This is a genomic window from Arthrobacter oryzae, from assembly GCF_030812315.1.
Taxonomy (GTDB): domain Bacteria; phylum Actinomycetota; class Actinomycetes; order Actinomycetales; family Micrococcaceae; genus Arthrobacter; species Arthrobacter oryzae_B.
Map to the genome: position 1 here is coordinate 173015 of NZ_JAUSSM010000008.1, position 54932 is coordinate 227946.

The 54932-nt window shown below is 63.5% G+C and carries 58 protein-coding genes, 7 tRNA genes, 2 pseudogenes and 1 riboswitch (2 of these 68 running past the window's edge); of the genes and pseudogenes, 46 read left to right on the forward strand and 21 right to left on the reverse strand.

Annotated elements, in window-relative coordinates; genetic code table 11:
- Nucleotides 1–1264 carry the 3' portion of an alpha/beta hydrolase family protein gene (locus J2S97_RS16695; RefSeq protein WP_307051159.1) on the forward strand. 20 nt of this gene lie to the left of the window's left edge, so 1264 of the gene's 1284 nt are visible here — the last part of the coding sequence; its start codon lies beyond the left edge, outside the window; it ends in the stop codon at nt 1262–1264.
- Here J2S97_RS16695 and ybaK read toward each other — a convergent pair.
- From ybaK to J2S97_RS16710, 3 genes are read right to left on the reverse strand one after another with little or no spacing between them, the layout of a single operon-like run.
- Complete coding sequence (gene ybaK / locus J2S97_RS16700; protein ID WP_307051069.1) at nt 1248–1760, reverse strand: Cys-tRNA(Pro) deacylase; 513 nt, start codon at nt 1758–1760, stop codon at nt 1248–1250. The two genes, J2S97_RS16695 and ybaK, sit on opposite strands and share 17 nt — an antisense overlap.
- Nucleotides 1761–1781: 21 nt before the next feature.
- Nucleotides 1782–2243 (reverse strand): SufE family protein, encoded by a 462-nt coding sequence (locus tag J2S97_RS16705; RefSeq protein ID WP_307051070.1) that lies wholly within the window; start codon nt 2241–2243, stop codon nt 1782–1784.
- Nucleotides 2244–2253: 10 nt separating this feature from the next.
- Entirely contained in the window at nt 2254–3165 is a 912-nt protein-coding gene (locus J2S97_RS16710; protein WP_307051071.1) for a sulfurtransferase, read from the reverse strand.
- A 220-nt stretch (nt 3166–3385) separates the two neighbouring features.
- On the opposite strand from J2S97_RS16710, the gene zapE reads away from it, so the two are divergent.
- Nucleotides 3386–4423: a cell division protein ZapE gene (gene zapE / locus J2S97_RS16715; protein WP_307051072.1), complete on the forward strand. Its 1038-nt coding sequence runs from the start codon at nt 3386–3388 to the stop codon at nt 4421–4423.
- 105 nt (nt 4424–4528) lie between these two features.
- Here zapE and J2S97_RS16720 read toward each other — a convergent pair whose 3' ends face one another.
- From J2S97_RS16720 to J2S97_RS16745, 6 genes are all read right to left on the reverse strand, one after another.
- Nucleotides 4529–4795, reverse strand: a complete 267-nt coding sequence (locus tag J2S97_RS16720) for an antitoxin (protein WP_307051073.1) — start codon at nt 4793–4795, stop codon at nt 4529–4531.
- Nucleotides 4796–4967: 172 nt separating this feature from the next.
- Nucleotides 4968–5042: transfer RNA gene (locus tag J2S97_RS16725), tRNA-Val, on the reverse strand.
- Between the two features lie 75 nt (nt 5043–5117).
- Nucleotides 5118–5190, reverse strand: a tRNA-Gly gene (locus tag J2S97_RS16730).
- Between the two features lie 57 nt (nt 5191–5247).
- Nucleotides 5248–5322 (reverse strand) — tRNA-Val (locus J2S97_RS16735).
- A 41-nt stretch (nt 5323–5363) separates the two neighbouring features.
- Nucleotides 5364–5434 (reverse strand) — tRNA-Cys (locus J2S97_RS16740).
- 46 nt (nt 5435–5480) lie between these two features.
- Nucleotides 5481–5553: transfer RNA gene (locus tag J2S97_RS16745), tRNA-Gly, on the reverse strand.
- Nucleotides 5554–5848: 295 nt separating this feature from the next.
- Here J2S97_RS16745 and J2S97_RS16750 point away from each other — a divergent pair.
- From J2S97_RS16750 to hisF, 14 genes are all read left to right on the forward strand, one after another.
- A tRNA-Val gene (locus J2S97_RS16750) sits at nt 5849–5923 on the forward strand.
- 116 nt (nt 5924–6039) lie between these two features.
- On the forward strand, nt 6040–6921 hold the full coding sequence (locus J2S97_RS16755) for a PD-(D/E)XK nuclease family protein (RefSeq protein ID WP_307051074.1): 882 nt from the start codon (nt 6040–6042) through the stop codon (nt 6919–6921).
- 55 nt (nt 6922–6976) lie between these two features.
- On the forward strand, nt 6977–7564 hold the full coding sequence (gene def, locus J2S97_RS16760) for a peptide deformylase (RefSeq protein WP_307051075.1): 588 nt from the start codon (nt 6977–6979) through the stop codon (nt 7562–7564).
- Nucleotides 7561–8481: a methionyl-tRNA formyltransferase gene (gene fmt, locus J2S97_RS16765; RefSeq protein WP_307051076.1), complete on the forward strand. Its 921-nt coding sequence runs from the start codon at nt 7561–7563 to the stop codon at nt 8479–8481. The genes def and fmt overlap by 4 nt, the downstream gene beginning before the upstream one ends.
- Nucleotides 8478–10094, forward strand: a complete 1617-nt coding sequence (locus tag J2S97_RS16770) for an RsmB/NOP family class I SAM-dependent RNA methyltransferase (RefSeq protein ID WP_307051077.1) — start codon at nt 8478–8480, stop codon at nt 10092–10094. The genes fmt and J2S97_RS16770 overlap by 4 nt, the downstream gene beginning before the upstream one ends.
- Nucleotides 10095–10155: 61 nt before the next feature.
- The gene (rpe, locus tag J2S97_RS16775) at nt 10156–10848 is read left to right on the forward strand and encodes a ribulose-phosphate 3-epimerase (protein ID WP_307051078.1); all 693 of its coding nucleotides are present in this window, start codon (nt 10156–10158) and stop codon (nt 10846–10848) included.
- A 60-nt stretch (nt 10849–10908) separates the two neighbouring features.
- Nucleotides 10909–11061: riboswitch (FMN riboswitch) on the forward strand.
- 144 nt (nt 11062–11205) lie between these two features.
- Nucleotides 11206–12339: a bifunctional diaminohydroxyphosphoribosylaminopyrimidine deaminase/5-amino-6-(5-phosphoribosylamino)uracil reductase RibD gene (ribD, locus tag J2S97_RS16780; protein ID WP_307051160.1), complete on the forward strand. Its 1134-nt coding sequence runs from the start codon at nt 11206–11208 to the stop codon at nt 12337–12339.
- Nucleotides 12339–12983: a riboflavin synthase gene (locus tag J2S97_RS16785; RefSeq protein WP_307051079.1), complete on the forward strand. Its 645-nt coding sequence runs from the start codon at nt 12339–12341 to the stop codon at nt 12981–12983. The genes ribD and J2S97_RS16785 overlap by 1 nt, the downstream gene beginning before the upstream one ends.
- Nucleotides 12984–13021: 38 nt before the next feature.
- On the forward strand, nt 13022–13717 hold the full coding sequence (ribB, locus tag J2S97_RS16790; protein ID WP_307051161.1) for a 3,4-dihydroxy-2-butanone-4-phosphate synthase: 696 nt from the start codon (nt 13022–13024) through the stop codon (nt 13715–13717).
- Complete coding sequence (gene ribA, locus J2S97_RS16795) at nt 13714–14427, forward strand: GTP cyclohydrolase II (protein WP_307051080.1); 714 nt, start codon at nt 13714–13716, stop codon at nt 14425–14427. Before ribB ends, ribA begins: the two co-directional genes overlap by 4 nt.
- Before the next feature lie 44 nt (nt 14428–14471).
- A complete protein-coding gene (gene ribH, locus J2S97_RS16800) occupies nt 14472–14957 on the forward strand; it encodes a 6,7-dimethyl-8-ribityllumazine synthase (protein ID WP_307051081.1) in 486 nt (161 codons plus the stop codon).
- Between the two features lie 120 nt (nt 14958–15077).
- The gene (locus J2S97_RS16805) at nt 15078–15341 is read left to right on the forward strand and encodes a phosphoribosyl-ATP diphosphatase (RefSeq protein WP_028270786.1); all 264 of its coding nucleotides are present in this window, start codon (nt 15078–15080) and stop codon (nt 15339–15341) included.
- Between the two features lie 59 nt (nt 15342–15400).
- The gene (hisG, locus tag J2S97_RS16810; protein WP_307051082.1) at nt 15401–16261 is read left to right on the forward strand and encodes an ATP phosphoribosyltransferase; all 861 of its coding nucleotides are present in this window, start codon (nt 15401–15403) and stop codon (nt 16259–16261) included.
- Nucleotides 16262–16319: 58 nt separating this feature from the next.
- Nucleotides 16320–17096, forward strand: coding sequence for an imidazole glycerol phosphate synthase subunit HisF (gene hisF / locus J2S97_RS16815; RefSeq protein WP_307051083.1), 777 nt, complete (start codon nt 16320–16322; stop codon nt 17094–17096).
- A gap of 111 nt (nt 17097–17207) precedes the next feature.
- Here the strand turns inward: hisF and J2S97_RS16820 are convergent, their stop codons facing one another.
- A complete protein-coding gene (locus tag J2S97_RS16820) occupies nt 17208–17852 on the reverse strand; it encodes a TIGR03085 family metal-binding protein (protein WP_307051084.1) in 645 nt (214 codons plus the stop codon).
- A gap of 100 nt (nt 17853–17952) precedes the next feature.
- Between J2S97_RS16820 and hisI the strand changes: the two genes are divergently transcribed.
- The 11 genes from hisI (at nt 17953) to pyk (ending at nt 33339) form a co-directional block, all read left to right on the forward strand.
- On the forward strand, nt 17953–18438 hold the full coding sequence (gene hisI, locus J2S97_RS16825; protein ID WP_307051085.1) for a phosphoribosyl-AMP cyclohydrolase: 486 nt from the start codon (nt 17953–17955) through the stop codon (nt 18436–18438).
- Nucleotides 18439–18523: 85 nt separating this feature from the next.
- The gene (locus J2S97_RS16830) at nt 18524–20131 is read left to right on the forward strand and encodes an anthranilate synthase component I (RefSeq protein ID WP_307051086.1); all 1608 of its coding nucleotides are present in this window, start codon (nt 18524–18526) and stop codon (nt 20129–20131) included.
- The gene (locus J2S97_RS16835) at nt 20131–20814 is read left to right on the forward strand and encodes a Trp biosynthesis-associated membrane protein (protein WP_307051087.1); all 684 of its coding nucleotides are present in this window, start codon (nt 20131–20133) and stop codon (nt 20812–20814) included. The genes J2S97_RS16830 and J2S97_RS16835 overlap by 1 nt, the downstream gene beginning before the upstream one ends.
- Before the next feature lie 88 nt (nt 20815–20902).
- Nucleotides 20903–21190 (forward strand): HGxxPAAW family protein, encoded by a 288-nt coding sequence (locus J2S97_RS16840; RefSeq protein WP_307051088.1) that lies wholly within the window; start codon nt 20903–20905, stop codon nt 21188–21190.
- A gap of 2 nt (nt 21191–21192) precedes the next feature.
- The gene (trpC, locus tag J2S97_RS16845) at nt 21193–22011 is read left to right on the forward strand and encodes an indole-3-glycerol phosphate synthase TrpC (protein WP_307051089.1); all 819 of its coding nucleotides are present in this window, start codon (nt 21193–21195) and stop codon (nt 22009–22011) included.
- Nucleotides 22012–22095: 84 nt separating this feature from the next.
- Nucleotides 22096–23427, forward strand: a complete 1332-nt coding sequence (gene trpB, locus J2S97_RS16850) for a tryptophan synthase subunit beta (protein WP_307051090.1) — start codon at nt 22096–22098, stop codon at nt 23425–23427.
- The gene (gene trpA, locus J2S97_RS16855; protein WP_307051091.1) at nt 23424–24242 is read left to right on the forward strand and encodes a tryptophan synthase subunit alpha; all 819 of its coding nucleotides are present in this window, start codon (nt 23424–23426) and stop codon (nt 24240–24242) included. Before trpB ends, trpA begins: the two co-directional genes overlap by 4 nt.
- A 3-nt stretch (nt 24243–24245) precedes the next feature.
- Complete coding sequence (lgt, locus tag J2S97_RS16860) at nt 24246–25445, forward strand: prolipoprotein diacylglyceryl transferase (protein ID WP_307051092.1); 1200 nt, start codon at nt 24246–24248, stop codon at nt 25443–25445.
- Nucleotides 25446–25708: 263 nt separating this feature from the next.
- Nucleotides 25709–30325 (forward strand): glutamate synthase large subunit, encoded by a 4617-nt coding sequence (gene gltB / locus J2S97_RS16865; RefSeq protein ID WP_307051093.1) that lies wholly within the window; start codon nt 25709–25711, stop codon nt 30323–30325.
- On the forward strand, nt 30318–31775 hold the full coding sequence (locus J2S97_RS16870; RefSeq protein WP_307051094.1) for a glutamate synthase subunit beta: 1458 nt from the start codon (nt 30318–30320) through the stop codon (nt 31773–31775). Before gltB ends, J2S97_RS16870 begins: the two co-directional genes overlap by 8 nt.
- A gap of 73 nt (nt 31776–31848) precedes the next feature.
- A complete protein-coding gene (gene pyk / locus J2S97_RS16875; protein WP_307051095.1) occupies nt 31849–33339 on the forward strand; it encodes a pyruvate kinase in 1491 nt (496 codons plus the stop codon).
- A gap of 160 nt (nt 33340–33499) precedes the next feature.
- Here pyk and J2S97_RS16880 read toward each other — a convergent pair whose 3' ends face one another.
- The gene (locus tag J2S97_RS16880) at nt 33500–34105 is read right to left on the reverse strand and encodes an ANTAR domain-containing response regulator (RefSeq protein WP_137322072.1); all 606 of its coding nucleotides are present in this window, start codon (nt 34103–34105) and stop codon (nt 33500–33502) included.
- 207 nt (nt 34106–34312) lie between these two features.
- On the opposite strand from J2S97_RS16880, the gene J2S97_RS16885 reads away from it, so the two are divergent.
- Together J2S97_RS16885 and J2S97_RS16890 are read left to right on the forward strand one after the other, a co-directional pair.
- Nucleotides 34313–34394, forward strand: a tRNA-Leu gene (locus J2S97_RS16885).
- Nucleotides 34395–34482: 88 nt separating this feature from the next.
- Nucleotides 34483–35613, forward strand: a complete 1131-nt coding sequence (locus J2S97_RS16890; RefSeq protein ID WP_307051096.1) for a tyrosine-type recombinase/integrase — start codon at nt 34483–34485, stop codon at nt 35611–35613.
- A 17-nt stretch (nt 35614–35630) separates the two neighbouring features.
- On the opposite strand, the gene J2S97_RS16895 is transcribed toward J2S97_RS16890, so the two are convergent.
- Nucleotides 35631–35876 (reverse strand): hypothetical protein, encoded by a 246-nt coding sequence (locus tag J2S97_RS16895; RefSeq protein ID WP_307051097.1) that lies wholly within the window; start codon nt 35874–35876, stop codon nt 35631–35633.
- A gap of 17 nt (nt 35877–35893) precedes the next feature.
- Nucleotides 35894–36211: a winged helix-turn-helix domain-containing protein gene (locus J2S97_RS16900; protein WP_307051098.1), complete on the reverse strand. Its 318-nt coding sequence runs from the start codon at nt 36209–36211 to the stop codon at nt 35894–35896.
- 224 nt (nt 36212–36435) lie between these two features.
- On the opposite strand from J2S97_RS16900, the gene J2S97_RS16905 reads away from it, so the two are divergent.
- Nucleotides 36436–36939 (forward strand): hypothetical protein, encoded by a 504-nt coding sequence (locus J2S97_RS16905; protein WP_307051099.1) that lies wholly within the window; start codon nt 36436–36438, stop codon nt 36937–36939.
- Here the strand turns inward: J2S97_RS16905 and J2S97_RS16910 are convergent.
- Complete coding sequence (locus tag J2S97_RS16910; RefSeq protein ID WP_307051100.1) at nt 36893–37216, reverse strand: ArsR/SmtB family transcription factor; 324 nt, start codon at nt 37214–37216, stop codon at nt 36893–36895. The two genes, J2S97_RS16905 and J2S97_RS16910, sit on opposite strands and share 47 nt — an antisense overlap.
- A gap of 311 nt (nt 37217–37527) precedes the next feature.
- Between J2S97_RS16910 and J2S97_RS16915 the strand changes: the two genes are divergently transcribed.
- The 6 genes from J2S97_RS16915 to J2S97_RS16940 all read left to right on the forward strand — a co-directional run bounded on the left by J2S97_RS16915 (nt 37528) and on the right by J2S97_RS16940 (nt 42113).
- Nucleotides 37528–38310 (forward strand): RNA polymerase sigma factor, encoded by a 783-nt coding sequence (locus tag J2S97_RS16915; RefSeq protein WP_307051101.1) that lies wholly within the window; start codon nt 37528–37530, stop codon nt 38308–38310.
- Between the two features lie 451 nt (nt 38311–38761).
- Nucleotides 38762–39085 (forward strand): hypothetical protein, encoded by a 324-nt coding sequence (locus J2S97_RS16920; RefSeq protein WP_307051102.1) that lies wholly within the window; start codon nt 38762–38764, stop codon nt 39083–39085.
- A 14-nt stretch (nt 39086–39099) separates the two neighbouring features.
- On the forward strand, nt 39100–40206 hold the full coding sequence (locus J2S97_RS16925; protein WP_307051103.1) for a C40 family peptidase: 1107 nt from the start codon (nt 39100–39102) through the stop codon (nt 40204–40206).
- A gap of 1050 nt (nt 40207–41256) precedes the next feature.
- Nucleotides 41257–41643: a hypothetical protein gene (locus tag J2S97_RS16930; RefSeq protein ID WP_307051104.1), complete on the forward strand. Its 387-nt coding sequence runs from the start codon at nt 41257–41259 to the stop codon at nt 41641–41643.
- A complete protein-coding gene (locus J2S97_RS16935; RefSeq protein ID WP_307051105.1) occupies nt 41631–41867 on the forward strand; it encodes a hypothetical protein in 237 nt (78 codons plus the stop codon). Before J2S97_RS16930 ends, J2S97_RS16935 begins: the two co-directional genes overlap by 13 nt.
- A 57-nt stretch (nt 41868–41924) precedes the next feature.
- Entirely contained in the window at nt 41925–42113 is a 189-nt protein-coding gene (locus J2S97_RS16940) for a hypothetical protein (protein ID WP_307051106.1), read from the forward strand.
- A gap of 7 nt (nt 42114–42120) precedes the next feature.
- Here J2S97_RS16940 and J2S97_RS16945 read toward each other — a convergent pair whose 3' ends face one another.
- Both J2S97_RS16945 and J2S97_RS16950 read right to left on the reverse strand, forming a co-directional pair.
- Nucleotides 42121–42561, reverse strand: coding sequence for a hypothetical protein (locus tag J2S97_RS16945; RefSeq protein WP_307051107.1), 441 nt, complete (start codon nt 42559–42561; stop codon nt 42121–42123).
- Nucleotides 42562–42669: 108 nt separating this feature from the next.
- Nucleotides 42670–43140, reverse strand: a complete 471-nt coding sequence (locus J2S97_RS16950; protein ID WP_307051108.1) for a hypothetical protein — start codon at nt 43138–43140, stop codon at nt 42670–42672.
- A 992-nt stretch (nt 43141–44132) separates the two neighbouring features.
- Here J2S97_RS16950 and J2S97_RS16955 point away from each other — a divergent pair.
- The gene (locus tag J2S97_RS16955; protein WP_307051109.1) at nt 44133–44315 is read left to right on the forward strand and encodes a hypothetical protein; all 183 of its coding nucleotides are present in this window, start codon (nt 44133–44135) and stop codon (nt 44313–44315) included.
- A gap of 50 nt (nt 44316–44365) precedes the next feature.
- Here J2S97_RS16955 and J2S97_RS16960 read toward each other — a convergent pair whose 3' ends face one another.
- Nucleotides 44366–44983 carry a hypothetical protein gene (locus J2S97_RS16960; RefSeq protein ID WP_307051110.1) on the reverse strand — a complete coding sequence of 206 codons (618 nt, stop codon included), beginning with the start codon at nt 44981–44983 and terminating at the stop codon, nt 44366–44368.
- A 28-nt stretch (nt 44984–45011) separates the two neighbouring features.
- Entirely contained in the window at nt 45012–45581 is a 570-nt protein-coding gene (locus J2S97_RS16965; RefSeq protein WP_307051111.1) for a hypothetical protein, read from the reverse strand.
- Nucleotides 45582–45963: 382 nt separating this feature from the next.
- Between J2S97_RS16965 and J2S97_RS16970 the strand changes: the two genes are divergently transcribed.
- From J2S97_RS16970 to J2S97_RS16990, 5 genes and pseudogenes are all read left to right on the forward strand, one after another.
- A complete protein-coding gene (locus tag J2S97_RS16970) occupies nt 45964–46092 on the forward strand; it encodes a hypothetical protein (protein WP_307051112.1) in 129 nt (42 codons plus the stop codon).
- A gap of 166 nt (nt 46093–46258) precedes the next feature.
- Entirely contained in the window at nt 46259–46501 is a 243-nt protein-coding gene (locus tag J2S97_RS16975; protein WP_373460575.1) for a hypothetical protein, read from the forward strand.
- Between the two features lie 30 nt (nt 46502–46531).
- Nucleotides 46532–46953, forward strand: a pseudogene (locus J2S97_RS16980) (DDE-type integrase/transposase/recombinase); the annotation flags it as partial.
- Nucleotides 46954–47250: 297 nt separating this feature from the next.
- Nucleotides 47251–48360: an IS110 family transposase gene (locus J2S97_RS16985; RefSeq protein ID WP_307051114.1), complete on the forward strand. Its 1110-nt coding sequence runs from the start codon at nt 47251–47253 to the stop codon at nt 48358–48360.
- 10 nt (nt 48361–48370) lie between these two features.
- Nucleotides 48371–48673: pseudogene (locus tag J2S97_RS16990) on the forward strand (IS3 family transposase); the annotation flags it as partial.
- A 75-nt stretch (nt 48674–48748) separates the two neighbouring features.
- Here the strand turns inward: J2S97_RS16990 and J2S97_RS16995 are convergent.
- The 3 genes from J2S97_RS16995 to J2S97_RS17005 form a co-directional block, all read right to left on the reverse strand.
- Nucleotides 48749–49072: a histone-like nucleoid-structuring protein Lsr2 gene (locus tag J2S97_RS16995; protein ID WP_307051115.1), complete on the reverse strand. Its 324-nt coding sequence runs from the start codon at nt 49070–49072 to the stop codon at nt 48749–48751.
- An 18-nt stretch (nt 49073–49090) separates the two neighbouring features.
- The gene (locus tag J2S97_RS17000; RefSeq protein WP_307051116.1) at nt 49091–49744 is read right to left on the reverse strand and encodes a hypothetical protein; all 654 of its coding nucleotides are present in this window, start codon (nt 49742–49744) and stop codon (nt 49091–49093) included.
- Between the two features lie 66 nt (nt 49745–49810).
- The gene (locus tag J2S97_RS17005) at nt 49811–50677 is read right to left on the reverse strand and encodes a hypothetical protein (protein ID WP_307051117.1); all 867 of its coding nucleotides are present in this window, start codon (nt 50675–50677) and stop codon (nt 49811–49813) included.
- Between the two features lie 74 nt (nt 50678–50751).
- On the opposite strand from J2S97_RS17005, the gene J2S97_RS17010 reads away from it, so the two are divergent.
- From J2S97_RS17010 to J2S97_RS17025, 4 genes are all read left to right on the forward strand, one after another.
- The gene (locus tag J2S97_RS17010; protein WP_307051118.1) at nt 50752–51171 is read left to right on the forward strand and encodes a hypothetical protein; all 420 of its coding nucleotides are present in this window, start codon (nt 50752–50754) and stop codon (nt 51169–51171) included.
- Between the two features lie 612 nt (nt 51172–51783).
- Nucleotides 51784–52071 (forward strand): hypothetical protein, encoded by a 288-nt coding sequence (locus J2S97_RS17015; protein WP_043480665.1) that lies wholly within the window; start codon nt 51784–51786, stop codon nt 52069–52071.
- A gap of 12 nt (nt 52072–52083) precedes the next feature.
- Nucleotides 52084–53466: a type IV secretion system protein gene (locus J2S97_RS17020; RefSeq protein WP_307051119.1), complete on the forward strand. Its 1383-nt coding sequence runs from the start codon at nt 52084–52086 to the stop codon at nt 53464–53466.
- On the forward strand, nt 53459–54932 hold the 5' portion of the coding sequence (locus J2S97_RS17025; RefSeq protein ID WP_307051120.1) for an SCO6880 family protein. The gene runs 17 nt beyond the window's last position; 1474 of the gene's 1491 nt are visible here — the first part of the coding sequence; its start codon is at nt 53459–53461; its stop codon lies off the right edge, out of view. The genes J2S97_RS17020 and J2S97_RS17025 overlap by 8 nt, the downstream gene beginning before the upstream one ends.

A 54932-nucleotide genomic window follows, 5' to 3' on the forward strand; every position in this document is an offset into this window, starting at 1 on the left:
GGCCGTGGGCGGTGTCATCGCGGGAGGTGCCGCAGCGGGCCTGTTGGGTGCCGGATCGTCGGCGCTCGCCCTCTACTTCGCCAGGCGGGTCATTACGCCGGTGCGGGTCCGGGACGAGAACCAAGAGGTGCTGGCTGTCATCCGTGCCGCCGGCGGCCTCCAGGTCATCCTTGCGGCCACCGAGGACGCCACCGTGGAAGGCGTCTACGGGCTATTCTTCGACGGCGGCCGCGGCCATGCACGGATCGGCAGGATCATTTCGTACTCACCTGCTGAACGCACCGTTCTGCGTGAAGTCGAAGCTGTGTATTCCGGCGACCTCTACACCGCCCGCCGCGGCTACTGGAGCGGCGCCGCCTACCCGGATGCCGCCTCCATCGGGCTGTCCGCCGAGGACGTGCAGATCGACGTTGAAGGCGGGACGGCGCCGGCATGGCTGGTGCGCGGGACGCCGTCGTCCGACATCTGGGCCATCATGGTCCATGGCCGCGGAGCCAGCCGCCAGGAATGCCTGCGCGCGCTGCGCCCGGCGCAGGAGCTTGGCATGACAAGCCTGGTGATCTCCTACCGCAACGACGGCCTGGCGCCGTCGGCGCCCGACGGACGCTACGGCCTGGGCTCTACCGAATGGCGGGACGTCGAGGCAGCCATCAGTTTCGCCGTGGCCAACGGCGCAAAGGAAGTTGTGCTGTTCGGCTGGTCCATGGGCGGCGCGATCTGCCTGCAGACGGCGGACCTTTCCCGCCACCACCAACGGATCCGGGCCATGGTGCTGGACGCCCCGGTGGTGGACTGGGTCAACGTCCTGGCGCACCATGCGCAGCTGAACCGCATCCCGTCCGCGGTGGGACGCTACGGGCAGCTGATGATGAGCCACCCCCTGGGGCGCCGCCTGACCGGGCTGGCGGCACCGGTGGACCTGAAGTCGATGGACTGGATCTCCCGGGCCGTTGAACTCAGGACCCCCACACTGATCCTGCACAGCGTTGACGACGAATACGTCCCCTACGGCCCCTCAGCCACCATCGCGGAGAAAAACCCTGAGATGGTCACCTTCGAGACCTTCCAGGACGCCCGGCACACCAAGGAGTGGAACGTCGATCCGGAGCGCTGGGAAGGCCTGGTAACCGCGTGGCTGCGGCGGCAGCTTGCCCCACGTGCCAATCCGGGCTCACGCTCCCGGCGGCGCGATGACGCCGGATCGCGCCGCGGAACGGACGCCCCGGGGACAACCGCCGGCCCTGCTGTTAACGGTCCGGAGTAGCCTTCGGCCCGGTTCCAATGCGGGCAGTAACTGCACCCGTGAGCCGTACCAGGTGGTCCGGGCCAAGTTCGATATCCAGGCCGCGGCGGCCGCCGGAGACCAGGATGCTGTCCTGGCCCAGGGCACTCTCATCCAGGACCGTGGGGGAAGGCTGGCGCTGCCCCAGCGGGGAGATTCCGCCCAGGACATAGCCGGTCCTGCGCTGGGCCGTGGCCGGATCCGCCATGGCGGCCTTCTTGCCGCCGAGGGCAGCTGCTATGGCTTTCAGGTCAAGGTTTCCGCTGACCGGGACTATTCCCACTGCGAGCCTGCCGTCGACATCCACCATAAGGGTCTTGAAGACCTTGGCGGGATCCACGCCGAGTACGTCGGCTGCCTCCATGCCGTAGCTGGCTGCCGAGGGGTCATGGGCGTACGGGTGCAGCACGAAAGGAACGCCGGCTGCAGCGAGTGCTGCTGTAGCCGGCGTTCCCTGTGAAGCCTGTTTGCGCGCCATGCGGTGGTTGGGCCTTCCGGCCTAGGCCTTTAGCGCGGCGGACGCCGCGACCTTGCGCTTGATCCGTCCCAGCATGGCCGTCATGCCCCGCATCCGCAGGGGAGTGATGGCACGCGTGAGCCCCAGGAGCTCGGGCATGTCATCCGGCACTGCCAGGATCTCAGGGGCCGTCAGGCCGTCGAGGCCTTCGTGCAGGACACCCGCGAAGCCGCGGGTGGTCGGCGCTTCCGGCGGCGCCTTGAAGAACAGCCGTACGCTCTCCGGAGAACCTGGATCCTGCTTTTCCGTCTCAATGGTCAGGAACAGGGGTGACTGGCATTCGACGACCTGCTCCAGCAGTTCCGGATGGTCCTTCAACCGGTCCGGAAGCTCAGGGAGCCCCTGGGAGAACTCCAGCAGCAATTGCAGCCGCTCGGGTTCGGTGAGGGCCTGGAAGTCGTCAACTATTTCCGCCAGCGCGGCGGGAAGGGTTTGGTTACTCATCGAGTCCAGTTTACGCCGGTACCGTGCCGCGCTCGGCGCCCTTGGCGATCGGCACGCGGACGGCGTTGCCCCACTCGGTCCACGAGCCGTCATAGTTACGCACGGTGTCGAAGCCCAGCAGGTACTTCAGCGCGAACCAGGTGTGGCTGGAACGCTCGCCGATGCGGCAGTACGCCACGACGTCGTCGCCTTCCTTGAGGCCGGCTTCGCCGAGGTAGAGGGCTTCCAGTTCGCCGCGGTTCCGGTAGGTGCCGTCCTCGGCAGCCGCGCGTGCCCAGGGGATCGACGCCGCCGTGGGAATGTGGCCGCCGCGCAGGGCGCCTTCCTCGGGGTAGGCAGGCATGTGGGTGCGCTGGCCCGTGTATTCCTCGGGGGAGCGGACGTCGATCAGCGGCTTGCCGAAGTGCGCCAGCACGTCTTCCTTGAAGGCGCGGATGGGGGCATCCTTGCGCTCCACCTCGGGGTATTCGGCAGGGGAGGGGGCGGTAACGTCGGTGGTAATGGCACGGCCTTCGGCGATCCACTTGTCCCGGCCGCCGTCGAGCAGCCGGACGTCCTCGTGGCCGAAGAGTGTGAAAACCCACAGTGCGTAGGCAGCCCACCAGTTGGACTTGTCACCGTAGATCACCACGGTGCTGTCCCGCGAAATGCCCTTCGCCGCTGCCAGGGCCGCGAACGCCTTGCCGTCAACGTAGTCCCGGGTGACCTCGTCGTTCAGGTCGGTGTGCCAGTCGATCTTGACGGACCCCGGGATGTGGCCGGTTTCGTAAAGCAGGACATCCTCATCGGACTCCACCACCACGAGCTTGCCGTCGGCCAGGGCGCCGCCGTCGAGGGCTGCCGCCAGCCATTCGGTGGAAACGAGACGTTCGGGGTACGCGTACGCGGAGAACTTGTCGTTCTGTTCAACTGGGTAGGACATTGAGATGGCCTTTCACTGAAACGGTCAGGGGACCCATGCCACCGGGAGGCGTCGCTGCGGCCGGGCCAGTTCCAACACTAGCCACGGGCCGGAAGTATTTGCGCCTCTGGGTTCACAGAGGGAAATATGGCCTTCGTCACGTGGACTCTCCGCCCTATGAACCCGGCGCTGCATTGCCGGTATCCTTTCTGGGGACACGAGACCAGCAGAACGGACCACCTTGGTACAGATCGAACAGCTCTCCGCGCGGACACCGGCGGTTTCCGTGGATGAACTCCTCAAGGGCTTCTATCCCTCGCCGCGCTTCGGAGGGGTTTCCTTCGCCAGTTACCGGCCGGATCCCTCGCAGCCCAGCCAGGCCGGAGCAGTGACGGCGCTGGCGTCCTTCGCGACGGGCGTCGGCGCAAACGGCAGCTCCGGTCTCTTCAAGAAGCTTTTTGCGAAGAAGGACAATTCCCGTGCCGGGATCTACCTCGACGGCGGCTTCGGCGTGGGCAAGACCCACCTGCTGGCGTCCTTGTGGCACGCGGCCCCGGGCCCCAAGGCATTCGGCACGTTCGTCGAATACACCAACCTGGTGGGGGCGCTCTCGTTCCGGAAGACCGTGGAGGCGCTCAGCCACTACAAGCTGGTGTGCATCGATGAGTTCGAGCTCGACGACCCGGGCGATACCGTCCTGATGTCGCGGCTGATGCGCGAACTGGCCGACGCCGGCGTCAAACTCGCGGCGACCTCGAACACGCTCCCCGGATCGCTCGGCGACGGACGGTTCGCAGCCGTCGACTTCCAGCGGGAGATCCAGGTGCTGGCAGACCAGTTCGACGTAATCAGGATCGACGGCGAGGACTTCCGCCACCGCGGACTACCGGCAGCTCCGGCTCCGCTGAAGAACGAAGACCTGACCCACCACATGCAGGCGGAGTTCCACGGCAAGACGGTGGCACGGGATGATTTCAAGACCCTGATCAACCATCTTGCCGGTGTCCACCCGAGCCGGTACCGGCAGCTCCTGGCCGGCATCGAGGGCGTGGTGTGGCGTGACGTGGAAACCATTACCGAGCAGGCTGTGGCACTGCGGTTCGTGGTGCTGGCGGACCGGCTTTATGACAAGGATGTTCCCATCCTCGCCAGCGGCGTCCCCTTCGACCAGCTTTTCACCGACGAGATGATGACCGGCGGCTACACCAAGAAGTACTACCGGGCGGTTTCCCGGCTGACGGCGCTGGCGCGCGAGGGGCAGAACCACGAACCGTCCTAGCCATTAGGGACTGCGTTTAGCGCCGCCGGCTAAACACCGCGTTTAAACGCCAAAGGCGCCGGCGCCGCCTCACGGCGGGACCGGCACCTCGCTGACGTTCCTGGGTTAGAGGCCCTGCTGCCGGGGTTCCCCGGCTACAGGTGGCTCTCCGGCGACGGGAGGTTCTTCGACAGGAGCCGTTTCCGGCTTCTGGTCGGCCTTATCCACGAGGCCGGCTGCGCCCTTCTGGACGGTATCGATCTTATCGGCGTACTTTCCGCCGGTCTTTGCGTCGATGAAATCACCGGCTTTGCCGATGCCGTCCTTGATGGCCTGTTCATTGCCACCAACCAGTCGCTGAGCCTTGCCCTTCAGATCGTCAAGAATACCCACGGGCACCTCCCTTCTGTCGCGGAGCCAGATCGCTCCTCCGCATTCGATCCTAGCCCCAGACAATGGGTGTGCCAAGGGCACGCGCCGGTGCCTGCCTTGCTCCGGGATGCATTGTCCCGGCTCCCGACGCTGCATTCAGGCAACAAAAAAGCAGCTCCGGAGAGCTGCTTCGTGGTGGGCGATACTGGGATCGAACCAGTGACCTCTTCCGTGTCAGGGAAGCGCGCTACCGCTGCGCCAATCGCCCGCAACCGGAAGAATCCGGCGGGTTCGGCGGAAACATCCGGCATAGCCGGGGGTGTTGCGCCATTAAAGAAAAGAGAGCGGACGACGAGATTCGAACTCGCGACATCCACCTTGGCAAGGTGGTGCTCTACCAGCTGAGCTACGTCCGCACATGAAGTACGTGCCGGTGCTACCGGCCGTTCAACAACAAGCAAGTTGCCTTGCTCTGGTGGGCGATACTGGGATCGAACCAGTGACCTCTTCCGTGTCAGGGAAGCGCGCTACCGCTGCGCCAATCGCCCAAATGTCCTCCGGGATTAACCGGAAACCAAGGTTTTCACCGAGGTGGGTACGGGATTCGAACCCGTGTATACGGCTTTGCAGGCCGCTGCCTCGCCTCTCGGCCAACCCACCGTGTAAGCCAGATTCCTGGGAATCTTTGCCTTGACAGTGTCCTGCGAGCGGACGACGAGATTCGAACTCGCGACATCCACCTTGGCAAGGTGGTGCTCTACCAGCTGAGCTACGTCCGCAGTATTGTCAGCATTTCCGTGCCGCATTCGGCATTTCCTCGCGTTCCAACGAGTAAGAACTCTATAGGAGGTTCAGGGAACTTACAAATCGGGGCCGCGCCGACGACGCCGGATGGCTTCGTTTCCTTGAAATCTAGAGGATTTTACTAATTACAGGCGTGTAATTCCGGCCCGTTGTTCGGCCTCCTGCCCCTCGTGTCCGGCGGCGCAACAGTGACGCAATAGGGTGCACGGCCGGCGTCGGACGTCCCGATTTCCAAATGCCGCCAGGGTGGGCTAGCATTCAATGGCATTGGGGCGATTGGCGCAGTGGTAGCGCGCTTCGTTCACACCGAAGAGGTCACTGGTTCGAACCCAGTATCGCCCACCAATGAATGGCCCGTTCCGCTGAATCAGCGGGACGGGCCATTTCGCTTTCCGGGCGGCCTGTTCCCGCCGGCACTTCACGCACGTATTCCTGTCAGCCCTTCATGAAAGAGTATTTGCATGACTGATCCACTCCTTGCCCACGCCACGGAATACGGGCGGATGTACGCACGCTCCACATCCGACTCATTCTCCGTTCCGTCCATTACTACGGTCATCGGCCAGCAGCCGCACGGCCTTGACGGGTGGTTCGGGTACATGGGGGCGAACAGCCTTGCCAGCGATCCGTCGCTCCCCGCCATCCTGGGAAGCCCGGCCAAAGTCCGCCAGGCGGTCAGCCGGGCAGCAAAGGCCGCTGAAACCTACCGCGACGACGCCGCGAAGCGCGGGGACCGGGTGCACAACTACTGCGAACAGGTTGCGCTCAGGGCCCTCGGGCGGCCCCACCAGATGAAGGAAATGCGGGAGGCCCTGGCCGCAAACGGCGAGGAAGCCTTCGCCGCGCGCTTTGATGAGTGGTGGGAACTCTTTGGTGTGGAGCCCATTGCACCCGAAGTCACGGTCTGGAACAAGACAGTCGGCTATGCGGGCACCCTTGACCTCGTGGCAAAGATCAATGGCAGGACCTGCATCATCGACTACAAAACCAAGGGCACCACAAGGGACGGCACCGTCAAGCCATTGGACGACAAAGTGGTGATGCAGCTCGTGGCAGGGATGAAGGCCGAGGAAAGCCTTGTTGATCCCGTCGCGGGGGAGTGGGAGCCCTGGAAGCACGGCGAGTCCCCGGTGCTCCTGGCGGTCGCTGTGGGCGAAACTGAGGTCCGGCCCATGCGCGCCAATCCGGAGGTGCTCAAGCACCACTGGTGGAAGTTCTGCTCCCTCCGCCGGGTCTGGGAAATGTCCGCCGACACTGTCAGCGCCGGCACAGCGCTGCTTCCCGTGGCGCCGCCGTCGCTGCCCGTGGCGCCGCCCGCGCTGCAGGCTGCGCCCGGAAGGTAGTCGGCCAACTAAACTGGACTGGATCCCGTAGCGCCCATCGAAGGACAGATTGCACATGGCCATTTTGAATATCCGCATCATCGGCGACCCTGTGCTGCGCACAGTTGCCGATCCCGTGACGGAATTCGGGCCGGAACTCGCGAAACTGGTTGCGGACATGACGGAGACCATGGAGGACGTTGACGGCGCAGGCCTGGCCGCGCCCCAGGTCGGAGTCAGCAAGAGGGTCTTTACCTACCGCATCGGCGGCGTGGAGGGCCACATCGTCAACCCCGTGCTGGAGAACAGCGACGACTTCCAGCCCGATGAAGTGGAAGGTTGCCTGTCCATCCCGGGTCTTGGCTTCCCCGTCCGCCGCCGACGCGCCACCCGCGTCACCGGCGTCGACCTGCACGGCAATCCCGTCTCCGTGGAAGGCGAGGGCATGCTTGCCCGCTGCTTCCAGCATGAAACCGACCACCTTGACGGCATTCTCTTCACCGACAGGCTCGAAGGTGAAGATCGCAAGACCGCGCTGCGCTCCATCCGCAATGCCAACTACGACGCCATCACCGAACAGACGACGTCGAAGCGGGCGAAGACTGTGGGCTCCAGCTTCGGTGGCGGAAGCTTCGGCAGCGGCAGTTTCGGCGCCGGCGAGTGAGGGTACTCTTCGCCGGCACGCCGGCTGTCGCAGTACCGTCCCTCAATGCATTGGTGGAGGCAGGCTTTGACGTCGTTGCCGTCCTGACCCGGCCGGACGCGCCGATCGGACGCAAACGCGTGCTGACGCCGTCGCCCGTCGCCGCCCGCGCCGCCGAACTGGGCATTGACGTGATCCACGCTGCCAGGGTGGATGCGGAAGTGACGGCAGGGATCGCCGCAGTCGCGCCTGATGTCGCAGCGATCGTGGCGTACGGCGGCCTGATCCCGCGCGCGGCCCTGGATGTGCCACGGCACGGCTGGATCAACCTGCACTTCTCCCTGCTGCCCGCCTGGCGCGGCGCCGCGCCGGTGCAGCGCGCCGTCATGGCCGGGGATGACATCACCGGAGCCGTCACGTTCCATCTCGAGGAAGGGCTGGACACCGGCCCGGTGTTCGGAACCCTCACCGAGGCCGTCCGTCCTGAGGACACTGCCGGTGAACTCCTGGAACGGCTCTCCCACAGCGGTGCGGTCCTGCTTGCCCAGACTCTCTCCGCCATTGACTCCGGGCGGGCCGCAGCGGTTCCCCAAAAGGGCGACGTGTCCCTGGCGCCTAAACTGGGCATCGATGACGGTCGGATCGACTGGCAGGAACCCGCTCTCGCGATTGGGCGCAGGGCGCGCGGCGTCACGCCCGAACCCGGCGCATGGACCACCCTCGAAGGGCAGCGCGTCAAGCTCGAACCGGTGGTGCTCCGGACGGACGGCCCGGAACTGAAGCCTGGACAGGTGCTGCTCAACGGAAAAAGCGTGCTGGTAGGGACAGGGTCCCACCCTGTAGAGCTGACGCGGATACAGCCCTCGGGCAAAAAGATGATGGCCGCCGCCGACTGGGCGCGCGGACAGGCTGCACTGGAAGGCGTGGTATTCGAATGAGTGAGTCCGGAACGGGCGGCAGCGGCCGCGGCAAGGATCCCCGGCACGGCGGCGGTCAGGAAGGCAGGCAGGCCGGTGGCCAGCGCGGGGAACCCTCCGGCAGCAGCCGACATGGCAGCCAGCGGGACGCCCAGGGACGGGAGCGCAACCGCGGCCCGAAGCGGAACTTTTCCGAGAACGCCCCCTCCCAGCGCACCCGCCGGGCTGATCCGGCCCGGCTCGTGGCTTTTGAGGTGCTGCGTGCCGTTGCCTCGGAAGATGCCTACGCAAACCTCGTGCTGCCCGCCCGGATCCGCCACCATGGGCTGGACAAGCGGGACGCCGGTTTCGCCACCGAGCTGAGCTACGGCGCCCTCCGCGGCCAGGGCACCTATGACGCCGTCCTGGCCCGCTGCGTTGACCGGCCCCTGGACCAGCTGGACCCTGCCATCCTGGACGCACTGCGCATCGGCGCCCACCAGCTGCTGGCCATGCGCGTCCCTGCGCACGCTGCCCTGGACCAGACCGTAGGGCTGGCCCGCGCCGTGATTGGCGCCGGACCGTCGGCCCTCATCAACGCTGTTCTCCGCAAAGTCTCCGCCCGTACCCTCGAGGAGTGGCTGGAACTGCTCCTCAGCGACGAGACGGACGAAACCCGGATCGCCTCCATCCGCTACGCCCACCCGGAGTGGATTGTCCGCGCCCTGAGGCAGTCCCTCGTGGCACACGGCCGCCCCGTCAGTGAAATCAACGAACTCCTCGAGGCGGACAACGCTGCCCCCGTAGTGAACCTCGTGGCCCTGCCCGGGCTGGGCAGCCTTGACGAAGCGCTGGACGGCGGAGCAACCGCGGGCGAACTCGTGGAAGGCTCGGCGCTCTCCAGCGGAGGAGACCTCGGCCGGCTGGCGTCCGTGCGCGAAGGCAGCACCAGGGTCCAGGATGTGGGCTCTCAGCTGGTGGCCCGCGCCATGGCTGCCGTGGACCTGGCTGGTGTTGGTGTGGAACGGGCGGACGTGGCGGCCGACGGCGAGGCGGGCGAAAAATGGCTTGACCTTTGTGCCGGACCGGGCGGCAAGGCTGCCCTCCTGGGCGCACTCGCCCGGCAGCGCGGAGCCACCCTGCTGGCCAACGAACCCGCACCGCACCGTGCCAAGCTGGTGCGGCAGGCACTTGCCGCTGTCCCGCACGAGGTCTGGCATGTCAGGACCGGCGACGGCCGCGACGTGGGCACGGAAATGGCGGGAACATTCGACCGCGTGCTGGTCGACGTCCCCTGCAGCGGCCTCGGTGCCCTGCGGCGCAGGCCCGAATCGAGATGGCGGCGTACTCCCAAGGACCTCGCGGACCTTGGCCCCCTCCAGCGCGAACTGCTCAAGTCAGCCTTGGACGCCGTCCGGCCCGGCGGCGTGGTGGCCTACGTAACCTGTTCGCCGCACCCGGCGGAAACAACCGCCGTCGTCACCGATGCCCTGCGCAAGCGCGATGACCTCGAACTGCTCGACGCCGGCGCCGTCCTGGACAAGGTGAGCCTGCCGGGCCACCTTGAAGCCGGACATGAACTGACGGCCCAGCTGTGGCCCCATGTGCACCGGACCGACGCCATGTTCCTGGCCCTCATCCACAAAAAGCCCTGACCCTTCCGCAACACCCTGATCCCCCGACTTCAGTGATCCGCCTTCAGTGAAAGGAGCCGACATGGCTCAGTGCTGCATCAACCCCAGCATCCTCTCCGCCGACTTCGTCAACCTCGAGGCGGAGCTGCGCAGAATCAGCAACGCCGATGCCGTCCATGTCGACGTCATGGACAACCACTTTGTGCCGAACCTGACCCTCGGGCTGCCCGTGGTCCAGCGCATCCAGGCCGTCAGCCCGGTACCGCTGGATGCGCACCTGATGATCGCCGACGCCGACCGCTGGGCACCCGCGTATGCCGACGCTGGCGTTGCCTCCGTGACGTTCCACGTCGAAGCATCCATCGCGCCCATCAAACTGGCGCGGGAACTCCGGGCGCGCGGGGCGAAGGCCGGAATGGCGCTGCGCCCCGGCACTCCGGTGGAGCCCTACCTGGACATGCTTTCGGAACTGGACCTCCTCCTGATCATGACCGTGGAACCGGGTTTCGGCGGCCAGTCATTCCTTGACCTGACCCTCCCCAAGATCAGGCGTGCCCGGGCAGCCATCGACGGTGCAGGCACCGGTGTGGCACTGCAGGTGGACGGCGGCATCACCGAGGAGACGATTGTCCGTGCGGCCGAGGCAGGCGCGAACGTCTTCGTCGCAGGGTCAGCGGTGTACGGTGCGGACGATCCCGCGACGGCGATTGAGCGCCTGAGGGCAGCCGGCTCGCGTCCGGTGACGGCCGGGGCGAACGCCGTCCCGGAATCATGACGGAGTCTGACGGGAATAGCAGGACCAGTCACTCAGTTGTGACAGAATAACAAGACACACTACGTGCTCCGGGGTCGGTGTAAGTCCGAACCGGCGGTGACAGTCCGCGACCCGCGAGCCGGCACAGGTCCTATCCAGGAGCTGTTCCGGCGGACGGTTGAACCGGTGAAATTCCGGTACCGACAGTTAAAGTCTGGATGAGAGAAGCACGTACAGCTGTTACTGCAGCGCCCCTCGGGCGGTGCGGTATTGCGCTGTCGTATACCCCCGGAGCCAACGCGGTTCTCGAGGGAAGGAACGACGGACGCTTTGACGCCGCAGACAACAGCCATATTCAGCGCTGCCGAGATCGATGCCATGGAGGCCGCCCTCGACGCGGCGCTCCAGGGCCCCCGCGGGGCAAATCCGCTGGTGGGCGCCGTCGTCGTCGGACCGGACGGTCAGCAGCTGGTGACCGGGTACCACCGCGGTGCCGGGACCGCCCACGCGGAGGCCGACGCCATTGCCCAGGCAGCCATGAAGGGCATCGACCTGAGCGGGTCCACCATGGTGGTCACCCTGGAACCCTGCAACCACTGCGGCCGGACCGGGCCGTGCGCCCAGGCAATCATCGATGCCGGCATCGCTTCCGTGGTGTACGCCGTGGATGACCCCCATGATCCGGCCGCGGGCGGAGCGGCAACGCTGCGGGCCGCAGGCGTCAACGTCCGTTCCGGGCTGTCCGCCCGGGCTGCATTCGAGCTGAACCGCAGGTGGTTTGAAGCAGTGCTCGCCAAGCGCCCCTTCGTCACCCTCCACATCGCCCAGACCCTGGACAGCCGCATCGCGGCAGCGGACGGCACCAGCCAGTGGATCTCCAGCCCGGAATCCCTTGCTGACAACCACGGACTCCGCAGCCGGGTTGATGCCATCCTGGTGGGCACCCAAACGCTCCTGGTGGACAACCCGCGGCTCACGGCCCGGGACGCCTCGGGCGAAGCCGCCGGCAGCCAGCCGCTGCGGGCGGTCATGGGGCTCCGCGGAATTCCCGCCGACGCCGCGATCCACGGGGACGACGGCCGCGTGCTGCACCTGCCCACCCGCGACCCGCACGAGGCCCTGGACCAACTCTTCTCCGCCGGTGTCCGGCACCTCATGGTGGAAGGCGGTTCCCGGATACTGAGCGCCTTCCTCGCCGCCGGACTGGTGGACGAACTGATTGTGTACCTGGCACCCACGCTGCTGGGCTCCGGCACGGCAGCCCTCGGTGACCTCGGCATCACCACCCTGGCTCAGGCCCAGAGCTGGGAATGGGACCAGGCGTCCGGCGGAGCAGTGCAGACCCTCGGCCGGGACCTGAGGCTGCACCTCTTCCCGGGTGAACCGGCCCCGGCACCCCAGGAAGGCGCCGCGGCCCAAGAGGCCGACTCCGAACTTTTTTCATCCCTAACCCATGTACCCGAATCCCTACCGCACCGCACCGGCGCGGGCACCGCCACAGGAGGCCACTGATGTTTACCGGAATTATTGCCGAACAGGGCAGGGTCCTGTCCGTCGAACGCAACGGCGACGTCAGCGCCACGGTGCGCCTGCATGCGCCCGGCAGCACCGAGGGACTGGCACTTGGCGGCTCAGTGGCCGTCAATGGAGTGTGCCTGACCGCCACCGCCATTGACGGCAAGGACTTCAGCGTCGACGTCATGGGCGAGACCCTGGTCCGGAGCACCATCGGAGAGCTCGACGCCGGCGACACCGTGAACCTGGAACGCTGCGTTCCCGCCGGCGGACGCCTGGACGGACATGTTGTCCAGGGACACGTGGACGGAGTCGGCGAACTCCTCGAACGCGAGGGGCTGGGCAATTGGGACCGGCTGCGGTTCGGGGTGCCCGTGCGGCTGGCACGCTACATCGCCGAGAAGGGTTCCATCGCCGTCGACGGGGTTTCCCTCACGGTCACGGCAGTCAGCGACGCCGCGGAATCCGCCCCGTGGTTCGAGGTGGGCCTCATTCCCACCACATTGGCCGAAACCGGGCTGGGGGCGAAGAGCCCTGGAAGCAGGGTGAACCTGGAAGTTGATGTGCTGGCCAAGTACACCGAACGCCTGCTCGCCTTCGCCGGCGGCACCGCAGCAGCCGGAGCGGGGGAGTCGAAGTGAACCAGCTCAAGCACGCGCCCGAAAACCTGGGTGCCGCCCTGTCCGCCCCGTCCGTTAATGAGCCGGCCGACGCCAGGACCGGGCTGGACCCGATCGAAGACGCCGTCCGCGCCATGGCCGCCGGTCGTCCGGTCCTCGTAGTGGACAACGAGGACCGCGAAAACGAAGGCGACATCATTTTCGCCGCCCAGCACGCCACCCCAGCCCTGATGGGGTGGACCGTCCGCTACAGCTCCGGCGTGATCTGCGTACCGCTCGACGGCGCCCGGGCCGACGCCCTGTTGCTGCCGCCGATGGTGGAGGTCAACGAGGACTCCAAGGGCACCGCCTACACCGTGTCCTGCGACGCCGCCGAAGGTGTGAGCACTGGAATCTCCGCAACGGACCGGGCACTCACTGCCCGCGTGCTGGCGGATCCCGAAAGCCGACCGGGATCAATCACCCGCCCCGGGCATGTTTTCCCGCTCCGCGCCGTTAACGGTGGAGTGCGTGAACGTCCGGGCCACACCGAAGCGGCCGTGGACCTGTGCCGGCTTGCCGGACTGGAACCGGTGGGCGTGATCGCGGAGGTTGTGTACGACGACGGAGAGATGATGCGCCTGGACGGACTTCGCGGCTTCGCAGCAGAACATGGCTGCCCCCTGATCTCGATCGAGGATCTGGTGGCATACCTGGAAGCAGCGCAGACCACCGGACAGGCAGCGGTCCCGGCAGGGAGTGAGGAGATACGATGACGACTTCAGAGGCACGAAACGAGGTCAGGGCAGAGCGGGGGACCCACCCGGTGAGCGGGGGTCCCATCGTCCAGCTGCCCAGTGAGTTCGGCGAGTTCGTGGCACAGGCCTGGACGGACCTGGTGACCGGTGCGGAACACCTGGCGATCAGCTCCCCCCTCCCGCCGGTCGACGGAAAAGCGCCGCTGGTCCGCCTGCACTCGGAGTGCCTGACCGGAGACGTCTTCGGCTCTTACCGCTGCGACTGCGGCGAACAGCTGGCGTACGCGCTGGAAAAGATCAATGAAGAGGGCGGAACCCTGCTCTACCTGCGGGGCCAGGAAGGCCGCGGCATCGGCCTGGCCAACAAGATCAAGGCCTACGCGCTGCAGGAAGCCGGCTTCGACACCGTGGAAGCCAACGAGCAGCTGGGCCTGCCTGTTGACGCCCGCCGCTACAACGCTGCAGCGCAGATCCTGGCCGAGATGGGCCTCCAGGAAGTGCGGTTGCTGAGCAACAACCCGGACAAGCAGAACCGACTGGCGGAAGCCGGCGTAAGCGTGGTGGAAATGGTCCCGACAGAGGTGCCGTCGCGCGAGCAGAACATCCGTTACCTGCAGACCAAGAAGGACCGAATGGACCACCGGCTCACCCTGGACACCCAGGCGGCCGAGCCGGTGACGGTCCTTCCGGCCGGCAGCCAGAGCACTTTCCAGCACGAACAAGACTGACCCGAACAAGACTGACCAACAGAGAACGAACCAGGAGACTTTTAATGAGTGGACACGGCGCACCGGAGATTGACCTCACCACCCTCGACCCGGCGGAGACGTCGCAGCTGAAGCTGGCCATCGTGGCCGCCAGCTGGCACACCCAGATCATGGACGGGCTGCTGGACGGCGCCCTCCGCGCCGCGAAGGACGCCGGCATCAACGAACCCACTGTCCTGCGGGTGCCAGGCAGCTTCGAGCTCCCCGTGGCCGCCGCCCGTCTGGCGAAGCACTTCGATGCCGTCGTGGCGCTTGGCGTCGTGATCCGCGGCGGCACACCGCACTTCGAATACGTCTGCGAGGCGGCCACGATGGGCCTCACCGACGTCAGCGTCAACACGGGCGTACCCGTTGGCTTCGGAGTGCTCACGTGCGACACCGAACAGCAGGGCCTGGACCGTGCGGGCCTGCCCGGTTCCAAAGAGGACAAGGGCCACGAGGCCGTCACCGCTGCGCTGGCCACCGCCGTGACCCTGAAGCAGTACCGGTAAAGGCGTGCCCTTGCTTGCTCCGGTCCTGCTTGCTCCGGTCCTGTGTGTTGCCTCACATCCGCGCCGTCATGGAACGGCCCGACAGGCGGGGTCAGGCCCGGAGCAAGTAGGCTGGAGGGCGTGAAGAATTTCGAGACGCTGTTCGCAGAACTGAGTGAGAAGGCGGCCACCCGGCCGGCAGGCTCCCGCACCGTCGCAGAATTGGAGTCCGGAGTCCACGGCATCGGCAAGAAGGTCGTGGAGGAAGCCGCCGAAGTCTGGATGGCTGCCGAGTACGAATCCGATGAGGCCGCAGCCGAGGAAATCTCCCAGCTCCTGTACCACCTGCAGGTTCTGATGCTCGCCAAAGGCCTGACCCTGGAAGACGTCTACAAGCATCTGTAGCCATGCTGAGCGTGGCCGATTGCCTGTAACCAAGACTTCCTAACCCAGAAAGACCCCCCATGCTGCGAGTTGCCGTCCCCAACAAGGGATCCCTGTCCGAAGCGGCTTCGGCCATGCTGTCCGAAGCCGGTTACCGCCAGCGCCGCGATACCCGCGAACTGGTCATGGTGGACCCGGATAACGACATTGAATTCTTCTTCCTCCGCCCGCGGGACATTGCCGTTTACGTCGGCCGGGGAACGCTCGACGTCGGCATCACCGGCCGCGACCTGCTCCTCGACGCCGAAGTGGAAGCCGAAGAGCTGCTGCCGCTGGGCTTTGCCGCCTCGACGTTCCGGTTCGCCGGCCCGGTGGGCGATTTCAGCGCAGCCGAACAGCTCGAAGGCAAGCGCCTGGCCACCAGCTATGACGGCCTCCTGCGCGGCTACCTCGCCGAGCGCGGCATCAACGCCAAAGTTGTCCGCCTGGACGGCGCTGTCGAATCATCGGTGCGCCTCGGCGTCGCGGACGCGATTGCCGACGTCGTCGAAACCGGCAACACGCTGAAGGCGGCCGGGATGGAGATCTTCGGCGAACCGATCCTCAAGTCGGAAGCGGTGCTGATCCGCCGCACCGGCCAGGAAGGTACCGCGAACGGCACGGCCAAGGAGGTCGAGGTGCTGATCCGCCGCCTGCAGGGCGTGCTGGTCGCCCGGCAGTACGTCCTGATGGACTACGACATCCGCAAGGAACTCGTGGAGCAGGCCGCGGCCCTGACTCCCGGCCTGGAATCACCCACGGTCTCGCCGCTGCGCGATTCGGAATGGGTTGCCGTCCGGTCCATGGTTCCCAAGAAGGAAACCAACCGCATCATGGATGAGCTCTACGACCTGGGCGCCCGCGCCATCCTGGTCAGCAGCATTCACGCCTGCCGGATCTGATCCGGGCCCGTACAACGGCCCTCACCGAATCCCCTCCAGCGAATCCTCAGGAGCAATCATGGCTGTAGCAGTGCGCGTCATTCCGTGCCTGGACGTCGACGCCGGCCGCGTGGTCAAAGGCATCAACTTCGAGGGCCTCCGGGATGCCGGGGATCCCGTTGAACTGGCACACCGCTACGACAACGGCGGAGCCGACGAACTGACGTTCCTGGACGTAACCGCGTCCTCAGGCAACCGCGAGACCACCTTCGACGTTGTCCGCCGCACCGCTGAGGAAGTCTTCATTCCGCTGACGGTCGGCGGCGGTGTCCGCGGCGTTGCCGAGGTGGACAAGCTGCTGCGCTTCGGGGCGGACAAGGCCTCCATCAATACGGCTGCCGTCGCCCGGCCAGACGTCATCGACGAAATTACCCGGCATTTCGGCTCCCAGGTCCTGGTGCTCTCCGTCGATGCCCGGCGCACCCGTCCCGGATCCGAGCCCACGGCGTCGGGCTTTGAAGTGACCACGCACGGCGGCCGGCAGGGGACCGGCATTGACGCCATCGCGTGGGCATGTGAGGCTGCGGAGCGCGGCGTCGGAGAAATCCTGCTCAACTCCATCGATGCGGACGGCACCAAGGACGGCTTCGACATCGAACTGATCCGACTGGTGCGCGACGCCGTCAAGGTGCCCATCATCGCGTCCGGCGGTGCGGGAAAGCCCGAGCACTTCCCGCCTGCCGTCGCGGCCGGGGCGGACGCCGTCCTGGCGGCGTCGATCTTCCACTTCGGCCCGGTCGACATGATCTCGCAGGTCAAGACGGCTATCCGTGCGGCGGGTTTCGAAGTCCGCTAGCGGTGACCCCGGCAGCAACGCGGGGCCACGTGGGCTGTCATCCTTTGACCGGATGGCGCGACGTGGCCCCGCGTTTGCCGTTTAAGGGCACGGTTCAAAGGGCGAGGGTATTTAGAGCCCGACTTCGGCTGATTGCAGCAGCGCGACGGCGTCCGGCTGGCCTTCGAAGGTGACCAGCGCATGGCGGGTCCGGCCGTGGGCGTGCATGAGCAGCTCGCCGGGTTCGCCCACAATGGCCACCGATACGGGGGCGCGCTTGGCGACGTGGCGCGGACCGGACGGACGCACCAGCACGATGCCCAGGTCGACTCCGCGGTACAGGATGGCTGCGCGCTTGACGAGTTCGTCCCACAGCGCGTCCGAATATTCCTCGTCCAAGGCCCGCGGCGCCCACCGGTCCACGGCACGGCGGACGTCCTCGGTGTGCACGAAGTACTCGATCAGGTTGGAGCTTTCGGCCAGGGCCTTGATCCGCAGCGGCGACAGTGCCGGAGGGCCGCCGCGGAAGGTGTTGACCAGCCGGGTGTAGTCCTCGGGGGTTTTGACCTTCGCAGCCAGTTTCGCGGTGGCTTCATCGGAGGCTTTGGCGAGGCTCTTGATGATCAGGCCAAGCCCGACGCCGGCCTTGCGTTCGCGCAGGTAAAGGTGCGCGGCGAGGTCACGGGTGTGCCAGCCCCGGCAGAGCGTGGGGGAGTCAGGGCCGGCCGCCAACAGGGTTTCGGCCAGGACTTCTCGGGACGGATCGACGAAATGCATCACTTGTGAAACTAGCACGAGAGGCGGCGAGTTGCGCAGCGGAAGCGTTGCGAATTTCGAGCTGATCGTCACACTGCGGTGAGGCACTAGACTTGGTCTGATGTCTGAGCAGCCCGCCCCCGCCCCAGTACCCGTTTCAGCGCCCGACGCACCGCCCGTTTCGGCACCCGATACTGCACGCGCTGCCGCGCCCGCTGCTGCACACGAAACAAGGGTTCTTCCCGCCGATGTGGCGGACGCCCTCAAGCGCGACGGCGCCGGCCTGGTGGCGGCCATCGTCCAGCAGTTCGACACCAACGAGGTCCTTATGCTGGGTTGGATGGACGACGAGGCGCTGCGGCGCACCATGACCACCGGGAGGGTGACGTTCTACTCCCGCTCCCGGCAGGAATACTGGCGCAAGGGCGATACGTCCGGCCACGTGCAATGGGTCAAGTCGGTTGCGCTGGACTGCGACGGCGATGCCCTGCTGGTCCGCGTTGACCAGGTTGGCGCGGCCTGCCACACGGGCACACGGACCTGTTTCGACGGCCGCGAGCTGTCCGTTGTTTCCGGCGAAGCCAGCGTCGCCGGGAACGCCAGCTAGCACTTTCCAAGCCGGGAGCGGCGCAGGCCGGACCCCCACCCACAAGATCCAGGCACCACTTCAGAACAGGCGGACAACCATAGCCATGCAGGACCTTGGAATCATCAGCCCGGGCCTCGACGAATTCCGGGAACTCGCCAGCCACAGCCGCGTCATCCCCGTCCGGCTCAAGGTACTGGCCGATGCGGAGACGCCCATCGGGCTCTACCGGAAGCTGGCGAACGGCCAGCCCGGCACCTTCCTGATGGAATCCGCCGCCGTGGGCGGGGCATGGTCCCGCTATTCCTTCATCGGCGCCAGGTCCCGTGCCACCCTGACCACCAAGGACGGCCAGGCACACTGGCTGGGCCAGCCGCCGGCCGGCGTACCCGTGGACGGCAATCCAGTGGATGCCATCAGGGACACTGTGGAGGCACTCCGCACCGACCGCTTCGACGGTCTGCCGCCGTTCACCTCCGGCCTGGTGGGGTTCCTCGGCTGGGAAACCGTGCGGCACTGGGAAAAGCTCACCAGCCCGCCGGAAGACGACCTGCAGCTGCCGGAAATGGCCCTGAACCTGGTCACCGACATGGCGGTGCACGACAACATGGACGGCACCGTCCTGCTGATCGCCAACGCCATCAACTTCGACAACAGCTCCGAGCGCGTGGACGAGGCCTGGCACGACGCCGTGGCCCGGGTCAAGGCACTCCTGGCCAAGGTCAGCACGCCGGTGGAGCAGCCGATTTCGGTCCTGGAACCTGCCGCGCTGGACTTTGCCTCCAGCGTGCAGGAGCGCTGGAACGAACCCGACTACCTCGCTGCACTGGACCGCGGCAAGGAAGCGATCGTTGACGGTGAAGTGTTCCAGGTGGTCATCTCCCGCCGCTTCGAAATGGAATGCGGCGCGGACCCGCTGGACGTGTACCGGGTCCTGCGGAACACCAATCCCAGCCCGTACATGTACATCTTCAGCCTGGAGGACGCCGCCGGCCGGCAGTACTCCATCGTGGGCTCTTCCCCGGAGGCCCTCGTGACGGTCACGGGCGAGGAAGTGATCACCCACCCCATCGCCGGTTCCCGTCCCCGCGGCAAGACAGTGGATGCGGACAAGGCATTCGCCGAGGAGCTCCTGGCGGACCAGAAGGAACGCGCCGAACACCTCATGCTGGTGGACCTGTCCCGCAACGACCTCTCCAAGGTGTGCGTCGCCGGAACGGTGGATGTCACGCAGTTCATGGAGGTGGAGCGCTTCAGCCACATCATGCACCTGGTTTCCACGGTGGTAGGCAAGCTCGCCCCCGCCGCCAAGGCCTACGACGTCCTGAAGGCCACGTTCCCCGCCGGTACGCTCTCCGGAGCCCCCAAGCCGCGCGCTCTTCGGCTTTTGGACGAGCTGGAGCCGCACCGCCGGGGTATCTACGGCGGCGTGGTGGGTTACCTGGACTTCGCCGGTGACATGGACATGGCGATCGCCATCCGTTCCGCACTGCTCCGCGAAGGCCGGGCCTACGTCCAGGCCGGCGGCGGCATCGTGGCCGACTCCGTCAACCCGACGGAAGCCCTGGAAACCGTCAACAAGGCTGCCGCGCCGCTGCGTGCCGTGCACACGGCCGGTTCCCTGCACAACATCACCGCCGACTCCGTTCCGGAGCCGGGAGGGACAGCCGGCCGAGACGCCGGCGGTCCGCCCAGCCAGGGCGAAAACCGCTGATGGGCGTCCAGGAAGACGGCGTCCGGAAAGACGGCGCCAGGGAAGACGGCGGCCAGGAACATGAGGCCGGCCAACCGGCCGCCAGTCGCACCGGAGCCCCGGTGTGGGCGCGGAAGTCCTCACTGGTCCTGATCATCGCCGCCATGGCCCTCGCGGCCTTCGGCAGCACAACCCAGACGTGGCTGACGGTCCACCTTGACCCGGCGCAGCTGGGCCAGGCGGTCAGCAGCCAGGACGGCCTCCAGGTGCAGGGCAGCAAGGCAGCCACCACTGTCACCGCGCTGGCCCTGGTGGCGCTGGCGGGCGGCCTGGCCGCCTCGATCGCCGGCCGGATCGCCCGCTGGATCATCACAGCGATCATCGTCCTGGCCTCGGCAGGCATCGTGACCGCGGCCGTCACGGTCATGGCCGACCCTCTTGCTGCTGCCCAGGGATCCATCGCGGCCGCGACCGGGATCACCGGGAGCAGCGTGCAGGTGAGTGTTTCCGCGTTTCCCGCTCTCGCCGTCGTCGCCGGCGTCCTGCTGGGGCTGGGAGCCCTGCTGATCATCCCGGCGGGACGTTACTGGAAGTCCCGGACCAAGTATGACGCCGCAGCGGCCGGCACGGACGGCGCTCCCGAGGGCCCTGCGGACGAGATCGACAGCTGGGACAGGCTGTCCCGGGGCGACGATCCCACGTAGGCCGGGCCCGCCGATGTCCCCGGCCGATGTCCAAGGTAGCGCCAAAAAATGGCAGAATGTAAGCAGTATTCATCCTGAGGAGATTTCCATGAGCAAAGCCACTGTTTCCGCATCCAAATCCGCTGCTGCGGAAAACGTCAACACCGGCGTCGACCACAGCGCAGACCTCGGCCACGGCAACAGCCCGGCAGCCTGGACGTGTGTGATCGTTATGCTGATCGGCGCACTCATCGCGTCCATCGCGTTCGTTATCGCCAGCACGCCCATCTTCATTGCCGGCGCAGCCGTGATGGTGATCGGCCTGCTTGCCGGCTGGGTCATGCGCAAGGCCGGCTACGGCGTGGACGGCAGCAAGCTGAAGAACTCCGGCCACTAGCAGTGACTGTCCTCGATGACATCAATGCCGGCGCCCGGGAAGACATGGAGGCCCGCCGGCGCCTGGTGTCCCTCGCCGAGCTGAAGGAACGCGCCGCGGCGACGGCGCCCGCGCGGGACGCATGGGCTGCCCTCGGCGGGGATTCCTCGCCGCGGAACCAGCTGAAGGTCATTGCCGAAATCAAGCGGCGCAGCCCTTCGAAGGGCGACCTGGCGAGTATCGACGATCCCGCCGAACTGGCTGTCCAATACGCCGACGGCGGAGCTTCCGTCATCAGCGTGCTCACCGAACAGCGCCGCTTCAGCGGATCCCTCGCCGACTTCGACGCCGTCCGCAGAGCAGTGGATGTTCCGCTCCTGCGCAAGGATTTCACGGTTGACGAATACCAGATCTGGGAAGCCCGCGCCCACGGCGCGGACCTGGTCCTGCTGATCGTGGCATCGCTGAGCGACGCGGAGCTGCGCGATTTCAGCCAGCTCACCCGTGAACTGGGCATGAACGCCCTGGTGGAGACGCACACGGCCGAGGAGATCGAGCGCGCAGTCGCTGCGGAAGCGCGGATCATCGGCGTCAACGTGCGCAACCTCAAGACGCTCGACGTCGACCGTTCCGTTTTTGCCTCCCTCGCGGGCAGCATCCCGCAGGGAGCGGTCATCGTTGCCGAGTCCGGAGTGCGCGGCGCGGATGATGTCCGGCATTACGCCTCGAACGGCGCCAACGCCGTCCTGGTGGGAGAAGCGCTCGTGAGCGACGCCACGCCCCGCGAGCGGATTGCCGAATTTACCGCTGCCGGGGCGGAAGCCATCGCAGCACGGGTCTGACGACCGGGGCGCCCGGCCGCGGACAGCTGCGGGCAGGCGCCACCCGATATTTCTTAAGAACAGTGGAACAGGATGGTGAGACCGATGGTCGACGCGCCAACAACCGGCTCTGACGAGGGCACCGCGGACGCATTTCTTGAAGGAGACCGGTCCCTGCGCCACGCGCCAGGTCCCTATTTCGGCTCCTACGGCGGGCGCTGGATGCCCGAATCCCTCATCGCGGCCCTGGATGAGCTGGAGGACACGTTCGAAAAGGCCAAGGCCGACCCGGACTTCGTCGCCCAGATCGCGGACCTGAACAAGAACTACTCCGGCCGCCCGTCCCTGCTCACCGAAGCCAAGCGCTTCGCCGAGCACGCCGGGGGAGTCCGCATCTTCCTCAAGCGCGAGGACCTCAACCATACGGGTTCGCACAAGATCAACAACGTGCTGGGCCAGGCCCTGCTCGCCAAGCGCATGGGCAAGACGCGCGTGATCGCCGAGACCGGCGCCGGCCAGCACGGCGTGGCCAGCGCCACCGCCGCGGCCCTGCTGGGTCTTGAGTGCGTGGTGTATATGGGCGCCGAGGACTGCCGCCGGCAGGCGCTGAACGTTGCCCGCATGGAACTCCTGGGTGCCACGGTCATTCCGGTGACCAGCGGATCACAGACACTCAAGGACGCCATCAACGAGGCACTCCGTGACTGGGTGGCAAACGTCGGCCACACCCACTACCTCCTCGGCACCGCAGCCGGAGCCCACCCGTTCCCGGCCATGGTGCGGTACTTCCACGAGGTCATCGGCGAGGAAGCCCGCGCCCAGATCCTGGACCAGGCCGGCCGGCTGCCCGACGCCGTCTGCGCCTGCATCGGCGGCGGCTCCAACGCCATCGGCATCTTCCACGGCTTCCTGGACGATCCCTCCGTCAGGATCTTCGGCTTCGAGGCCGGCGGCGACGGCGTGGACACCGGACGCCATGCCGCCACCATCACGCTGGGCAAGCCGGGCGTGCTTCACGGCGCACGCTCCTACCTGATGCAGGACGACGACGGCCAGACCATCGAGTCACACTCCATCTCGGCCGGACTGGACTACCCGGGCGTCGGCCCGGAGCACTCCTACCTCGCGGACATCGGGCGCGTCACCTACGAGCCCATCACGGACTCGGAAGCGATGGACGCCTTCCGGCTCCTGTGCCGCACCGAGGGCATCATCCCCGCCATCGAGTCCGCCCACGCCCTGGCCGGCGGCATCAAGGTGGGCCAGCGCCTTGCCGCCGAAGCAGGCAGCGCGGGCGAAGCCGCATCCGGGAAGATCGTGATCGTGAACCTTTCCGGCCGCGGGGACAAGGACGTGGCCACGGCCGCTGAATGGTTCGACCTGCTGGACAAGGATTCCGTAGAGGCCGAGATCGGCAAAGAGGGGGAGCAGCTGTGACCGGCGTCCAGGACATCATCAGCACCAGCAAATCGGCAGCAGCCATCGACAAGGCACGCGCTGAAGGACGGGCAGCCCTCATCGGCTACCTGCCCGCCGGCTACCCCGACGTGGAGCAGACCATTGCAGCCGGCATCGCGCTGGCAGAGAACGGCGCCGACCTGATCGAGATCGGGATCCCGTACTCCGACCCCGTCATGGACGGGGTCGTCATCCAGGCCGCCACCACCGAGGCCCTCGCCAAGGGATTCCACGTCCGCCAGGTCTTCGACGTCGTCCGCGGCATCACCAGCAAGACCGACGCCGCCGTACTGGTGATGACCTACTGGAACCCCGTGATCCGGATGGGCGTGGATGAGTTCTCCCGCCTGCTGGCCGAGGCCGGGGGAGCCGGGCTCATCACCCCTGACCTGATTCCCGACGAAGCCGCCGAGTGGATGGCCGCATCGGACAAGTACGGACTGGACCGCGTGTTCCTCGTGGCCCCGTCCTCCTCGCCGGAGCGGATGAAGCGCACGGTGGATGCCAGCCGCGGCTTCGTCTACGCCGTGTCCATCATGGGCGTCACCGGTGCCCGCGAATCAGTCAGCAGCGCGGCGCAGGGCGTCGTGGCTGCGGCGCACGCGGCAGGAGCGGAACGCGTGTGTGTGGGGCTCGGTGTCTCCAATGCGGGCCAAGTCCGCGAGATTGCGGCCTACGCTGACGGCGTGATCGTGGGGACGGCGCTCGTCGCCGCCATCCGCGACGGTGGCGTGGAGGCTGTCGCAGCCCTCACCAAAGACCTCAGCGCCGGCCTGACCAGGGAAGAAGCCTAAACAATGCAGACTGTCCTCCATGCGGCGGCCATGCTCCCCGCCAGTATTCCGAGTCCGGACTGGTCCGGGTTCGATATTCCGCTGCCGTGGGGGTCACTGCGGATCCACGCGTACGCGCTGTGCATCCTGGCCGGAATCGTCGTTGGCCTCTGGCTGACGTCGGTCCGGTGGAACAAGCGTGGCACGCCGGAGGGCAGCCTGTGGGACATCGCAATCTGGGCGATCCCATTCGGCATTATCGGCGGCCGTCTGTACCACGTGTTCTCGTCCCCGGACGCCTACTTCGGCCCCGGTTTCGACGGCACGGGTGACCTTTCCCTGATCCCGCAGATCCAGCGCGGCGGACTGGGAATCTGGGGTGCTGTCCTGCTCGGCGCCGTGGGCGCCTGGATCGGCTGCCGCCGGGCGGGCGTCAAACTCACCGCGTTCCTGGACGCCGCCGCCCCGGGGCTGCTGCTGGCCCAGGCCGTCGGGCGCTGGGGAAACTACTTCAACCAGGAACTCTTCGGCGGGCCCACCACGCTTCCCTGGGGCCTGCAGATCGATGCCGACAACGCGAACTTCCCGGCGGGGATGCCTGCCGACACCCTGTTCCACCCGACGTTCCTCTATGAGTCCCTCTGGAACATCGCGGGCGTGCTGATCCTGCTGGCCCTGGACCGGAAGTTCAACTTCCGCCGCGGACGGCTGTTCTGGATCTACGCCATGTACTACACGCTGGGCCGGGTCTGGATCGAGGCCATGCGGATCGACGACGCCGAACAGATCAGCCTATTCGGCATCACCACCCGCCTCAACGTCTGGACCAGCATCGTGGTGTTCCTGGCGGCCCTGATCGTGTTCGTGGTGCTGGGTCTCCGGAAACGCGACGAGCCGGACACCCCGTACCTTGACGGTCACATTCCGGCGGAAAATGACGGCGATACAGACGGCGACACACACGCCGGGAACCGCGACGATGCCGAATTGGCAGCCGTTCCGGCGGACAGCAAAAGCATCCGGCATTCGGACAAGAGTGTCTCAGATAGTGAGTCCCGTGGTAATCTCCCTGATAACCAAAGCGGTCCGGGGCACACTTCCGCCCCAACTGAAGCGGTGACGGATTCAACTGCAAGCACCAAGCCCGCCAAGGGCTCGCCGGCAGCTGGAAACCCCGATCACCAGGACTCCGGATCCGCGCCGGACACTGACGGCACCAAGTAGTCAGTTCCGGCAACCGGGCCGCAGAGCTACCGCTCGCAGCGCCCGTTCCCACAGCGTCGTGGCACCAGGGCCCCGTACCCGTCAGCACAGAGCTGCCGACGGGTCAAGCCCGGGTCAGGGGCCTGCGTAACTGTTAGTTCAGCAGGCCGGGCTGACCTACAATTTCCAGTAAGTAACACTTTGTTGTGCCCATCACACAGGCACCGCGAGTGGGGCCAGCGTTGTCCCTTCCATACGCACGATCAGGAGGAAGGACGTCTCCCATGACCCAAACTCTTCACAGCCCCAGTTGGTCCGAGCCGAACCAACCGGCTGCCGCCATGTCACCGTTCAAACGGTTCGCGGCGCTGCCGGAGGCCGCAGGACTGTACAACCCGGAGCAGGAGAAGGACGCCTGCGGCCTCGCTATCATCGCAACGCTCCGTGGTGAGCCCGGCTATGACATCGTCGACGCCGCCCTGACCGCCCTGCGCAACCTTGAGCACCGCGGTGCCGTGGGTGCCGACGAAGGAACGGGCGACGGCGCCGGGTTGCTCATGCAGATCCCGGACGAGTTCTTCCGCGCAGTCACCGAGTTTGAGCTTCCGGCGCCCGGACAGTACGTCGCCGGTACGGCCTTCCTGCCGGCCGAGCAGCGCGAAGCCGATGCCGCCAAGGCGGGCATCGAAAGCCTCGCAGCCGATGAGGGCCTGACCGTCCTCGGCTGGCGCGAAGTTCCGATCGTGGCCGACCTTGTCGGTGCCATGGCCCGGGCCTGCATGCCGTACTTCTCCCAGCCGTTCTTTGCCTCCAGCACCGGGGAAGTGCTGGAGCGCAACGAACTGGACTCCCGGGCGTGGCGCATCCGCAAACGTGCCCAGAACAAGTTCGGCGTGTACTTCCCGTCGCTGTCCTCCCGGACCATCGTCTACAAGGGCATGCTGACCACCGCCCAGCTGGAGCCGTTCTACCCGGACCTTTCGGACAAGCGCTTCAAGACCAAGCTCGCGATCGTGCATTCGCGCTTCTCCACCAACACATTCCCGTCCTGGCCGCTGGCGCAGCCGTTCCGCACCATCGCCCACAACGGTGAAATCAACACCGTCAAGGGCAACCGGAACTGGATGCGTGCGCGCCAGTCACAGCTGGCCAACCCGCTGCTGGGGGATTCCCCCGAGGAGCTGTACCCCATCTGCACCCCGGGTGCCTCAGACTCTGCCTCGTTCGATGAAGTGGCCGAGCTGCTCTGGCTGTCCGGGCGCCCCATCACGCACTCGATCATGATGATGATCCCCGAGGCCTGGGAAAACCACGCCACGATGGATCCGGCCCGCAAGGCCTTCTACGAATACCACTCCCTGCTGATGGAACCGTGGGACGGACCGGCCGCCGTGTCCTTTACCGACGGCAGCCTGGTTGGCGCAACCCTCGACCGCAACGGCCTGCGCCCCGGACGCTACTGGATCACCGAAGACGGACTGGTGGTCTTCGCCTCCGAGGTGGGCGTCATCGACGTCGAACCTTCCAAGGTGGTCAAAAAGGGCCGCGTCTCCCCGGGCAAGATGTTCCTGGTGGACACCGAGGCCGGCCGGATCATCGACGATGAAGAGGTCAAGGCCGAAGTCGCCGCCGCCAACCCGTGGGCGGAGTGGGTCAAGGACAACCTGATCGACCTCGACGAGCTGCCGGAACGCGAGCACGTGGTGCACACTGCCGCGTCCGTGAACATCCGCCAGCGGACCTTCGGCTACACCACGGAGGAACTGAAGATCCTGCTGGGCCCGATGGCCCGCACCGGTGCCGAGCCCCTCGGCGCCATGGGTTCGGACACTCCCGTGGCCGTGCTCTCCAAGCGTCCCCGGCTCCTCTTTGACTACTTTGTGCAGTCCTTCGCGCAGGTGACCAATCCGCCGCTGGACGCCATCCGCGAAGAGCTTGTCACGTCCCTGATGTGTGCCATCGGCCCGAACGGCAACCTGCTGGACACCAAGCAGGTCCGGCAGCCGCAGGTCTCGCTGCCGTTCCCGGTGATCAACAACGACCAGCTCGCCAAGATCGCCAATATCGAAAGCCCGGACGGCGACAGGATCGCCATGAAGGTCCGCGGCCTGTACCGGCCCGAAGGCGGCGAAAATGCCCTGCGTGCCCGCCTGACGGAAATCTGCGAGCAGGTCTCCGGTGCCATCAACCGTGGCGTGCAGTACGTGGTGCTCTCCGACCGCGACTCGAACGCCCAGTGGGCGCCCATCCCGTCGCTGCTGCTGGTCAGCGCCGTGCACCACCACCTGCTGCGCAGCGCCAACCGCACCAAGACCGCCCTCGTGGTCGAGGCCGGCGACGTCCGCGAGACGCACCACGTGGCCGTCCTCATCGGCTACGGCGCATCCGCCGTCAACCCGTACCTGGCCATGGAATCCGTGGAACAGCTCATCAGCAGCGGCGACGTTGTTGGCGTGACTGCCCAGGACGGCGTCTACAACCTGATCAAGGGCCTCGGCAAGGGTGTCCTGAAAATCATGTCCAAGATGGGCATCTCCACGGTTGCCTCCTACACCGGTGCGCAGACGTTCGAAGCCCTGGGCCTCGGCCAGGAACTGGTGGACGAATTCTTCGCCGGAACGCACTCCCAGCTCGGCGGCGTCGGACTCGACGTCATCGCAGCTGAAGTGTCCGCCCGGCACCAGATGGCCTACCCCGAAGGCGGCATCGAGCAGCCGCACCGCCCGCTGCTCGGCGGCGGCGAATACCAGTGGCGCCGTGACGGCGAACCGCACCTGTTCAACCCGGAGACTGTCTTCCGGCTGCAGCATGCCACGCGGGAACGCCGCTACGACATCTTCAAGTCCTACACCCGGGGCGTTGACGACCAGTCCGAGAACCTCATGACCCTCCGCGGCCTGCTGAGGTTCAAGACCGATGCGCGCCCCGCGGTGCCGCTTGAGGAAGTGGAGCCCGTCTCCAGCATCGTGAAGCGCTTCTCCACCGGCGCCATGAGCTACGGGTCCATCTCGAAGGAAGCCCACGAGACCCTGGCCATCGCCATGAACCGGCTGGGCGGCAAGTCCAACACCGGTGAAGGCGGCGAGGACGTGGACCGCCTGCTGGACCCCGAGCGCCGCTCGGCCGTCAAGCAGATCGCCTCCGGCCGCTTCGGCGTCACGAGCCTGTACCTGACCAACGCGGACGACATCCAGATCAAGATGGCGCAGGGTGCCAAGCCCGGCGAAGGCGGCCAGCTGATGGCGCAGAAGGTGTACCCCTGGGTTGCCCGCACGCGCCACTCGACCCCCGGCGTCGGACTCATCTCCCCGCCTCCCCACCACGACATCTACTCGATCGAAGACCTCGCCCAGCTCATCTATGACGCGAAGCGCGCCAATCCTTCGGCCCGGGTGCACGTCAAGCTCGTATCCGAGGTGGGAATCGGCACAGTTGCCGCCGGTGTCACCAAAGCGAAGGCCGACGTCGTACTGGTTTCCGGTCACGACGGCGGTACCGGCGCCTCGCCGCTGAACTCGCTCAAGCACGCCGGTGTTCCGTGGGAGCTGGGCCTCGCAGAGACCCAGCAGACCCTGATGCTCAACGGCCTGCGCGACCGCGTGGTGGTGCAGGTGGACGGCCAGCTCAAGACCGGCCGCGACGTGGTCATCGCCGCGCTGCTCGGCGGCGAGGAATTCGGCTTCGCCACGGCACCGCTGGTGGTGGAAGGCTGCATCATGATGCGCGTCTGCCACCTGGACACCTGCCCGGTGGGCGTCGCAACGCAGAACCCTGAACTGCGCGCCCGCTTCACCGGCAAGCCCGAGTTCGTGGTCAACTTCTTCGAGTTCCTGGCCGAGGAAGTCCGCGAAATCCTTTCGGAGCTCGGTTTCCGCAGCATCGAAGAGGCCATCGGCCACGCCGAAATGCTCGACACCCGTGAAGCGATCAGCCACTGGAAGGCCGAAGGGCTGGACCTGGACCCGATCCTGCACGGACTCGAGTTCGACGACGACGCCCCGCTGCGCAACCTGACCGGCCAGAACCACGAGCTGGACAAGCACTTCGACCAGCGGCTTATCACCATGGCCGCCGAGGCGCTGACCGACCGCAGCCCGGTGAAGATCGCCGTGGACGTCATCAACACGGACCGCTCCGTCGGCACCATGCTGGGCCACACCGTCACCAAGACGTTCGGCACGGACGTCCTGGCCACGGACACGATCGACATCACGCTGACCGGCACCGCAGGCCAGTCTCTGGGCGCCTTCCTGCCCGCGGGCATCACCCTGCGCATGTACGGCGACTCCAACGACTACGTGGGCAAGGGCCTCTCCGGCGGCCGGATCATCGTCCGCCCGGACCGCACCAACGTGTTCCAGGCCGAGAGTAACGTGATCGCCGGCAACGTGATCGGCTACGGTGCCACCAGCGGCGAGATGTTCCTGCGCGGCCAGGTGGGCGAACGCTTCCTGGTCCGCAACTCCGGTGCCACTGCGGTTGTCGAAGGCATCGGCGACCACGGCTGTGAATACATGACCGGTGGCCAGACGCTGATCATCGGCCGCACCGGCCGCAACTTCGGCGCGGGCATGTCCGGGGGAACGGCCTATGTGCTGGACCTGAGGACCACCCGCGTGAACAAGCAGGCGCTGGAGTCCGGCGAGCTGCAGCTCCGCGAACTTGATGCCGAAGACCGCGACATTGTGCACGGCCTCCTGGTCAAGCACGTCGAGGAAACTGAGTCGCTGCTCGCGCAGCGGCTGCTGGAGAACTTCGACGACACTGCTGCCCGTATTACCAAAGTCCTGCCGCGCGACTACGCGGCCGTATTGCAAACCCGTCTTGACGCGATCGAAGAGGGCCTGGACCCCGATGGCGAAGAAGTATGGTCTCGAATCCTGGAGGTGACCGGTGGCTGATCCACGCGGATTTCTGAAAGTACGTCAGCGTGAAACCCAGCCGCGCCGTCCCGTTCCCGTCCGCATCATGGACTGGAAGGAAGTTTATGAGGCCCAGGAAAAGGGTGTCCTGAAAAGCCAGGCCGGCCGTTGCATGGACTGCGGCGTGCCGTTCTGCCACCAGGGCTGCCCGCTGGGCAACCTGATTCCCGAGTGGAACGACCTCGTGTGGCGGGACAAGGGCGAAGAAGCGATTGAGCGGCTGCATGCCACCAATAACTTCCCCGAATGGACCGGGCGGCTGTGCCCGGCTCCGTGTGAGGCTTCCTGTGTGCTTGGCATCAACCAGCCCGCGGTGACCATCAAGCAGGTTGAGGTCTCCATCATCGATGAAGCCTTCGACAACGGCTGGGTCAACCCGCTGCCGCCGACCCGACTGACGGGCAAGACTGTGGCTGTGGTGGGCTCCGGCCCCGCAGGCCTGGCCGTTGCCCAGCAGTTGACCCGTGTGGGCCACACCGTCGCCGTGTACGAGCGCGACGACAAGATCGGTGGCCTCCTGCGGTACGGCATCCCCGACTTCAAGATGGAAAAGGAGCAGGTGGACCGCCGTCTTGAGCAGATGAAGGCAGAAGGCACCCGCTTCCGGACCGGAGTGGCCGTCGGCACCGACGTGACCTGGGAGCAGCTCCGCCGCCGGTACGACGCCGTGGTTGTTGCCACCGGTGCCACTGTGCCGCGTGACCTGCCCATCCCGGGCCGCGGGCTCGAGGGTGTTCACTACGCCATGGACTACCTCGTTCCGGCAAACCGTGTGGTCGCGGGGGAGCAGGTGGAGAACCAGATCCACGCCAAGGGCAAGCATGTGGTGATCCTGGGCGGCGGCGACACCGGTGCTGACTGCCTCGGTACCGCGCACCGTCACGGGGCTGCCTCCGTGACCACCCTGGCAATCGGCAAGCAGCCGTCCGTGGAGCGCACCCCGAACCAGCCCTGGCCCACGTTCCCCACGCTCTTTGAGGTTGCGAGTGCGCACGAAGAAGGCGGCGAGCGTACGTACCTTGCCTCCACCGTGGAGTTCGTTGGCGAAAACGGCAAGCTCACCGGCGTGAAGGTTGCCGAGACCGAATTCGTGGACGGCAAGCGGCTCCCCAAGGCCGGCACCGAGCGGATCATTCCCGCGGACCTCGTGTTCCTGTCCCTGGGCTTCACCGGTGCGGAGCCTGCCGGCATCACCGAGCAGGTCCACGCCGAATTCGACGGCCGCGGCAACGTGGCCCGAGACGGTTACTACATGACCAACACTGAGGGTGTGTTTGTTGCCGGTGACGCCGGCCGCGGGCAGTCGCTCATTGTGTGGGCCATCGCCGAAGGCCGCGCCTGCGCTGCGGCCGTTGACAAGTTCCTGATGGGAACCACGATCCTGCCTGCCCCGGTTGCTCCAACCGACCGGGCGATCGCCGTTCTCTAGTCACAAACGGGGGACCACGGAAGTTCACCTGCGGTACAACTCCAATCCAGAATCAGACCAATAGGGTAGGTATATGAGACGCGCTAAGATCGTGGCAACATTCGGACCGGCTATTTCCAGCTTCGAGAACACCCTCGCAGTTATTGAAGCCGGGGTTGATGTTGCCCGCATGAACATGAGCCACGGAGACTACTCCGTGCATGACGGCACTTACGAGAACGTCCGTAAGGCTTCGAAGCAGCTGGGCAAGCCCGTTGCCATCATGGCCGACCTCCAGGGCCCCAAGATCCGTCTTGGCCGCTTTGTTGACGGCCCGCACGAGCTGGCTGTCGGCGACATCTTCACCATCACCACCGAGGATGTCCCGGGCACCAAGGAGATCTGCTCCACCACGCTCAAGAGCCTCACCGACGACGTCAACGTCGGCGATGCGCTGCTGATCGACGACGGCAAGGTGGCCCTGCGGGCCCTCGAGGTCGACGACGTCAAGGTGGTCGCCCAGGTGACCGTCGGCGGCATGGTGTCCAACAACAAGGGCATCAACCTGCCCGGTGTTGCCGTCAACGTTCCCGCGCTGAGCGAGAAGGACGAGGACGATCTGCGTTGGGCCATGCGCCGCGGCGTGGACATGGTGGCCCTGTCCTTCGTGCGTGACGCCACGGACATCAAGCGCGTCCACGAAATCATGGACGAAGAAGGCAGCCGCGTGCCGGTGATCGCCAAGATCGAGAAGCCGCAGGCCGTTGAGCAGCTGCACGAGATCATTGACGCGTTCGACGCCATCATGGTTGCCCGTGGTGACCTCGGTGTGGAGCTTCCCCTCGAAGAGGTGCCGATCGTCCAGAAGCGCGCCATCGAACTGGCCCGCCGCTGGGCCAAGCCGGTCATCGTCGCCACCCAGGTGCTCGAATCCATGATCGACAACCCGCGCCCCACCCGCGCAGAGGCCTCCGACTGCGCCAACGCAGTGCTCGACGGCGCCGATGCAGTCATGCTCTCCGGCGAGACCAGCGTGGGCAAGTACCCGATCGAGACCGTCAAGGTCATGGCACGGATCATCGAGTCCACCGAGGTCCACGGTCTTGAGCGCGTTCCCCCGCTGGGCACCAAGCCCAAGACCCGCGGCGGCGCCATCACCCGTGCCGCCGTCGAAATCGCCGACCAGCTGGATGCAAAGTACATCTGTGCGTTCACCCAGTCCGGTGACTCCGCCCGCCGCCTGTCCCGCCTGCGCCCGATCAAGCCGGTCTTCGCCTTCACTCCGGTGGAGCACGTCTGGAACCAGCTCGCACTGACCTGGGGCATTCAGCCGGTCCTGGTCCCCATGGTGGACCACACCGACGAGATGACCGCACAGGTGGACCGCAGCCTGCTGGAGCTGGGGATCGTGGAGGACGGTGACCTGGTGGTCATCGCCGCCGGTTCCCCTCCCGGAAGGGCCGGTTCGACGAACTCGCTGAAGGTCCACAAGGTGGGAGACCTGGCCGACACCGGCCGCGTTGGCGAGGCCGCCAGCAACAAGGAAAAGCTCGGACCGTGGCCGGAAAAGAAGAAGAAGGCCTAGTAGTCCTCCGGGCGCGGCGTTAGCCGCACCGAGAGCAAAAGGAAGGATCCCCGCCAGATGTTGGCGGGGATCCTTCCTTTTTGTCTCTGCCTGCCGGCCGGTGGACCGGCCTGCCGACACGGCAGGCCGCCGTCGTGCGTTGCCTGCCGGGCCGCTGTGGTTAGTTGACCTGGTTGATGATGGTTTCGGCGACCTCGCGCATGCTGAGGCGGCGGTCCATGGAGGTCTTCTGGATCCAGCGGAAGGCCTCGGGCTCGGTGAGGCCCATCTTGGTGGTGAGCAGGCTCTTGGCGCGCTCCACGAGCTTGCGGGTGGCGAACTGCTCCTGGAGGTCAGAGACTTCGCTTTCGAGTGCCTTGATTTCTTCGTGGCGGGAGAGGGCGATCTCCAGGGCGGGGATCAAGTCCGCAGGTGTGAACGGCTTGACCACGTAGGCCATGGCGCCGGCGTCGCGGGCGCGCTCCACGAGTTCCTTCTGGCTGAATGCCGTCAGGAGCACAACCGGGGCGATACGGGCCTTGACGATCTTTTCGGCGGCCGAGATGCCGTCCATGACCGGCATCTTGACGTCCATCAGGACGAGGTCGGGCTTGAGTTCCTCGGCGAGCTGGACGGCCTTCTCGCCGTTGTCCGCTTCGCCAATGACGTCATAGCCTTCGCCCCGGAGGATTTCGATGATGTCCAGGCGGATAAGGGTCTCGTCCTCGGCGACAATCACGCGGCGGGCCGGCTGGGTGTTGGGGTTTGACTCCGTCTGTTCTGACACGGGAACTCCTTGAAAGGTACGGCGGGAACTAGTCCATCTTAGTTGTGCCCGCTGTTGTACTTGGAACTGCTTGGGTTCGTTGCGGCGGCACTGGCGCGATTCTGGAATTCAGCCTATCTGCATGTAGAGTAATTTCGCGCACTGGAAGCGATCGCGTTGCTCACAACTCAGCTGTGGGCCTAAGATTGTTACTTCCGTGTAGTCCGCGCCCGAGTGGCGGAATTGGCAGACGCGCCGCACTCAAAATGCGGTATCGAAAGGTGTGTGGGTTCGAGTCCCACCTCGGGCACAGTGTTTCCGCAGGTCAGCGGGGTTTTGACCCCCGTACTGTGCACAAAAGCTCGTTTTTTGTGCACACGAAGCCTAGAATTTTGGGCATGGCCAGCATTTGGGAGCGGAAAAAATCGGACGGATCCACGTCGTTCACCGTCCGCTGGCGTAACCCCGAATCGAAGAAGCAAGAGGGGATCACCCTCGCCACGTCGGCCGAAGCCCAGACGCTGAAACGCCTCCTTGACGCGAACAATCAGTCCTTCGAAATCGCACAACATGCGATGGTCAAGAACCAGACCAAGAAACCCACGGTTGCTGCGGTGATCCAAGAGCACATCGACCTTCTGGTTCGCCCGTCCGTCGGCACAGTTCACACGTACCAAACGATGCTGAAGCTGCACATCGCGGACGTCATGGGTCATATTCCTGTCGACAAGCTCGACTACCGGCACCTGACCTACTGGATCAAGACGATGCAGAAGAAGGGCAGGTCTCCGAAAACGATCAAGAACAACCACGGCCTCATCTATGCGGCCATGGAGACAGCGGTTATGCTCCGCTACCGGAAAGATAATCCTTGCCGCGGCGTAAAGCTCCCGTCAGGTGAGAAGGCAGAGGATGAAGCCCGGTTCCTGACACACGCCGAATTTGGGATGATCCTTGAGACGATGGGGGACCGGTACAGGGCGTTCACCGAGTTCCTGGTTATGACCGGCACGCGCTTTGGCGAGGCCACTGCCGTGACGGTGGCAGACGTGGACCTCATGTCCAAGCCCGCCACAATTCGGATCAATAAGGCATGGAAGCGCGGTACTGATTCCGAGTACTACATCGGTGCCACCAAGACGGGTGCCGGCAAGAGGACGGTTTCCCTGAACCCTCATTTGGTGGAGGTGCTCATTCCCTTGGTAGCCAGCCGGCCCGGTTCGGATCTCTTGTTCACCACCCCTAAGGGTGAGCGGATCATTCACAAGCTGTATTGGCATCACTATTGGGTTCCCGCAGTCAAGGCCGCCCAAGCCCGCGGGTTGACTAAGTCGCCCCGGATACACGATCTGCGCCATACCCACGCGTCCTGGCTGATCCAGGACGGAGTTTCCCTGTTCACCGTGTCTAGACGACTGGGGCACGCCTCCACGCGTACGACGGAGGAGGTTTACGGCCACTTGATGCCTCAAGCTCTTCAAGATGCCGCGGACGCCGTTGAGCGGTCCGCCGTTGTCTGGCGTGGCTAGCGGCGGCGCTCGCCAAACTATGAGTATTTCTGTCGCGCCTGGGCCCGGGTGCCGATCATCCGGACGGAGGCTGCGGAGGGTCCGGCTGACCGGACTTCGCGCAGCTGGGCAATCTCTTTCAGGTGGACTGAGGTGAAGACGATCTTTCCTTTGCCCCAGACAGAGTGCGGGAATTCACCCTTGGCGGCTCCGTCACGGAGCCATGCTTCTGAGCATTTGAGCACCGAGGCAGCCTCGCCCGGTTCGAAGAATTCGAGTTTCATGCCTTTCTTCGATCCTTTCATCGTTGCGCGGTGGCGCGGAGGTCATCTGGGTCGAGCCTTAGTTCATGGGGTTTGCACGAGCCGACGGCATGACCCCCGCCGTCGAAGCTCGCAGCGAGGGCATCGAGCTGGCGCTGCACTTGCTCGGGAGAAGCCACAAACTGAGTTGAGGTGCGCCGCACGAGACCGCTTTCGCGAAGTGCGTTGAGTTGCCGGCGGATGCTCGAGGGCGACGCCTGCAGTTCGATTCCGATCTGGCCACACGTTGACGGGCCGTTCTTGAGTAAGAAGCGGATGATTTGGCTTCGCGTTCGGTTCATCAGGATGTTCGACATGGAGACCGGAACCTAAGGAATGAAGTGATCGCTGCTGTAGACGGGTCTACAGCAGAAGAGTACTCCTGCTTAAGTCATGGTGGAAGGGTCTGTTTGAGTCAATGAATCTCCTAAGGCACGGGCGCCGATTGCCGAGCCGTAAGAGTCGCGGAATACTGGACGGTAGGGCGGCCGAAGCTACCCACCGGGCTTCGGGCACTGAATTTGGCTGGTCAGGGGGTAGCATGCGGAATGACGAGACAGGGCACGGTGACGGGCTGTCCCCCCAAGCCCAGCTCGCCCGTCGTCTGAATCTCCTGCTTGACGTGGTCGTTGCCGAGCGCGGGAAGCCGGTCACCTTCAGGGAAGTTCAAGCGGACCTTGCGGACAAGGGCATCAAGCTGTCCCGTGCGCGCTGGTTCTACATGAAGGAGGGGACTGGCCGCCTCGTCAGCGATCCGGTGTTGCTGGCCGGCCTCTGCGACATCTTCAAGGTTGACCACTCCTACTTGGTTGGCGACAACGCTACTCTGCCGGAACGCATCGATTCGCAGCTTGAGTTCGTCAGGTCCCTCCGCGCTGCCAGGGTGAAGTCGTTCGCGGCCCGAACCCTGGGGGATGTATCACCGGAGACTTTGCAGGCCATCTCTGAGTATCTCAACAAGGATATTGGGCGCCACCCGGCAGGGGAGCAGGCCGCAACTACCCCTCCAGAAGATAGTCAAGATGAGCCGCCAGCAATTCCTTGATCCGTGCCGGGTTGGCTGAATAGCGCGGCGAGCGGCCGTGGCGACGGCCTGGTTCCACATCGACCACGATGGCGCCCGTTTCCTCCAGTGCGAGCAGGTGCTTGGCTACGCTCGGTTCGCCGGCGCTGACAGATGCCGCAATGTCCCCACGGGAAGCGGGGCCGTGCGCCGATAGGTAGCGGAGGATCTCGTTCCGTGAACGGTTGCCAAAGGTCGCGACGGCGGCCTCGACGTTGGCCGACCAGGCGTCGTCATGAGGCTGCGTAATCCTTGGCATGGAACCATTCTTATCTACAGTTCGAAGAAAAGTAAGACTCGTCGTCTTGACGATACTTTAATTATCCTTGAGAATAGTTGGCATAGCCTTATGGCATTCGTGGTCGGCCCTGGTTTAGCGGCCATTCTTGAGGTGTCGGGCATGCCGCCACCGAACTTATCGGAAGCGTTTAGTCGAAGCGGTGAAGACCAATGCGAGTCGAAGCCAGAGCAAATCAGGCCCAACATGACGAACCAAATGCAGTTACCGTTGATGTTTCCCTGCGCACACGACCAGCGCCGGCAGTGCTGGCAGTCCCGGTGGATCAGATCATGGTCGCCGTTGACGGTGTGCGCCGATATGTCATTTCGCATCTGTCCCGGCTCGGCAGGGCCTGCGACGTGGACGACGTTATGCAGGACATCCGGGTTGCGGTGTGGGATGGAGTGAACCGAGGACAATATCGCCAGCTTCCGGGAGTCCCTTTCGGTGCCTGGGTCCAAGGAGTGTGCATCAATGTGTGCGCCGCGCACATCCGCCGGGAGCTGAGCCATCCGACGCTGCCGTTGCTGATTGAAGCCGGAGATTCGGACGGATCGGCGTCGCTCGATGCTCTGGCGATGCTAGTTGTCGGCGGTGTGGATCGAAGTGCTGAGAAAATCATCGACAAGGAATGGGCGCGAAAAATTATCCAACTGACCGGGGCAAGTGTGCCGGACGGCGTTTGGGAACTTGCCGTTGACAGCCTGACCGGGCCACGCCAGTATGGTCCGCCTTCGCCGCAGGACCGGCGCCGCTGGCATGCGGCGACGGTGGTGCGCCAGACGGCAAGGACTGTTCAAAGCGCGCTGGAGGTTGAGCCGCAGGAGATCCGCAACATCGGGGACGTGTGCCAGCGTGCGGCGGAATGCCTGCCCACGCCGGTACTCCGTCGAACTGCTGCAACCATCGTTCGTACGGGTGTTAGCGGGCCGGACCGCGCCAAGGCGTTGGCGGCGTTGGCCGCTGAACTCGGCGTTACGGAACGCTATGTTGCCGTTCAGATTGGATTCGCCCGGCGTCTGTATCAAACGGCCTGGCGGATTCTCCAGAGTGCAAGGAGACCTGCACGCTAAGTCATGTCCTCAGCGGCTCATTTTGCAATGAACCGGCGAGGAGGCTGGAATGTCGTTGACCCGGAGAATTGCATTGCCTGGCACGAGCAGCCAACGGCGATGGTTGTGCCTAGCGTTCGTGGTTGTAAGCGTGGCGACCGTGTTGTTCGCTCTGACGCGGCCGAACCCGGGGCCCGCAGCTGAGCCGGGTTTAGCTCCGTTGACCACGCCGACTCCCAAGAGCTTGGCGACCCGTTCCACTGAGCCGCAGCCAGAAACTCGGACGACGGCCCCCGCCGTCGAAGTACCCGACAGTGACGGCGCGCCTCGCACGACTGACTTCCGCAAGCTGGCTTCGGCGGCGGCGACAGCGGTTTACACATGGGACACGCGGGAGGCGTCGTACTCCGAGGTGTACTCCGGGCTCCGCAACTGGTGGCATGTGCTTCCCGACGGGTCCAACCCTCTGGCCGTGTTTGTTCAGGAGTTCGAAGCGACTGGGATAAACGCCGGCACCTATCAGTATCTGGCCGGGCAGCAGGCGTACCGTTCGGCAACGGTGGAATCAATGATGTGCGACGGTGAGTTGGCCAAGGTGCGAGAGCGACCGGCGCCCTGGGCGGGCCTTCACGTGTGCACGGTCTCTCTCCGCGTCTTGGACCAGTCAATTTCTGCCCGCAACACGTATACGGCCCCGGTCAGCGTCATGGTCAACTGTCCGCCAGCCGACAGTGCTCCCGCGGATCATTGCGTCATGGTCGGCTTCTATGCCGCGCCAAACAGGGTGCTCTACTGATGTCGGCACCAGCGATGCTTGTTGCATTGGCAAGGCGCCGCACGATCGTGCGGGCTTTGGCTGCCGCAGCTACGACGGCGGTCCTGGCAGGCGCCTTTGCGCTCTGCGCTGCCGTTGCAGTGCTCGGTGCCAATTCGATGAGCAACTCGTCTGTCTGCTCGTCAGCTGGCTTGAGCCGTCAGCCAGGCGCAAATGAAGATGGTGCCTTGGACATCGGCGACAGGAGCCAGGCGCCGGTCAATCTGACAGCTCGGCAAATGGATCTTGCAAAGGGTTATGTTTCAGTCGGTAAGCAGTTGGGCGTGCCGCGAGATGGTCAGATCATCGCAATCATGATGGCTCTGCAGGAATCCAGTCTCAGAATGCTGGCCAACGTGAACGTCCCCGGATCACTCAACTTTCCGCACGATGGTGTTGGAAGCGACCACGACTCCCTTGGTACTGCCCAGCAGCGTCCGGCTGCCGGCTGGGGGAGTGTCGGAGAGCTGATGGATCCCAGCTACAACGTGCGGGCCTTCTATGGTGGACCGTCCGGTCCCAACCGGGGGAGCCCTCGTGGCCTGCTGGACATCCCTGGTTGGCAATCCATGGGCAAAGGCCAAGCTGCTCAGGCTGTTCAGGTGTCGGCGTTTCCCGAACTATATGCACGATGGGAGCCGGAAGCATCGGCCATTGTTGATGCTCTCGACGCCGGGACAGCAACTGCTCCTTGTGTCGATGCGTCGCCCGGCTCAGGGCCGTCCCCATCGTCGGCAGACCTGAGCCAAATCCGAAAGGACATCCTGCGGTTTACCGAAGCCGGCGTCGGTGGGTCCTATGTGTGGGGCGGGACGGCCTTCAGGGCGTGGGACTGTTCCGGCTTCGTCCAGTGGATCTACCGGCAAGCCGGAATCAACCTCCCGAGGGTGGAGCAATGGAGGGTCGGTAAGCGGACGGATAATCCGCAGCCAGGAGACTTGGTGGTGCAGAACGGGCAGGGGCCGGACAACTGGGGCCATGTTGGCATCTACGCCGGTGGCGGGATGATGTACAGCGCGCTGAACCCGTCGGTGGGGACGCTAGTGCATCCGATCGCCTGGAATTCAGATACGGCATACTTCGATCTACTAATGTACCGGTAGAAGTTGCGACCGCCGGCGACGCCCACTGCCGCACGTTGTCCGGTTGTCCGGGGGGGGCATGTCCTTAGCCATGCGTGTGAGAAGGCTTACGCGCGGTGGTCGATTCGCCGTCTAATCCCTGACAGCGTCCTGTTGCTGCCGTGAACCGGTCCACGAGGACCGACTCCATGGTCCTGATCTCCTCGAGGTCGTTCTTTTTCGAGGTGCAGCGTCTTAGGCGACGGAACCGTTGCCTGATCGTTCAAGGTTGGGCTGTCTCGTCATTCACCGGCCCATCATAAGCTCGACCTCAGCGCCTACCTTCGCTTGAGGAAGCCTTTTTTCTTGACGCCGAGTGCCGCCGATGGTTGCGTCGATGAGCCTTCAGCCCCGGACCGGCATGGTGATCTTCAGTGGCCCGGGCTGGCCGGTATCCGCTGAACGGTCATGGTTTGTTGTGCCGGTTGGATCGGCCGCCATGGTTGGGTCCGCACAATCTCCTGTACCTCGTCGGGGCGGGTCAGCAGCGCCGCAAGGCCAATTCACTTTTTCAGCCACGCGTTGTCCTGCTCATATGAGTCTTCAGGCCGCAGGCTTTGTAAGGATCGCAGGGGTCCATCCCGGGCAAGAGAAACGTCGAGTACGTCTACCAACTGGCCTCCACGAAGGCCCGGACACCGGAGCCGCACACCCTCGATATCTCGGAGCTGTATGTGCAACTCGTAGAGGCGGGGGCAGCCGGCCTGACATTCCTGAGTGAGCCCTGGTGCCACACCAGCGTCGGCCACGTCTAGCTGAAACCCGATGGCTACATCGAAGCCGGGGAAGTGAGCTATTTTGCCGCGATAGATCGTGGCGTTGAGTGGGAGGCACAGTTGACGGCCAAGTGCCGCAGATACATCCAGGCGATCGACTCAGGACACTGGCCGGCGGATCGAGCGTTTCCACTCGTGCTCTGGGTGGTTCCCGATGAGGCCAGGAAACGATATTTGGACAACATCATCGGCAAGTTGGGGGAGAGAGACCTGTTCAGCGTGGTGCTGTTCAGTCAGGCGGCAGAAAGGCTACGACATGGAGGAGTTTCTGCTAGTCACTCGGCTCGATAAAGCCATCGCTGACGTTGAATGGCAGGAAGTAGTTTACGAGGAACGGATGGCAATGTTCTCCGACCCCCTTGAACGTGGGCAAGTTTTTGAGATCGCGACGCAGGCGCTGGTCAAGTACTCCATGTGGCAGTTTGAGAACCTGGAGCGCTCGGGCGCAATTCCGCGAAACTATCGCGTCATGCACAAGGCAGAAGCGGAGTTGCTGAAGACGGCGGAAGAGATATATGCCAACCCTCATGCCAAGGCTCGGAATGACGAGGAATACGAATGGGATGGAGGCATACCAGCGCCCTACCAAATATGGCCGAAATTGACGTTCTGGCAGGTGCTGCGAAGGTGGTGGAAAAGCTGATGCCCTACTACGCCTGGCAAACCGAAGTCTTCGCTGATTCATTCGACGACTGGGTCGAGGTGCTAGGTATCGCCTGTATGGAGGACGAGGTTGATATGCATTCCGTTGTCACTCGCGTCGCTCAACTCGCCAGCCAGGACATCGAGGGGCGGGGCTTTGGCTGGAAAAACATGGAGAACTTCTACATCTCGGCAGTCTCCGACGACAAGTATGACCTCTATTGATTTACATTGCAGAAGTGTTCCACTACCTGAAGGCGTTCATCCACGAAGGAGATCATCATGGCAGCTCAGATCCAACCATTTGAAGCAGACTCAGCCAAGCAGCCAGCGGCCGACATCAATCGGTTCATCAGGAAGTACGAGACGGCGCACATCACCATCCAATTCCTCACGACGACCGTCTCTGATCCCAGAAATGCCGACAAGACGAAAGTGAAGTACGAGGCCTTCGTGACGTCCCCGGGCTGAGCTGGGGTCAGAGCGTCGAGTTGTCCGTCGCCCTGGATTCGGCGCTGGCCGGCCTCTTCTTTCGCTCAATCCATTTCGGCCGGTGAGTGATCCACCAGATCGTTGCGACCGCTTGGTAGCCCTGAATGCGGGTCCGCTTCGGCCAGGGGAATAGCTTGCCGCTCTCGTTGCGCATCCAGTAGTTTCCGGAGCTATCGAGGAACTGCACCAATACTTTCCGCTCAGTTCCCACGTCGACATGAAATTCCAGCTTTTCGCCCGGTTCGATGACGCCAGCCGATTCGGTGTAGGTGTTGCCGTCAAAGCTGGCGTGCAAGTCCACGTTGTAAATGGGCAGATCGCTGGCGTTGAGCACGAAGCACCTGTAGCGATCTGCGAAGAGCGGCTGTTGTACGAGCTTGGCACCAACCGTCACGGCACTGGCCTGCTTGCGGTGCTGGTCGTTCACCTACCGCCGGAGGGTTAAAGCGCCCACCCAAAGGGCGCCGACCGTTCCAACAGCAGCCGCGCAGTCTGCGACGGCGCTAATCCAATCGGGTGCGTCTGACATGGCCCGCTACTTCAGCGGCTTTAGGTAGACCGTCCAGGATGTACCGCTGCCCTTGATTGAAGAGCACACGAACTGCCTGGGGATGGTGTTGCCTGCTGGCTTGTCGGTGAAGGCCCCGGTCGTGTCGTAACTGCCGTCCGAGGCCCTGAAGACCGATTTCGTCTTGCTCGCGTCAACGGTGGCTGTGGGGTACTTCTGAACTAGACGCCGCTCGCAGACGCCGTTAGCTTCCTTGGCGTCTGCTGCCTTCAGGTCGGCCAGGGCCTCCTCGCCCGCCTTGGCAATCTCAGCCATCTTCGACGCCTCCACTACTGCCTTCTCCTTGGCGGCAGCTTCTTCGCTAGCCCTGATTGCCTGGGAGGATACGGCTATAGCGATGATCGCCAGGAGCAAGATGACGGCGCCGCCAATGATGATAAGGATCTTGTTGCGGCTGAGCCCAGACTTCTGAGGCGCGGGCTGCTCGGGAGTGCTCATGGTGGTGCCTTTCGGGAATGCTTCTAGCGGGCCAATCAAATAGGGCCGGCTAGCAATGACATCCCCCAGCACGCTGCACCTTCGTGCAGATTACCTCACGGGTGGAGAAACAAATATCCGGCCGTGTACGAGGGTGCATACAGGGCCGGACTTGGTACCCCCGCCATCGGCAGCGGAAGTGGCGATTCAGCACCTTGGAGGGAGCTGAAATGCTTCTGTTTGTACGGCAGGTACTCCGGCTCGATTGTCGGTGCGTATATTTTCCCAAATATAGCCGGTGAATGAAATGGGAAATTAAGAGTATTGCAACATATGCACAAGGGGAATAAAGTAAATCTACAACAAAAAAAGAACCAGGATACGGCTGGCTCTTTCTTGTCTCAAAGTAGCAGAAAGACGCCTACAGCTCAATAGGCTCATTTCTGTTGTCACGTATTCTCCACCAGCAAAAGGCACCGGCACCGACCGAGATAGCGTACATTCATAGGTTGATTGAGAGAGTATCCAAAAGACTACGTTTGCGTTGTGGCTCTGCCTGCTGTGCGTTTGGGCATGGACAGAGATAAGGCGCTGAAGAGTAAGGAACTGATGACTACGGCTACGGCCAGCCCGAAAGGTTGACAAAGTGGGAGTTAAAAAATACTGCTACCCGTTGCGAGGTGAATAAGCGGAAATCCTCGCCTCTCTCAACCAGCCTATGAACACAAGCGCATAACGGTAATCACCTGGACACCACAGGGGCTCTACAACTGCTCGCTCTGTCTGATCTGACAACGAGCGGCCTGATGAGCTTCCGTGGCAGAATCCCTGTGCGAGACGTTTGAGACAAAGCGTCCTTCATCCCGAGAGGTTGGTTGATGAGCTTGGTAGTCCAGGGATCACAGTTCCCCATCTGCTCTCCGCAGTAGCGCCGCAGGCTTTCAGGAGGGTAAAGGTCGGTCTATGAGAAAGTAAGCCTACGCTCTTCCAATTCACTAGCTAGGGGCCAAGCAATGGCAAAGTTTGCAACCGTTTCCGCAGATTCAGACAAGTCGCTGTGCGATCAGGTGAGTCAACTGATCCGCCATCATGCACCAAGCTATATCAACGTCCAAGTGGTCCCCCTGGTGGTGGCGGACCAAAACAGTCCGACCGGTTCCAGAATTATCTACCAGACGTCTATTACTCACCCGTAGCGGGCCGCTTATCTACCGCCAGCCGAAGGCTTTCAGCGGGTAAGGGGTGGTTAGAGGGCCGCTGCTTGGGCCGGCACTTGCTCTTCCAGCCGACCATCGAAGTAGAGCTTCCATGTCAGCCCTTTTGCGTCTATGAAGCTGGCATATGAATTCCCCGTGGCCGGGAGTGGAAAGGCAAGGCGTCTTTCTTTGCCAGGATTCATAGTCTCCAGCAGGTGCCGCTTAGTTTCCTCATGTTCAACGTTCACCGAGACGACGTTGACGGCTTCTAAGTGCCCATCGCTGAAGTTATGAAGAATCACCTCCATCTCGGCGCTGCCGGGCCCTGGATTTTTAGTCATCTTCACAGTACGAGCCTGTGCAGAACGCTCGTCAGCCGCCTGCTGCCGCCTATCTTCTGCCTCACGGTTTTTCTCATCCACCTGGTGCTTGTAGGTGAGTGCTGCGATCAAAACTGCCCCAGCCGTGACGATCGCGCCAATTGCGGTAGCTATTGCTCCCCAGAAAGTTGAGATGGCGCTGAGCCACTCAGCAGCGTTCGGTGGCTTCTCATCTGTGGGGCCTTGCATGAAATTAGATACCGAGGCGACGACAGCGACGATGCCGAACAAGATCGCAGTGCTACCCAGGACTACCGGCCAGTGCTTCCAATGCCAGAATCTGGCCATGGCTTTCTTCCCTCGTTCCATCTCTTGGCTACCGCTCTTCCAGATCGCCGTTGAACCAGCTCCGCCACCTTACGCCGTTGGCGTCCGTGAAATTTGCATAGGCTGCTCCCACTATCCGTTCATCCCGGTCGAATCCTTGCTCTGTTCCAGGGGGAATGAGGTAGTAAGGCTTCTGGAACGGCTCTTTGCGTTGCTTGTCGACCAGAACGAGGAACACGGAGTTTATGGCCTGTGAACTCCCGTTAGCGACTCTGATCTGCATCGTCTTAGGGGCATCAGGCTTCTCGATGATGGAGACCGTAACGGACTTGGCCTGTGCTCTCCGAGCGTCAAAGTCCGCCCGCCGCTTGTTTGCGGCAGCGCGGATCTTTTCTTCGACCTGGTGCTGGTAGGTCAAAGCGGCGATGAGTGCCGCCCCACCGGTAATCACAGCTCCGCCTGCTGTCCCAAAAGCGCTTATCCAGTCCGAGGTCTTGTCCTCTGAGCCTGCGTTCCAGTTAAGGGTCTGGAGGATGATGGCTGTAAAGATCAAAATGCCACTGCCCGCCCAGAGTAGGTACGTGACTATATTGCTGGGCGGGCGCTTCTCTGGTTCCAAGATGAGTGCAACTTTCAGTGTGACCGGGGCATCAAAAGCCCCCGGCGAGAAGGTGACTAAACCACTCTATGCCAGGGGCTGCATATAACTTAGCACAATTCACAGGGCGGTGATATTGGCCGTATATTGGTTGTGGATAAATGGATAACCAATAGATTGAGAATAAAAGTATTGACCGCCTAAGCGTTATGAATCATAATGCTTGCATAACCAAGGCGACTAACCAATGACCAAAACTTCTAAATCCGTAATGGGCTTCTCCCAGCTACCAAAAGAACCCAGCTTCTAAAGCTCTTCTCCGTTCATTCTTCGCTTTCGGTTTGCTCTTCATCATCACCTTCGGCTTCATGATCGGCGCCCTGCTGCTGACAGGAGGTGACCGATGAACATCGTAGATAAGACCTGGTGGGCAAAGATGTTCTACCAGACAGGCAAGATGAGCAAGGGGGAGTACATCGTTGCTCTCGGCCACCTCTTCACTGAAGCAACGGCTAATCGGGAGGGCAGGTAATGGAAGATCTCATTTTCCCCGTAATGATGGGACTTCTAGCCTTCGCACTGCTCAGCCTGATTGAAGTAGTCGCAATCTGGTGGTCACTACGATGAGCACTCAAAAAGAGCGAATAGTTGCTTTCCTCGAAGCTCGTGGCGAACTCGGCGTACTGAACACTGAGCTGATGCCAATCGCATGGCGGTACTCGGCACGGATCGACAACCTGCGTAAGGATGGCTACCGGATTCGGGCCAGCCATATCGACAAATCCATCTGGCGCTTCACGTTGCTCCCGCAAGACCCGCAGCAGCCCCAAGCCCTACAAGTGGCCGCCGAGCTGGACGAACCAAAGTACCTCGACTTCAATGAACAGCTCCGCACCTACGTGAGCGGGACTGCCCCCGGTTTCGTTGACTCCTTGACCTAGCGAGCTTGTGCTCGTGGAAGGATGTTGACCATGCCCACGGCTTATGGGGCGGAGTTCCGCCAGGATGTTATTGATGTGGCCCGCAAGGGCGAGGCGCCGCTGGCGCAGATTGCGAAGGATTTTGGGCTTTCGGTCACGACGTTGAAGCGCTGGATTGCGATCGCCGAACGTACGGAATCCGGGGCCGCCCCGCGGCGGCGGAGTCGGCCGAGATGCGGGAGTTGGTCGAGCGGGATTTCACCGCCGCGGCACCGGACGAACTGTGGCTGACAGACATCACCGAACACCCCACAGCAGAGGGCAAGCTCTACCTCTGCGCGGTGAAAGACGTCTACTCCGGAAGGATCGTCGGCTCCTCAATGGACTCGCGAATGAAATCCTCGCTTGCCGTCGCCGCACTGGAGAACGCGGTGCGGGCACGCCGCCCGGAAGGGACAGTGGTGCACTCGGATAGTGAGACTGTCCGTACCGGTATTCCCGAAGGATCCTTGACTCGCACAGTGATGGATGCGACAGGATGCTGGTGCCGGGTGCGCCCCGGGGTTCTTGACTCTCACTCCGATCGACAGCTGTTGTCTTTCCCCGGATCTGTCAGTCCCCGAGGCGTACCCGGTGAGGCGCTACGCCTGGCCGCCGGTGTGACCTAAGGAGAGCCTGCGCCAAGGGTGCTCATCACTGTCTTGTCCGCCGGTCGGTCGATGCGCGGGGCCGTGCCCCCTTGCACACCGGATGGACCGGAGGAAAACGACATGACCAGAACTCCCGCAACCAGCGACCCGGACCAGGCACCGACACCTGTCTTCGCCGGAGTCGACACGCACAAAGAACTCCACGTCGCCGCCGTCATCGACGCTGGCGAAACAGTGTTGGGCACCAGGAGCTTCCCCACAACGCGCACGGGCTACCGGGCGATGCTGGCCTGGATCGGCGAATTCGGGGTCCTGGCCCGGATCGGCGTCGAGGGCACCGGATCCTACGGTGCCGGCCTGACCCGACACCTCGTCAAAGCCGGCGCCATGATCCTGGAGGTCGACCGGCCCGACCGGTCTGACCGCCGCCGCAAAGGCAAGGACGACGATCTGGACGCGATCAATGCAGCCCGCGCCGCACTGCATGGCCGACGCACCAGCATCCCGAAAAGCAAGGACGGCGCCGTCGAAGCTCTGCGGGTGTTGCGCGTCACCCGCGCCCACGCGGTCCGGGAGCGCCGCAGTGCCCTGCAGCTCCTTCGGATGTCGATCGTCTCCGCGCCGGAGGTACTTCGCGACCAGGTCCGCCAACTGACCCGGATGCAGCTCATCCGGACCCTCGCTGCATGGCGGCCGGACGTGTCAAACGCGACCGACCCCGTCACCGCCTACCGGGTCTCGATGAAATCCCTAGCCCGCCGCTACCTGGAACTCACCGACGAGATATCCGACCTGGACGAGCTCATCAACCCCATCGTCGAAGCCCTCGCACCGCAACTCCTCGAACGCGTCGGAATCGGCATCGAAGTCGCCGGACAGTTCCTTGTGACGGCCGGTGACAACCCCGACCGGATGAAATCCGAAGCCGCTTTCGCGATGCTCTGCGGCGTTTCACCGCTGCCCGCATCCTCTGGAATGACACAACGCCACCGACTCAACCGCGGCGGCGACCGCCAAGCCAACCGCGCCCTCCACCTCGCGGTCATAAGCCGGATCAGGCTCGACCCGAGAACGCAGACATACGTCGCGAAAAAGACCGCCGAGGGGCACAGCAAGATGGAGATCATCCGCTGCCTGAAGCGATACCTCGCCCGCGAGGTCTACTTCATCCTCAACCCCGGCCGCCAGCACATCGTCCCGAACACCAGACAACACCGAAACGCCGCTTGACACTTAGGAGAGCATCCGCGGCTCCCAATTCCGGTCCCGTCGCTTCGTCGAATCACTCCGGCATCACGGGCTCACCGGATCGATGGGCTGGGTCGGTGCGTGCGCGGACAACGCCGCGATGGAATCGTTCTTCTCGCTGCTGCAGAAGAACGTCCTGGACCGTCAGCGGTGGCTCACCAGACAGGACCTCCGACTGGCCATCACAACCTGGATCGAAAGGACCTACCACCGCCGGCGGAGACAAAGACGGCTGGGCAAACTCACGCCCATCGAATATGAAACAATCAACCGGACCGCGCTCACAGCGGCCTAAGACCCCGAGTCACCGGGGCAGTCCCGATCGTGCCGGTGTCAGCTAGACGTGCACGCTTTCCTGGCTGGCATCGGTTTAGTGGGCGGCGGCGTACTTCTCCATCACGTCAGCCTGGATACGGCCGCGGGCGTTGATCGGAATACCCTTCTCAATCGCCCAGGCACGGATAGCCTTTGTGTCATTGCCGCCGGACTTGGTGCGACGTGCCGGCGGCCTGCCGCGCCCGCCGGTTTTCTGTGCGACTGCCGCGTACTTACTCAGAACCTCGCGGAGTTCATTTGCGTGTGCTTCGTTGAGATCAATCTCGTATTCAGCACCATCGATAGCGAAGTTTACGGTTTCACTCGCTTCGGTGCCGTCGAGATCATCTTCAAGGGTAGTTATTACTCTTTTTGCCATGGTTTAAGGCTATCAGGGCTAAGGGCGGTTAAGAATTTGCGTGGGATGCTCGTCGGACGCATCGGTTATTTCGCTTGAGACGCTCTCTATACTCAGCACCCCCTCCGCCGCTTGCTCGATTAGTTTTCTGAACTTCTTGTTGCTAAGAAGTTTCTTCTTCTTTTTCTTCGACAGCGCATCGTATTGGCTTACCAGATCCCTGGCGATTTTCTGTTTCAGCTTTTCTTTTTCTCTCGCCGCATCAGCTTTTGCAGCCTTGAGTTGCTGTGTGGCGTATAGGGGTCGGAGGGCAATGAGTCCACCGGCGAGGGTGACAAATGACGTCACTGCCGCAACGGAACCCTGCAGATCCATCAGAATTTCAAGAGGGCTCTCTTTGTGAATCGCTTTGATGACCACTGAATCGGCAAGCTTGGCCCGAGCCCTAGGCTGTGTCAATTCGTAGGGCTCCGCCATTCCGATGGTTAGGAGTGCCTCCATGCTCTCCATCAGTTCCGTGAAGCTCGCCATTGTGAGGCGCTGATCCGCAAAAACCACCTGAACTGGAATCCCGACGTACTCGTGATATGTATTGCCTTCTTGTGAGGCTGGTGACGTCACCTGCGTTCCCGTAGATCTCGTCGCTGCTTTAGCGCCTAGCCCCTCGTCGCCCATGTTGTTTCTAGTAGGCATGGCCACCCTCCCATCGTTGATGAGTTGGCGGTCAGGTTACCCCTCCAGCGATGTTGGCACTAGGGCCTATTGGCGATCAGGGCCGAGAGCTTCATCCTTTACGTGCTCAACGAATCCCGTACTGAGCCGATACCCATCTGCCTTTTCCGTGAGGAAGCTGATCGTCGCCTCACGTAAGCCGGTCTGGTTCTTGGTCCTTTTCCAATCCGGACGAGTCCTCAGCTCGGTAACTAGGTCTTTTATTTGTGCCGAGAGCAGCTTTTCATGTTCGAAGGCGTTCCGATTTACTACTCTCCCGGCTTCGGTTAACGCGTGGCGAAAACTCCAGCTACCCACAAGATCGTCAGAGATGCCGGCGGCGATGTACTCAGCGATGGCACGGCGCTTCTGGACTGACGCAGCTCGGAATTCCCTGGACGCAGCAAGCTTGGCTTCCAACTCCCGCAACTGAGCGTTGTGAATCTTCTGCTGTTCAGACTCTTCTTCGCCCGCTTCGAGTAGGGACTCTCCCAACGACTCGTGAATTTTCGCTACCAATTCGTCACGCCAATCAGGGGTGGCCGTCCACTTATAGACCAGCCCTTGTGCCGGCCAATGTAGGACAAGTGCCTCGACGTCGCCGTTGTGTGCTGTGGAGTCAGAGATCAATCGCAAAACCTCTTCGGATAGCAGCCCATCACCGTCGTCGTCCTCAGTAAGCGCCTCCATGAGCTGGGATGCCTCGTACATCAGGGTATTCAATGAGATAAACGGTGCCTGGCCGGCGGAGGCAATGGCCAGGGCTGTATCAAGTGAAACGGTGCCTCCGCTGAGCGTCACGTCGATGTCCTTGACGAATTCAGCTTCAAGGATGAACAGCAAACGCCGGTCCATGGCCAGAGTGGGAATCTGTTCGGCCAGGAGGGACAGATCAGCCGAGGTGTAAGTCGTCATGGTGAGGACTATATGGGAAAGGGCCGATTCCGTGAGGGTCTTGGGAGCGGTCTGAACTCTGGCACGATGGCGGTATGACTGAAATCCCCATCATGTTTTTCCAAGTCGGAGCTACGGCCATTCCTACACTTCTGATAGCCGTGACCGTGGGCATCAAGCATGGTGAGATTTACGCTACCGATTACGAACACGCCAAGAAAAAGCACAAGGTCTACATACTGGCTGTTCTATCAGCAATGGCTCTGGTGATCGTCCTGGGGGAGATGTCTGCTCTTAGGGCGATAGCCAGGGGAGCCGGCAACCGCCTTGAGGTCGATCTGGTCTGGTCTGCCATCATGGCATGCATCTTGCTGATAACCCTGGAAATGATGAAGCCAATGGCGGACAAGATGTCACCGAAGGGTGGCCGCCGACTCTTGTTGATTGTTACCGGCGCATGGGTAGTGCTGACGGCGTATTCAGCTTTGGTTATTTATGGAGTCGTACCGCTCTGAGTTTGGCTCACCACTATTGCCATGGAATGGTCACTAGCTCACAGTGGGAAGTAAAGTATATAAGGCAAACAATCATGGATCAGACAATTGTGGTTACACCCTCGGAGCCAGAAACTAAAGTAGGACAAATTTAATGGCATCCGCCTTATATCCCAAAGCAAAGGAGTGGTTTCTCAGCCAGTCTCCCTCTATCGACCTTGATACTGACACTATCAAAAGTGGCACTCGTCAACACCGGCACCGACTACACGTATTCCAGCGCTCACCCCATCCCACAGTCTTGCCGTAGATCCCGCTCACGTAGACAAGAGGCCGGCCATACTTGGGGAACTCTCGGATTGGAGCGGGGTCATCAATCGGTCGGCTCTCTTCGGCTTGAATCCGGGCAAACATGCGCTCGGAGTCGTCGGGAGTGCCACGCTTGATCATCGAACAATTATAGAACATATATTCGAATAGCTCCCTGGACCCCAAGCCTGTCGCCTCCTCAAAGCGGCATCTCGTATGTCTGTCAGGGCATGCAATAAGTCATGTCGTCCGCCCCAACCACCTCCATGAAGTCGTGAGTCCAAACCCCTCATTCCCCTTGGAAAACGACAGATGGAGTGCGCGATGTTTTTGGCAGCGGTGGATCCTGGCATCACCCCGAACACGAACTTTCCCTTTCTCGAATCGCTCAAGCAGATCGGCGGAGGCATCCTGGTCGGGGCCTTCATTGTGATAGCGATTGTGGCGATCGTCGGGGCCGCGATGCTCCTGGCAGGCAAGCTCAGCCAGTCATCGCGACTAGCCTCGGGCGGCGGCATGATCCTGCTTTGGACAGGGCCGGTGGCCGCGATACTGGGCGGGATCAATGGCTACATCCTGTGGTCCCAGTCGGCGTTCAATCTCGGATTCTAGGTCCAGCCAGACATGCCGGTTCAATGCGACCTGGACGGATGGTGGCCGCCCGGTTGCGGTCTCGTCTCGCAAGCGAACGACGGCGTCCAGGGTTCCATCACGTCGTTCTTTGCGAACATTCTCCAGAGCACCGCATCCTGGATCTGGTCCTTCATCGCGGGCGCATTCAGTGTCTCTGATGTCGACGATTCGCAATGGACGGCCGTTGAAGGGCTGACGAGTTGGTGGGTTGTCATCATGATGACGCCGCTGGTCGTGGCCATGATCCTTCAGTTGCTGTCCGGTTTGATCAGCCAACAGCCCCGGCGCTTGGTGCGCGCCCTGGTTGGCGGTGCGGCGGCCATTCCTCTGGTGGCCGGTGCCGTCTACCTTGTCCGCCAGCTCACCAAGGTGGGCGATTCCGCAGCTACGGCACTGCTTGATTCCATGGGGACGGATCCCTATCTGGTGTTCATGCGGCTCTTTGGCTTCGAGCGGGCCCCGGCGGACTCTGGCAGGGAATGGAACGTCGTGTCGTTGGCCCCGGGAACCAGCGGCGGTGCGGCTGGGGCCGTCGTCGTCACGGTGATGGCAGTTATCGTCGTCTGGATCCTGGCGTTCATCCTGATGTGTTCGATGATCTTTCGGTCCTTTGCGCTCATCGTGCTCGCTGCCGTTGCTCCAGTCGCTCTCATGCTGATGCCGTGGGAGAAAACGAAAACTTGGGCCCGTCGGTGGTGCGAGATCGTGGTTGCCTTGCTGCTCGCCAAACCTCTTGCAGCAACTGTCCTGGCCGTGGCCATCAAGCTCTTTGCCGACTCGAAGTCATTCGCCGGGCTGGCCGCTGGTGTTGTGGGCATGGCACTGGCCTGCGGTGCGCCTCTGATGGCATTGCGGCTCGTGAGTTTCGCCGGAGGCGAGCTGGCCGCGGCGGCGCAAACTGCCGGTGGCGGCCATGTGCTCTCCCGCACTTCCAGTTTCACCGCCCGGCAGATCAGTCGGCAGGCCGGTGGCCGTTTCACTCTTGCCGGGATGGCTGGTCGTTCGTCGATGACCCGCCCAATCCAGTCGAGTCGTCACCAATTTCCCACCCGCACTTTGCCGGCCGGTGCCCCTCTTCCGGGAAGGCCAACGGGTCCAACGCCGTCATCGGCGCCAGCTGGCAACGCTGGTGCGTTGATGCTCGACGCCGGCACCTCGGCCGCCAGCCCAGCCTCGCCACCGGGAAACAGCGCACAGCCGCGCCCGGTCCCGGGCAGCTCGGCATCGGGAAGCAGAAGTGGGGCCAGCGAGCCACCAAGGCCGTCGTCGTCGACGCTACCGAACGACGCGCCTCCGATCGCCCCGACGACCCAGCCTCCCATCCACCAGCCACGAGTTATCCAGCCCCCAACCGACGGTGATTTCCATGTCTGAAACTTCACGCACCCTTGAGGCAGTCAAATTCCCCCGCTACGAGCGCCGCGGCTGGTTCATGGGCCTGAAGTGGTATCAATTGCTGTTGCTAGCGGCCGGCGTCGTCGTGGCAAGTCTGGCATCGGCATCTCAGGGACCGATCGGATTGTTCGCGTCGGGACCGTTGTGGCTGGTGCTGATGCTCCTCGGCTTGCTGCAGTATTCAAGGATTCCGTATCCGGTCTGGGCCAGCCATGCCGTCCTGTTCTTCTTCCGATTCATAGCTGGACAAACCCGGTTCCTAACCAGACCCGAACGAGCAGTCCTGGCTGGACGGCTGGCGCTTCCGGGAGGGCTGGGGAACCTGGAATTGCGACGGACCTCGCGAGGGGAATGCTTCATCGTGGACGCCCGCGGCAGGGAGGCGATAGCCGTACTTCGCTGCAGCACCCGGTCATTCGCGCTGTTAGACAGCGACGACAAAGCATGGGCCGTGCAGGCCTGGTCCCGCGTACAGGCCGGCATGGCCCAGCGAACAAGTCTCGCGAGAATCGCCGTGCAGGACTTTACGGTTCCGTATCCGTCCACTGCCCTGCGGGACTTCTACGAAACGGCGTCCCCGCCGCCGACGGGCGTCTCCAGCGAACTCACTTGGGGCCAGCGCGCGTACGAGGATCTGATTTCAGCGGCCGGGTCCACGATGAGCCACGATCTCCTGATCGCTCTTGTAGTGGATACGGGCAAAGCACGACGCCGGATCAGAGAGTCAGGCGGGGGACTGGCCGGTGTTGAACAAGTGCTTCGTCTGGAGGTCGAGGCCATAACGACCGCGCTGGGGACGCACAGCGTCAAGGTGGAGGAGTGGCTTCCGGAGGGCGGAATCCTCGACGTCGTTCGGGGCGCCTTCGATCCTGCAGCTGTCGCAAGCCGGGCAGAGAAGCCGGCCAAGAAGGAATTGCAACCCCGAGACTCCATGCCGCCCAACATACCTGCGGGGCCGATGGCTGTCGAAGAGCACTGGACATACGTCCGCACTGATTCCGGTTTTCATCAAACCTTCTGGATCGCTGAGTGGCCGCGGCAGAAGGTATTTCCGGGTTTTCTCCATCCGCTGATTTATGTGGGCGACTTCCGGCATACTGTGACGGAAGTGATTCGGGCGGTGCCCACAACGGAGGCGCTGCGGGACATCCGCTCCGCCCAGGAGGCCCATGAAACCAGGCGCCGCATCAACACCCGCTTCGACAGGCCGCTGACCCGCGAGCAGCGGGCCGAGGAAGAAGAGGTCGCACAGCGCGAGGAGGAGATCGTTGCAGGTCACGGAGATGTGAGGCCCGCTGCCTACGTGACCGTTACTGCAGGGACCCTGGAGGACTTGGCCCGTCACAGGCAGGAACTGGAGTCGGCAGCTGCGGGAGCCTTTGTCGAATTGCGCCTGCTGGCCGGACAGCAGTGGGCTGCATTCGTCGCCGGTGCGCTCCCGTTCG

Excerpts from the sequence above, each read along its gene's own strand:
- ybaK (WP_307051069.1), bottom strand. The coding sequence starts at position 1,760 with ATGGCGCGCAAACAGGCTTCACAGGGAACGCCGGCTACAGCAGCACTC.
- J2S97_RS16705 (WP_307051070.1), bottom strand. The coding sequence starts at position 2,243 with ATGAGTAACCAAACCCTTCCCGCCGCGCTGGCGGAAATAGTTGACGAC.
- J2S97_RS16710 (WP_307051071.1), bottom strand. The coding sequence starts at position 3,165 with ATGTCCTACCCAGTTGAACAGAACGACAAGTTCTCCGCGTACGCGTAC.
- J2S97_RS16755 (WP_307051074.1), top strand. The coding sequence starts at position 6,040 with ATGACTGATCCACTCCTTGCCCACGCCACGGAATACGGGCGGATGTAC.
- def (WP_307051075.1), top strand. The coding sequence starts at position 6,977 with ATGGCCATTTTGAATATCCGCATCATCGGCGACCCTGTGCTGCGCACA.
- J2S97_RS16770 (WP_307051077.1), top strand. The coding sequence starts at position 8,478 with ATGAGTGAGTCCGGAACGGGCGGCAGCGGCCGCGGCAAGGATCCCCGG.
- rpe (WP_307051078.1), top strand. The coding sequence starts at position 10,156 with ATGGCTCAGTGCTGCATCAACCCCAGCATCCTCTCCGCCGACTTCGTC.
- ribD (WP_307051160.1), top strand. The coding sequence starts at position 11,206 with ATGGAGGCCGCCCTCGACGCGGCGCTCCAGGGCCCCCGCGGGGCAAAT.
- J2S97_RS16785 (WP_307051079.1), top strand. The coding sequence starts at position 12,339 with ATGTTTACCGGAATTATTGCCGAACAGGGCAGGGTCCTGTCCGTCGAA.
- ribA (WP_307051080.1), top strand. The coding sequence starts at position 13,714 with ATGACGACTTCAGAGGCACGAAACGAGGTCAGGGCAGAGCGGGGGACC.
- ribH (WP_307051081.1), top strand. The coding sequence starts at position 14,472 with ATGAGTGGACACGGCGCACCGGAGATTGACCTCACCACCCTCGACCCG.
- hisG (WP_307051082.1), top strand. The coding sequence starts at position 15,401 with ATGCTGCGAGTTGCCGTCCCCAACAAGGGATCCCTGTCCGAAGCGGCT.
- hisF (WP_307051083.1), top strand. The coding sequence starts at position 16,320 with ATGGCTGTAGCAGTGCGCGTCATTCCGTGCCTGGACGTCGACGCCGGC.
- J2S97_RS16820 (WP_307051084.1), bottom strand. The coding sequence starts at position 17,852 with ATGCATTTCGTCGATCCGTCCCGAGAAGTCCTGGCCGAAACCCTGTTG.
- hisI (WP_307051085.1), top strand. The coding sequence starts at position 17,953 with ATGTCTGAGCAGCCCGCCCCCGCCCCAGTACCCGTTTCAGCGCCCGAC.
- J2S97_RS16830 (WP_307051086.1), top strand. The coding sequence starts at position 18,524 with ATGCAGGACCTTGGAATCATCAGCCCGGGCCTCGACGAATTCCGGGAA.
- J2S97_RS16835 (WP_307051087.1), top strand. The coding sequence starts at position 20,131 with ATGGGCGTCCAGGAAGACGGCGTCCGGAAAGACGGCGCCAGGGAAGAC.
- J2S97_RS16840 (WP_307051088.1), top strand. The coding sequence starts at position 20,903 with ATGAGCAAAGCCACTGTTTCCGCATCCAAATCCGCTGCTGCGGAAAAC.
- trpB (WP_307051090.1), top strand. The coding sequence starts at position 22,096 with ATGGTCGACGCGCCAACAACCGGCTCTGACGAGGGCACCGCGGACGCA.
- lgt (WP_307051092.1), top strand. The coding sequence starts at position 24,246 with ATGCAGACTGTCCTCCATGCGGCGGCCATGCTCCCCGCCAGTATTCCG.
- gltB (WP_307051093.1), top strand. The coding sequence starts at position 25,709 with ATGACCCAAACTCTTCACAGCCCCAGTTGGTCCGAGCCGAACCAACCG.
- pyk (WP_307051095.1), top strand. The coding sequence starts at position 31,849 with ATGAGACGCGCTAAGATCGTGGCAACATTCGGACCGGCTATTTCCAGC.
- J2S97_RS16890 (WP_307051096.1), top strand. The coding sequence starts at position 34,483 with ATGGCCAGCATTTGGGAGCGGAAAAAATCGGACGGATCCACGTCGTTC.
- J2S97_RS16895 (WP_307051097.1), bottom strand. The coding sequence starts at position 35,876 with ATGAAACTCGAATTCTTCGAACCGGGCGAGGCTGCCTCGGTGCTCAAA.
- J2S97_RS16900 (WP_307051098.1), bottom strand. The coding sequence starts at position 36,211 with ATGTCGAACATCCTGATGAACCGAACGCGAAGCCAAATCATCCGCTTC.
- J2S97_RS16905 (WP_307051099.1), top strand. The coding sequence starts at position 36,436 with ATGCGGAATGACGAGACAGGGCACGGTGACGGGCTGTCCCCCCAAGCC.
- J2S97_RS16910 (WP_307051100.1), bottom strand. The coding sequence starts at position 37,216 with ATGCCAAGGATTACGCAGCCTCATGACGACGCCTGGTCGGCCAACGTC.
- J2S97_RS16915 (WP_307051101.1), top strand. The coding sequence starts at position 37,528 with ATGGTCGCCGTTGACGGTGTGCGCCGATATGTCATTTCGCATCTGTCC.
- J2S97_RS16925 (WP_307051103.1), top strand. The coding sequence starts at position 39,100 with ATGCTTGTTGCATTGGCAAGGCGCCGCACGATCGTGCGGGCTTTGGCT.
- J2S97_RS16930 (WP_307051104.1), top strand. The coding sequence starts at position 41,257 with ATGGAGGAGTTTCTGCTAGTCACTCGGCTCGATAAAGCCATCGCTGAC.
- J2S97_RS16940 (WP_307051106.1), top strand. The coding sequence starts at position 41,925 with ATGGCAGCTCAGATCCAACCATTTGAAGCAGACTCAGCCAAGCAGCCA.
- J2S97_RS16950 (WP_307051108.1), bottom strand. The coding sequence starts at position 43,140 with ATGAGCACTCCCGAGCAGCCCGCGCCTCAGAAGTCTGGGCTCAGCCGC.
- J2S97_RS16955 (WP_307051109.1), top strand. The coding sequence starts at position 44,133 with ATGGCAAAGTTTGCAACCGTTTCCGCAGATTCAGACAAGTCGCTGTGC.
- J2S97_RS16960 (WP_307051110.1), bottom strand. The coding sequence starts at position 44,983 with ATGGCCAGATTCTGGCATTGGAAGCACTGGCCGGTAGTCCTGGGTAGC.
- J2S97_RS16970 (WP_307051112.1), top strand. The coding sequence starts at position 45,964 with ATGAACATCGTAGATAAGACCTGGTGGGCAAAGATGTTCTACCAGACA.
- J2S97_RS16975 (WP_373460575.1), top strand. The coding sequence starts at position 46,259 with ATGCCAATCGCATGGCGGTACTCGGCACGGATCGACAACCTGCGTAAG.
- J2S97_RS16985 (WP_307051114.1), top strand. The coding sequence starts at position 47,251 with ATGACCAGAACTCCCGCAACCAGCGACCCGGACCAGGCACCGACACCT.
- J2S97_RS16995 (WP_307051115.1), bottom strand. The coding sequence starts at position 49,072 with ATGGCAAAAAGAGTAATAACTACCCTTGAAGATGATCTCGACGGCACC.
- J2S97_RS17000 (WP_307051116.1), bottom strand. The coding sequence starts at position 49,744 with ATGCCTACTAGAAACAACATGGGCGACGAGGGGCTAGGCGCTAAAGCA.
- J2S97_RS17005 (WP_307051117.1), bottom strand. The coding sequence starts at position 50,677 with ATGACGACTTACACCTCGGCTGATCTGTCCCTCCTGGCCGAACAGATT.
- J2S97_RS17010 (WP_307051118.1), top strand. The coding sequence starts at position 50,752 with ATGACTGAAATCCCCATCATGTTTTTCCAAGTCGGAGCTACGGCCATT.
- J2S97_RS17015 (WP_043480665.1), top strand. The coding sequence starts at position 51,784 with ATGTTTTTGGCAGCGGTGGATCCTGGCATCACCCCGAACACGAACTTT.
- J2S97_RS17020 (WP_307051119.1), top strand. The coding sequence starts at position 52,084 with ATGCCGGTTCAATGCGACCTGGACGGATGGTGGCCGCCCGGTTGCGGT.